Below are 57,671 nucleotides of genomic sequence, written 5' to 3'. Positions count from 1 at the left end.
GTTTGCCGATGATTGGCAGTTTAATGATCCTCGGTGTGATGGCAAGTGCGGGGATTCCGGGTTTGGCTGGATTTATTGCTGAATTTTTGATATTTCGGGGCAGTTTGCCAGTGTTTCCCGTGCAAACTTTCCTCTGCATGATCGGCACTGGTTTAACTTCAGTTTACTTTTTAATTATGGTCAACCGCGCCTTTTTCGGCCGCCTTTCGGATTTGGTGGTAAATTTGCCACAAGTCCGCTGGAACGATCGCATTCCTTCGCTGGTTTTAGCAATAATTATTGCAATCATGGGAGTGCAGCCGGGAGTTTTAGTTGCTTTGAGCGAGAAAACTGCGATCGCAATGGCAGCTCCAGGGCCCGCGCAAGTTAAAGTTTCTCAAAACTTGGACTGATAGGATGTCCGGTCGATCGACCGCACTCCAATTCGTTTGTAGTGAGTATGACAGTCCTCAGAATTGTATGATGACTTGCATTCCTCACTACAAACAAACGCACCCCGCAGAAACCTAAAAAACCCGCTTTTTTCGATATAGAGTGCCTCCAGGATATTAGGTATTTTTATATCAAAACAAAGTAAATTTTTGTGTTTTTAGGTAGCCAACATTGCCAAAAATGATATAATACCAGAACTATAAGCAGTAAGAAAATAGTTATTAAATTCAGGCTGAATCCAGATGAAAAGTACCGTATTAAAACCCTCTGTCCATCCCCTAGCCGCATACATTGATGTCTTAGAATCAGGCAAAGCTTTGCTGCCTGAATCGGTGGAAAATGTAGTAGAAGTTGTCGGGGTTCTGAAAAGTTATGGTATTGTTTTAGATGCCTATTCTCGCAATCTCAATTATATTGCTGAAGAACAGTTTTTAGTGCTTTTCCCGTTTTTTAAATATTTCAATGGGGAAGTCACTCTGCCAAAGTTAATACGCTATTTGTGGCACGATCGCATTAATTTTGAGTATGCGGAGTATTGCATGAGAACAATGCTTTGGCACGGCGGCGGGGGTTTGGACAGTTATTTGGATTCCCCGGAATTTAGCAGTTTGGCCGAAAAGGCGATCGCAGCTAAATTAAAAGGCAATTTTTTCATGCAGGGACTTCACAAAGCATTTCCCGATTTTTTGCCGGAACAAGTGCGGATGCTGGCTTACTACACCGGTCTCGGTCAGTTTTGGCGGGTAATGAGCGATTTGTTTATGGACTTATCTGATTCCTACGATCGAGGGGAAACTAAGTCTATTTCTGATGTAGTTGATTTTGTCAAAGCCGGTTTAGTGGCCGCGGCCAGCCTACCGATTACCTACAGCGTCAAGATTGGCCCTCAAGTCTACGATATACTGCCAGCGACGGCTAATTTGACATTTTTACCAGATGTAGCCGTTCCTTATGTAGAGGCTGTTTTCTTTCGGGGCACTGCGTTTTTTGGCACAGTTTCATACAATGCTCAAGCGCATCAAATCCCGGAAGAACAAAGAGAATTTGCCTACGGGGCTTTGTTTGCTGACCCTTTACCGATTGGAGGTGCAGGGATTCCGCCAACTCAATTAATGCAAGATATGCGGCATTATTTGCCGGAGTATTTGCACGAAGTTTATCGCACGAGTTGTCGGGGTGAAGACGATGTGCGGGTGCAAATTTGTCAGAGTTTTCAAAAGTCGATGTTTTGCGTGACGACGGCGACTATTTTGGGTTTAGCACCTCATCCCATGAATACATCAGATCCAGAGGAAAGAAAGGCTAATCGGGCTTATTTGGAAGGTTGGATGGATCGATTTGGGAATTCTCGCTTGGATTGGGCAAATCAGCCCACTAATAGGGCCTGTCAGTTGTTCCCAGAACGGTAGAATTACGACTGTTTTTTAGAGCGAAAAGTCTCTAGGAGTTGCAACAATATTATCGGCTTTGGCAATTGCTTTCCTTTGAATCGCGAAAGCTCATCCTGGCGATCGCAATGAGATCACCTCCAGTAAAATAGCCGTTATAAGGCAAGTAGTGAAAGCTTCTGTCCTCGGATTTTAATGAGGACTTCAGTCCTCGCTACAAACCAATTTTATAGTGGTCGTTTGAGCCGACATACTATGACAGGGTAAACTGTTTGTTTTCGGGTCATTGCGATTGCTTTCATAAGAGATAGAGCCGCTAAGGCTTAGGCTTGCAATCACAGCATAAAGCACTTGTTATTTCCGAACTATTTACATTCGGACTAGAAGACTCAGGCCGTGAGAGTCGGTTCCGCAAGTTCCCAGCAAGCCGTGAGTTTCTGCTAAATCTTTGACTAAAGCTGTTTGTTTGGGACTCGGTTTCCAAGGATTTGGATTACCGTAGGCATAGTAGGTTTCTACACCGTCAATTCCTAAACGAGCGGCTTCTGGGATGAGTTTATCTGCGGTCGATCGATAACGGCAAGGATGTGCTAGAACTGCTAAACCTCCTGCTTCTTGAATACCTTCAATTACCCTGGCTGCTGGATAATTAGCGCTGCCTTCAGTACCTTTACCTCGCAAGTAAGGTTGGAGACTGGGATGTTGCGGATCGAAGGCGTAAGCGAGAATGTGTACGTCGTTGTTGAGCAATTCGGCATTAATTTCAGCACCCGTCCATAGAGTTGGTGCTGCGATGTTGTTCTTGGGATGGTCTAATTTCCAATTATCCAACCAAATTTGAGCTTGAGCGTAGCCTTTGGTGCTGTGGTGGTCGGTAATAGCTAAGCCTTTGAGACCGATCGCGATCGCTTGTTCCATCACTTTTTCTGACTGCGATCGCCCGTCAGAGTTAATTGTGTGCAGGTGGAAGTTGTATGAACCGGGACAGCTATCGGCATCAATTGTCTGCAAGACTTGTTTGAGTGCTGAGATATTTTGGGCTTCAGGTTTGAGACTAGAATCGTGGTAGGGAGCGAGATTGACAGTCATAAGCGTTATTATAAAAAAAACTAGCTTTGTTTAATATATCGAATAAATTTATATGTTGCACCGATCGCGATAGTTACAATAGCGATTTACCGTGGTGCGGGGGCGGGTTTATGAGATTATTGATTTTAGGCAATTACGATCGGTAAAACCCGCCCCTTGTATCTTAAAAGAGTCAGGCGCTCAAACCGTAGATCGCAGGCTATAGAACCGCAGACACGGTTGTAATCGAATCGCAGACACGGTTGTAATTGAATCGTAACACGAGTAAAGATAAAGAAACCATTAAAGTTTCTTCCTTAAGGTACACATGACAGTAAAAAGTGTTGTGATCGGACATCAGAAATTGGTGAAGTTGGCCCGCCCCTTAGACACTCACAAGTCTGTTGCGTAGATAAGCTCCCATGACTGATGACAGGCGCATATAAAAAGCTGGACAGTATCTTAGGCGCTCGTTTTCACGGGACAGCCTGCATTTATAAGGTTAGTTAAATTGCCTGTCATGTTCTTTCATAGAAACAGGGAGCTTGGAGCAAACAATGACACCGACATTTTTAGGCATAGATATCAGTAAAAAAGACTTTCATGTTTTTTTACTGAAAGAAGAACGTGGCTCAAAACCCAAAAATTTCACGAATAATACCGAAGGGTTTGAGAGCTTAAATCAGTGGCTCAAAAAACAAGGTGTTGAAGAACTTCATGCTTGTATGGAAGCCACGAGCATTTATGGAGATGCCCTAGCTGAATTTCTGTATGAAGCAGGCTACCAGGTGAGTGTGGTTAATCCGGCTCGGATTAAAGGGTTTGCTAAAAGCGAACTTTTGCGTACTAAAACCGACTCTGTAGATGCAGCATTAATTGCTCGTTTTTGTGCAGCGATTAAACCGTCATTCTGGAAGCCAACCCCGTTTGAAGTCAAGGAATTACAAGCTTTACTGCGACGACTAGAATCTTTGACCCAAATGTATCAACAGGAAGAGAATCGTTTAGAAACAGCTACAGTTTCCGTAGCTAAACTTACCAGAGCTCATTTGGAATACATCAAAGAACAACAAGCAGAAATCAAAAAAATGATTAGCGATCATTTTGACCAACATCCCCATTTAAAACAGCAGCGCGAGCTATTGACTTCGATTCCAGGAATTGGAGAACAAACTGCCGCTGTATTGTTAGCTGAAGTTGGTCGTATTGAAGATTACAAAAATGCTCGTCAACTCGCAGCTTATGCAGGTTTGACTCCGTGTGAGCGTAGTTCAGGAACTTCTGTGCATGGCAAAACTCGTTTGTCTTGTACGGGAAATGTCCGATTGCGAAAGGCATTGTATATGCCTGCGGTGGTGGCGATGCGTTGTAATCCTTTGCTCAAAGCCATGACTGAGCGATTATTGGGTCGTGGAAAGGTCAAAATGCAGGTGATTGGTGCAATGATATCGGAAGTTGGTGCATTTGGCTTTTGGTATTTTAAAGTCCCAAAAGCCTTTCGATCCAACTTATTTGCTCGCTACCCCTTGACAGATCAAGACAGTATCTACAGGTTTGTTAAGAATGGCACAAGATATTAATTCAATCGCATTTTAAACCGGCTGCTGCTGCTGTGGGAAATTCGATCGGCACAAAGGTAAGGCCCAATTGTTCTCTAGAACACGGTACAATATGCGCCAATAATCCTTTAGGAGGATTTTTGCGATTGCCGGTGTTCGAGTCAAACTCAATTATACCCGTGGCTCCCTCGACTTTAAAATTTGGATCGGCCAAGGTTTTTTGCATTCCTTCGCGGCTGGGTTCTGGCTGCATTTCTATGGCTTTGATCAGCGTCCGGGCCGCATCGTAGGTTAAGGCCGATCGAGTATTCACCGGGCCTCCCCACAACTTTTCAGTATTTTGAGCAAATTTTTTGTCAAAACTGGTTAAAGGATGCCAGAACACAGATATAGCTAGTTTTTCGACAGACTTTAGCTGTTTTGCAACTTCTAAAGTTTTCCAATCGTAGAGTCCCCAAGGCCCGACAATCCAATGGCGATCCTGGTTAGCTTTAATCATTTCGATCGCATTTTGCTGGGCATTTGTGACTTGAGCGTCGGGAATGACAAGTAAGGCTGTTTTTCCGACTTTCTCAACTTCTTTTATTGCTGCTTCGGCGTTAAAATTTTTTTTAGATAAGTCGTAAAACTCTCTGTTCCTGATAGTCGTTCCTCCTTTGGCTTCAAATTGCTTTTTGAATTCTTCCCACAAAGAAGCGCTGAACGCACTGTTGGGATTGTAAAATACTGCCACTTTTTTCTCACCGACCGAGAGCAGTTGATTTACTAAAGCTTCAGCTTCGATGCTAGTTGTCGGAGCAGTCCGAAAGAAAAATTTTCGAGGTTTTCGCGTCAGTTCTTCGGTGGTACTTCCCGGAGAAAGAGCGACTAATTTATGGCGATCGTAAATATCTACTGTTGCCACAGTCATCTCGCTGGCATAGTGTCCGATGACTGCTAAAATATCTGGTTGAGCGACTAAGGAATTTACCCTTTTAATTGCCTCTGACTTGATATTTGCCTCATCAGCGACAATCACTCTGAGGCCTTTACCGTTAATCGGTTTCGGTTTGAGAAATTCTTGACCGGGAAAGTCTTGATTGCGATCGTTTGCAGCGATCAGGCCTAAATTAACTTCGGTTTGAGCTTGAGCAATGCCGCGCAGCAGTTCTTCTGCTAAATTTGCGTTAGCGATGCTACCGTCGGGATTTCTGAGGATGGGAACAACGATCGCGATCGTGTAATATTCTGCATTTATTGCCTTCAGCAGGGCATTGTTGATATAAATTAAAGTTTCTGGATCTCTGCGGTCTTCTCGCCAGGACTGTTTGAGCAATTTCAAAGCATCAGGATAATTTGAGTCTGCCAACTCACTAATTCCCCTTTGTTTTGACCAAAGGGGCGAGGTTTGAACGAGGAGTTTTTCGCCAGAACTTATACCATCTGCGGAGGGTGTAGGCAGCGTTGGTTGCGGAAAAATGCTGGGGATTAGCGGGGAAATTCTGGGGATTAAAAATGCGATCGCCAATGCAGCGCCCAGTCCCGCAACTGGGAACAACAACCAGCGAAAGTGTGGTGGCGGTGGCGGTGGCAATGCGATCGGCTGTGGCAATGCGATCGACTGTGGCAATGCGATCGACTGCGGGAATTGCAGCGAATCCAAGGCTTCCAACACCTCAGTAGCAGATTGGTAGCGCTGCTGAAAGTGGAAAGGTACCATTGTGTTTAAAATATTTCTTAGACCATCGCTAACTTGTACCGGAGGGCGATCGGGCGTCGAGTAATCCCAGATTATTTCGCAAGTTTCGGGGTCTTGTGGCAGATGGGTGGGAAGCTGCCCGGTGAGGGCTTGAATCGCGATGATTCCTACTGCATAAATATCATTGTAGGGTTGCGGGGTAGACCGCGGATTGTATTGTTCGGCTGGCATATAACCGCTGGTGCCGATCGCCTGCGATGTGAATATTTCACCTGTAGAGTTAGAGATAAAAGTGCCGATTTCTTTGACCGCCCCAAAATCAATTAAAACAATTTTTTTATCTGTTTCGCGCCGAATTAAGTTAGAAGGTGTAATATCGCGGTGAATAATATTTTCTTGGTGGACAGATTGTAATATTTCCAGAACTTCCCGCAACAAAGCAACTGTTTGTTGCTCATTCCACCGATCGCCCGGAGCGAGTTCTTGACTGAGCGGATGTCCTTGAACATATTCTTGCACTAAATAAAAATGGTCGTTGTTTTCAAAGCGAGCGAATAATTCGGGAATGCGCGAGTTTCTCCCCAGACGGCGCAAAGCGCTAGCTTCCCTTTCAAATCGCTCCCTTGCCCTCTCCAAGACGCGCGGATCGTTCGATGAGGGAAAAGGAATTTCCTTAACAACGCACAGAGGATTATTACGTTGGTTTATTTGTACAGCCGTGTAGGTTCTAGCAAACCCTCCCTGTCCTAACAAAGCGAGAATTTCGTAGCTTTCGTGCAGGATACGCCCTAAGTTGACACACATAAATTTTCCAACACCTCTTGACAGGCTGCGATCGCTGATGTTGATTATAAGCTTTTTTGTTGCCAGATACAGCTTGGCAACATATCAAATTCGTCTGTGTCTATATCAAAAACACTATAAATCTCAGCAATTCGTAACTCTACATTAGTGATGACTGATAATTAATTATCAATTATCTTTCTGCTAACTTGCTGAGTACAAAAGCAGCTAAAAACCCGCAGACAGTAATTAATCCAGCAAAATCGTGAGTTTCCTCGAATGCTTCGGGAATCATGGTATCTGAGATCATTGCTAAAATACCCCCTGCTGCTACGGCGGTAGTTGCGGCTATTACTTCCGCAGAAAAGTGGCTGAAAACCGCATATCCTAACAATGCTGCGATACCGGAAATAACTGCGATCGCGCCCCAAACTCCAAAAACGTAACCGATCGATCTCCCTGCTTTTTTCATGCCGGCGGCGCTGGAGAGTCCTTCGGGAATGTTGGAGAGGAAAATTGCCGCTACTGTCACCCAACTGACAGCGCCTCCAGAAATCATGCTGACGCCAACGACGATCGACTCCGGTATCCCGTCTAACAGCGCGCCGAGGGCGATGGCTAACCCGCCACCGCCTGACTCTGTTTTAGCTGGGTGCAAAGCGCCCGATCGCTTGCGGTGTTTTGCTCCCTGTTTATTCAAAAACCAATTGGCGGCTGTGTAGACAGCAGCGCCCCCCAAAAAGCCGATCGCCGTCGAGTCGAAACCGCCGCGCTTGTAAGCTTCATCCATCAGCTCAAAGGATAGCGCTGAAATCAGCACACCAGCGCCAAAAGCCATAATTGTTGCGATCGCCCGTTGAGGAATGCTCACAAAGTAACCCACCGCCGCTCCCAGTAGCAAGGCCGAACCCCCCACTAAACCCCAAAATCCTGCCTGCAACCACACTGGAAACATCAGCCACACCTCAAAGGGAAAAAATTTTTATGCCCGCTTGAGAATTATATAGTTTTAATTGCGGATCGACAGCGGATACAGCATTTCTCAACCGAGCGAGGTACTGCCTCTTTAGCAAGCAATTTCCAATGACTAATAACTAATGACTAATGACTGATGACTAATGACTGATGACTGATGACTAATGACTAATAAAAACAAATTCCCCGGCATCACCGGGGAAGGAAAAATATTAAAAAAAGTAATGTTGTTTTAATAAATTGAATTTGCCAAAAAGCGGCGATAAATTAGTAGCAGCCCTTGTTAATTTGAGAGCGGACGCCGGGGCGGGCATTCCTGTGCAGGTGCCGCACCCGATCGCATTTTCCAGTCTCAAGAAAACAGTTGCATTCATATTTGAGTACCAGTTAAGCTTGGCTGCTGTTGCGAGTCTGGCTAGCCAGCTCCAACAGTTGCGCCCAGCGTTTTTGGACTTGTTTTGGAGTGCATTTGAGCGCGGTGGAGATCGCCTTGTCGCTTTCTTGATTCCGCTTCATTTCTAGCAGTTGCTGCATTTCCGGCGACAGTTGAGCGCGAAATGCTTCCCATTTGTCAGAAGTCATTCCCAGCTTTTGATCGACATCAGCACCCAGCCATTCGTGCACGAGTTTCCAATTTTGAGTGCGGGCAAACTTTTCGACGTGGTACTTAAACCGCTGTTGCAAGTAGTCGCGCTGGCGGGAAGACAAACCGAGAACTTGATCGATTTCCGAAGCCGAAAGGTCTTGCAATTTTAAAGTGAGGTAGTCCACACATTCGGGCTGATTTTGGGATTCCAGATAAGCGATCAATTCCGAGACTACTCGATCGCGCAGCACAGCATCAGCCGGATCGACAGTTTCCGATACCATTTGCTCGCGCACTTGTTGCAGCGCCGGAGAGCGGCTGTACATTTCCGCATCTTCTCCCTTGCCCGACTCTACAGCCATTTCAATGTCGATCGCAGTTTCCGGAGGCTGGCCCTTGGCAAATCCTTGAGCGCGCAACACGATCAGGCGCTGGCGGTTGCGGCCGGGCAAACCGATTTGGCGCTTGGCGTAGTGTTCGGTAAAAGCCATGTACTCAGCCAATTCTAGCTGCGTGCGGGGCTGGTAGGTGAGATCGAGTTGGTGTTCCCGGCGGAAAGCTCGCAAAGATTCGATGTAAAAGCCTTGCAAAAAGTCTTCAATCATGTTGTAGCGAGCTTGGAAGTTCAAGTTCGATCTGAAGGAAGCAACATGGCGGTAAATCATGGCCGCGAGGTGAGAGTGCAGTTCGACGCGGCCTTGTTTGGAACCGAGGCGGTAGTATTGCAGAGTTTTTTGCAACCGGTGCTCGGCCAAGGTGATTTGCCAAGCTTCCACTTCGCCGGAAATTTGGATGCGATCGCTTTTTTGGCAAATCCGTTCGACTTCCTTAGCAATCCGCATCGCCACTGCTTGAGCGCTGCGGCTGGCAGTTTTCATTTCCGCTTGCAATTCTTTGAGGGCGAAGTTAGCCAAAGCGAGGATATCGATGCTGGGAACATTGATTTCGGCGGTTTGTTCGCTGGAGGCGACCGGAATGCTGTTGAGGTCAGAAGCGGTGTTGCAGTTGACGGTGTTGGTGGCAGCTTTGACAGTCATGGCGTTTATCGGGTGGTAGGGCACAGCGGGTGTGCGAGGACATTTGTCAGAGAGTGAGGCGGCAGTTGCTGGCGGTTTCGCTTGCTGTGCTGATTCAACTCTCTATACATTGAATGTTACGGAAGTAGAGATAACCGCAGTGATGCCAGTGTTCCACTCTCTCATGCAACAGTTTTTGGCTGCTGAATCTGATTCTAAGCGCTGGCTGTGGAAGATTGGTTTTATTGCCGTTAAAGCCTTACTGTACAAGCACTCTGAGCTGTTATTTTGGTGGGGCGATCGTCAGAAAGATTGATGGTGCTGCGAGGTCGCTGAGTGGACAATCTAATAACTGGCTATTTGAGGATTGGAGATTGTGGAATCGAGACTCGGCAGGGTGTAGCTAACTGCAATGTATTATGAAGCTACGCAACAGCAGTTAGGAAACCCGGTTAATCTGCAAATTTGATGTTACCTAGGTAGACGGGAATCCCTACAACGGTCTTTTTTGAATGAACCGCTTTTGACATGAAAAGGACGCCAGCGAAGAGAAGAGAAGAAAAGTAGTAGTGTAGGGTGCCCGCAGAGAGCTTTGTTTGCAAACAATTCACCCGGATTCTCTCTCTAATACCAAAGTCACCGGCCCATCATTCTCTATCGAGACTTGCATCATCGCTCCAAACAAGCCTGTTTCGACTTTTAAGCCGCTATGGCGCAACTTTTCTACAAATTTATCATAAAAAATTTCGGCTCGTTCCGGAGCCGCTGCTCGGTCAAACGAAGGCCGCCGACCTTTGCGGCAGTCGCCGTAGAGCGTAAACTGACTCACAACCAGCAACTCACCGCCGATGTCTTGTACGGACTTGTCCCAGCGGCCGGTATCCCTAGCCGAGTCGGGAAACAAACGCAATTCTAGGCATTTGCGAGCCATCCAATCGAGTTCTGCTTCGGTGTCGGTATCTGCAATACCTACAAGCAAGTTAAGTCCGCAGCCAATTTTGCCGACAATTTGACCGTCAATTTCGACTTGAGATGATTTGACTCGCTGGATGATGACTCGCATGGGAAATTAGAAATGCTTAAATTTAAAACTAAAAGTCAAAAGGTAAACTTATCTTTTGAATAGGAACGATCGAAAAAAACCCGGTTTCTCGGATAAATCTCGGTTTTGACCGCGAAGTCTCGACGAAAAAACCGGGTTTCTAGCCAGCGCACGTCTGTTCTGTTTAATTTTCAACCTTTAGTTTTTCCCAAAACCTTTGCCGCGACTGGTTGAAGGCATACAAAGACAGTTTTCGAGTTGCGATCGCAAATTCTCGGTATCCAAACCCTGACCGATGAGAACAAGCTGGTTCTTCCGCTCACCTTTCCACTCGCCATCGTCCATCGAAAACCGCTTGCCGCTCAAATGGAAAATATGCCGTTTGGGACTTTCTTCAAACCACATAATCCCTTTCGCGCGAAACACGTTTGTTGGCAGTTGGTGGTCTAAGAAATATTGAAATTTCCTCAGAGAAAAGGGCTTGTCGCTCTGGAAAGAAATTGAGGTAAATCCGTCATTTTCTAAATGGTTGGAGTGGTCGTGACCGTGATGGTCATGATGGCCGTGGTCGTGATGGTCGTGATGGTCGTGATGGTCGTGATGGTCGTGGTCGTGATGGCTGTGATCGTGAGGGCCGTGGTCGTGATGGCCGTGGTCGTGATGTTCGTGACTGCTAGGAGTTTCCTCAGATTGGAAATATTTGTCAGATTCAAATAATCCTACACTGAGGACAAGCGGCAGTGGAACTTGCGATTTTACAGTTCGCAGAATTCGAGCACCTTCTTTAACATCGCGAATCTTAACTTCCAACAAATCTAAATCTGCTTCCTCAACCAAATCTGTTTTGTTGAGGATAATTATATCGCCGTAAGCTATTTGACTGTAAGCTGCTTGAGAGTTGAACAAATCTAAGCTGTAGTTGGCTGCGTCTACTACTGTAACTATCGAATCGAGACGAGTCAGATCGCGAAGTTCTGTGCCTAAAAAAGTCATCGCTACTGGCAGCGGGTCTGCGAGTCCTGTTGTTTCGACTACTAGATAATCGAGATTTTCTTGACGTTCCAGAACTTTGTAAACTGCATTAACTAAATCTTCATTAATTGTGCAGCAGATGCAGCCGTTGTTCAGCTCAACCATGTTGTCCTCGGTGGTGACAATCAGTTCGTTGTCGATGCCGATTTCGCCAAATTCATTTACCAACACTGCTGTTTTCAAACCCTGCTGGTTGGTCAGGATGTGGTTGAGCAGGGTTGTTTTGCCGCTGCCGAGAAATCCTGTAATGATGGTAACGGGTAAGCCGTGTTTGGGAGCGTCCATCGCCAGTTCTGTTTCGGACTGAGTTGTAGATTGCATAGCTTGAATGTCAAATAAGGTCTGAAACTTAAACTTGTTGTCTTATTGTATCTTATATGAATTCCGAACAGCGCGTTACCAGCGCTAATTATCGGAAGTTGTCAACAATTCGATCGCACCTGTTTAATTGGGCGATCGAATTGTTGGCAAAAGTACGTCTAGGAGTTGGTCTGCAACGTGTTTCCAGGTAAACTCACTCGCTACAAATTTGGGGCCTGCTTCCCGAGAGCGATCGCACAACTCCGGCTGTTCTATAATATTTTTCATTAAGGCGATCGAATGTTCTAAATCTGGCATCACGCGAAATATCGGCAGATCGTTAGAAGTACCTTCTTGAAACGTACTTTCGACGTGCCAAGCAAAGTCTGGAGTTGTAAAATCATCCGTCGGGCCGCCTTTAGTGCAGATAAGCGGCAAGCCGCAAGCGATTGCTTCTAGTGCTGGCAAATTGAATCCTTCTGCTAAATAAAGAGATACGTAGGCATCGGCTGCTTGATAAAGTTGAGCCATTTTTGCAAAAGGCAGTGTTTCTCCTATGTAAGCCATGCGCGGCAAAACTTTTTCTGCTTCGTCAAATGTCCGTTCGTCTATGTTTTGAGCGATCAGAGAATCCGACTCATATATTGATTCTTCTCCTTTCAATACTAATCTGGCTTCGGGATAACTTTCAACTACAACTGCGAAAGCTTTTAACAATAAATCGATGCCTTTATTGGGAGATCCTGCACCGATATTCAAAAATACAAATCCGTCCCATCCTAGCTGTTTCCGCAAAGCTTCACGTTCCGATTTTGTTAAAGGTTTGTAAATATTCGGATCGGTGCCGCAGGGTATGACAATTGTGCGATCGGGATTCGCACCGCTGCGGATAAATCCGATTTTCGACCAATGGGAAGGCGTAATAATAATTATATCGGAGTTGCTGTGGCCTTCACGGAGGGAAGCTGCGCCCGTTATTCTAAAGTTTTCGTTGTGCAGAATTCCCCATTCTGTTGTGGCAAACAAGCACGTCCTTTTGCTATTAGAAAATTATTGATTCAAAAGTTGATTTCTCTATTTTATAGCTCGTATTTTCGGGTAACATGGCATCTAGCAAATGGTCGAGTCCATGTTTTAAAGGAAATTTTTTAGCTACAAAACGGAGGTCTACAATTCGAGCTTGCGCTGTCAGTGCAGGTTGTGCGATAACTGTCTGCATCAACTGAGTCGAATGTTCCCATTCGGAAGCTCAAATAAATAGTTTCTTTTTGCTATTTCAACAGACATAAATTTACTTTCTACGGGCAGTGCAAAGTCTGGGTGAGTGAAATTGTCTTTAATGCCACTGACTGTGGCGAATCAGGTTGTTTCGACTACTAGATAGTCGAGATTTGCTAGGCGTTCTAAAACTATGTAAACTGGATTAACCAATGCCCAGAAATCCTGTAATGATTGTAACGGGCAATCCGTGTTTGGGAGCGTCCATCGCCGGTTCAGTCTCGGACTGAGTTGTTGTAGATTGCATAGCTTGAATGTCAAATAACGTCGATCGCACTTTCCTTGTGGTTTTTATTGTATCTTAATTAGGACAAGGCCTCGTTAACCAAGTTTCTCGGAAAAATGTTGGGTTTGGTGGCATGGTATCTACGCATCAACCGGGAATCAGCCCGAGAATGCAAAATAAGTGGGCCGCTAATTATCGGCAATTGCTAACGCTGTCGATCGCACTTTTTTATATTTTTGATAATTTTTTTGTTCCCAGTACCTGTCGCAGTTAGCCTGCAACCTGTTTTCCCGGTAAATCCAGCAGCGACCAATTTGGGGCACACTCAAGCTGAGTGCAATCGCCCAATTCCCGCTACTCTATAGCAATCCTAAATCATTTGTGAATTTCTTCTGGGGGGGTGACAAAGAGGCCTAGGAGATAGACCGAATCAGGGTTGCAGCCCGCATACCTTGTTGATAAAAGCGACGTTTATTTCGAGTTAACTTCATTAACTGTTCCACTTCCAAAGAATATTGTTCGAGATAATTAACCCACTTTTCTCCATCTAATCCAACACCAAATGTACTCCGTCTTCGATATCTTTTTTTAGGTTCTTGACGCCGACATACATATTTCCCTACCTGCTTTTTCCGAAGTTCAGTACCTTCAAATATTGCCAAACTATAGGCGAGTGTCATCAGCAGAATTATGTTAATCAGTCGGTTGCCTTTTAAGCTAGTTCCTTCCAGATCGTAGCCTCCTGTTTTACAATCTCGAAACATTTCTTCGATACCCATCCGTTGCTTATAAGCATCGATCGCTGCCTGCAATGAACCTAAATCTGTCAGAATAAACCACGCTTCATCAAGCTTCCATGCCCCATAGTTTCTTTTCCACTTACAAGCAACATCAAATCCAGTAGCAGGCTGAGTTTTTCTCACTCTTTTACCTTGAAAATATAAAGAGGTTCCCGGCACTATTCCTAATTCATCTAATCGCTGCCAAACTAAATGCTCTGTTTCGATACAATGATTCTTCTTCAGTCTTAAGCAAAAAGACACACCCTTTTGCTTCAGCCAGTTTCCTAAATCGACCGAACAAAATTCACGGTCTCCTAAAACGATGACTTTATATTCTGAAAATAATGGTAAAACTTGCTGTATATTTGTCGTTTGTGACTCGAAGTTGCTGCTGCCCAATTTGGGTAACAATGACCAGTATAATGGAATTGCTCTTCGCTCCCAGATTAAGCTAACCATGAACAAATTAATACAGCCCCATTGGCTGCGATCTATTGCAATTGATAAGCGAGTACCAACACGGCAATAAGTGGTCAACCAATAAGTAATTAATGGGAACCAAATTAATTCAATCGTTAAGTGAGGTAAATCTAAAAACCTTTGTAATTTACGTCGCCGACTTTCGGCTGTAATTAGACAGGGAAATAAGGAGGGAGAGCCTCTCTAATCTCACTTGTTTTTCTGATTGCATCAAGGATAGCAAAATTGTCATCACCAAAAACTGAGATGGCGTCAGGTATTTTTGTAAATGACTCTGGTAGAATCTTAGTATCATTATTTTTTTGGACAGGCAAGCGTGTAACAACTCTGCTGCCTATCTTTTTTTACCACAAGTTGGCTCAATCCTTACTAACTATGGGTTTGGGGCGGGTCGTCACCCCCCCAGGAATTTCTTACTCCCTCCCCTTACCAAGGGGAGGGTTGGGGTGGGGTAAAAAATTTACGACTCATTGACGATTGCTATATAATAATTTTAATTATCGACCTGCGTAAAATATTTAAATCTCAACTATCAATTAAAATAGGGCGGTGGCTAACAACAGCCACCGCCCTCAAGATAGTATTGCGCTATCTAAATCTGTGCTTACGCAGGAAGCAAGACTGAATCAATAATGTGGATGACACCATTATCAGCAGCAACATCGGCTGTTGTAACGGTAGAATCATTGATTTTGACGCCATTGGAAGCATCAATTTTTACTTCTGAACCTTCAACTGTCTTGGCAGATTTCAGGTTGACCACATCAGCGGCCAGAACTTTGCCAGAAACGACATGATAAGTCAGGATTTTTGTGAGCTTAGGAATGTCCTTAAGCAGTGCTTCTACAGTACCTTCGGGAAGCTTAGCAAAAGCTTCGTCCGTAGGCGCAAAAACTGTGAAGGGGCCAGCGCCTTTGAGAGTATCTACTAAACCAGCAGCTTTGACAGCAGCAACTAGGGTTGTAAAAGAGCCAGCCGAAACGGCGGTATCAACAATATCAGCCAAGTGAGTCACCTAGTTTTTGTAATCTATAAATCACTATAACGCTAAAAAGTTAATTTAGCTACATTAATTTTTTCTCTTGTTCTGTCTGGTTTTCTGAATATTAAAATAGCACTTTTTTTATTTAACTCCTTTCCTAAAATACCTATCTAAAGGTAGATAAAATTTTTCGGATATTACTATACTTTAAATTAGCAATTTAATCCTAAATACCTTAGTTAAGACGATCGCCCCTGCGCGCTGTTTAAACTAAACGCAGGGGCGATGTCTGCGAACCCTCGCCCCTGCTGCGACATTTTGATTAGCTTTAGCCAAACATTTAACATCCTGCATAGCGCTAACGCACCGCAAAAGCCCGCCACCCCGACTGATGACAACAGTTTGGGAAATCCCGATCTAAACTGTTAACAACCATTAACTAGCGGAAGGGTGACATGAGATACAAACTACTAGGTCACAGCGGACTTCGCGTTTCGGAAATCTGCCTCGGAACCATGACTTTTGGGGAAGAGTGGGGTTGGGGCGGTTCCTACGAGGAAAGCCGTAAAATGTTCGACGCCTTTGCAGAAGCGGGCGGCAATTTCATTGATACCGCGAATCTCTACACCAACGGTACTAGCGAAAAATATGTCGGTGAGTTCATCGCAGCCGATCGCGAAAAATGGGTAGTTGCCACTAAGTATAGCCTCAACATGAAGAATGGCGAAATCAACGGTTTCGGCAACCACCGCAAAAATATGGTGCAAGCAGTAGAAGCAAGTTTGAAGCGATTGCAAGTTGAATACATAGATTTGCTGTGGCTGCACGCTTGGGATTTTACGACACCCGTCGAAGAAGTGATGCGCGCTTTTGACGATTTGGTGCGCGCCGGCAAAGTTCTTTATATCGGCATTTCCGATACGCCGGCTTGGATTATTTCTCAAGCAAATACGATCGCCAACCTCCGCGGTTGGACACCATTTATCGGCTTGCAAATCGAGTATTCTTTAAAAGAGCGAACTCCCGAACGGGACTTGATCCCTATGGCAAAAGCCTTTGATATTGGCGTCACAGCTTGGAGCCCCTTAGCAGCGGGCTTGCTGACAGGAAAATACAACACTTCAGAAACAGCCACCGAAACTAAACGACTTAATTCACCGGACTCTGGAAAAATTAACGAACGAGACCTCAAAATTGCTGACGAAGTTAGCAAAATAGCAGCCGAAATTGGCAAGCCTGCTTCTCAAGTAGCCCTAAATTGGCTGCGACAACAGCCAGTCGAAGTTATTCCAATTGTGGGTTCGCGCAAACTCTCGCAAATTCAAGAAAATCTCGCTTGTTTGGAGTTTGAATTAACCCCGGAACAACTGCAGCAGTTAGACAAAGTAAGTGCAATTGAATTGGGTTTTCCCCACGATTTCTTAAAGAGTTCGAGTGTGCAAGATTTTGCCTTTGGAGGGGGAATCGCCAAAATAGACAGCAGCCGACTGTAAAGTTGCTGCTATTTTCTAGTCGCGGGTTTACGTGGATATTTTGCGCTCGATCGCAGATATCGGCGAACCCGCCCTTAGAGGGATGATTGATATTTTTGCTGTGGGCGCGACGTTAAACTCAGGCCCACAGCGCAAATGTCATCACATTGGTTTCTTGCCCTGACTCATGCAAAATCTTAGGTTTATCGTTGCCGTTGCCTGGTTTCTTTGCTATTGTTGAGACAGGTACTCTTCGGTGAGTTTCACCCCACTGCATAAACTGTCAATTGTTAATCTATCGGAAGTCAGAAATCTCTGGTGCAGCTTTGTATATTAGGATACAAATTTTCCCTGCGAGCGATCGGATAAGTTTAAAAAAGGCTAGGTTTGTTAAATTAAAAAGCAACATAAACTTGATGGGAAATTTTCTATCCTCTCCAAATAAAGCAATAAAACTCGCTCTTTTTTCACCCCGTAGCTGCCAGTTAAGGGTGATTTTACAAGGTCGATCGGCATTTTAACCGCTTTTGAACCCAGCGTGTAAGCTAAGCGCATCCTGAGATAGAAGTCATCCTTCAGATAGAAGTTATGGCAGAAAAACTGGGTTATAGTTAACAACAATAGCAAGTATAACAATATTAACTTATCTCCCCGTTTCAATTCTGAAAAAAGCAGATAAGCGTGTTTCTCCGCAGCTAAACAGTTTCTTTGTTTGGTTCCATGAATGCGGCGCTTGCTCGTCAATAAAAGTTCTCAGATTGATGCTTCTTGCGACTTTTAGTAAGACACTCCTGAGAAACAGATTCTATTGACAAATTTTCATTGACAAATTTTCATTGACAAATTCCAGAGGCTAATTATGTCGCCCCCCCCAAACTCAGTAAACAATAATTATAGCCGCAATAAAGGTCGAGCATGGGAGATCCGATTTACCTCTATAGATCCTGCCAAATCGCCTTCTCAATTCGCTCCCTCGCCGGCCTTGCGCGCTAAATTATTAAAAGCTGATTCTTTAGATGCACCGGATTTAGTTTGCCTGTCTCATTTGCGGTGGAATTTTGTCTATCAGCGTCCGCAACATCTCTTGGGTCGCTGTGCGAAAAGTCGTCGCGTATTCTTTGTAGAAGAACCGATTTTTAGCGAGGCTACAGATTGGTGGCTTGATGTCAGCATCCACGAAAGCGGAGTCTGGGTAATAGTACCGCACCTGAGTGAAGGAACCAGCGAAGCAACAGCACAAACTGCTCAGCAAGCCATGCTAGATGATTTGTTTAAAGCAGCAGAAATTAGCCAGTACATCCTCTGGTATTACACACCAATGGCTGTCAGTTTCACAAGCCACTTAAAGCCGCTAGCTGTAGTCTACGACTGCATGGATGAACTTTCAGCATTCCAAGGCGCGCACCCGGATTTAAAAGCCAATGAAAACCAATTATTAAAACGCGCCAGCGTAGTATTTACCGGGGGACACAACCTTTACGAAGCCAAACAGCACCAGCACCCAAACATTCACGCCTTCCCCAGCAGCATCGAAAAAGAACACTTTGCGACAGCCAGGAATCTTTCAGAAGAACCAGCGGATCAAAAAGACATTCCTCACCCGCGTTTGGGATTTTATGGCGTCATAGACGAACGCATGGATATCGAACTGCTGGGGGGCATTGCGGAAGCAAGGCCGGACTGGCATTTAGTCATCATTGGCCCGGTGGCGAAAATCGATCCGGCAACTCTGCCAACTCACTCAAATATCCACTATCTCGGTGGCAAATCTTATCAAGAACTGCCAGCGTATCTTGGCGGGTGGGATATAGCCATGCTGCCTTTTGCGATTAACGAATCGACTAAATTTATTAGTCCGACGAAAACTCCAGAATACCTCGCTGCCGGCAAACCTGTGATTTCTACTCCTATCCGCGACGTGGTGCGGCCCTACGGAGAAAACGGCTTGGTTCGGATTGCTAGCAATTCTGAAGAATTCGTTGCTTGTGCTGAAGAAATCTTCAGCGAAAGTTCGGACGTTCGCACCAAGTGGCTTAGCGAAGTTGACGCTTTTTTAGCAGACAATTCTTGGGACAATACCTGGGGCGAAATGCTGGGGTTGATCGAAAGTGCGATCGACGAGAAAAGGCCGAAAGCAGAAGGCAGGATGAAAGTTTTAAGTTAGGAATGTTGAGGTTTAAGTTAAAGAGTTACCAATTTATGAATTCAAAACCTAAAACTCAACTATGCTCGCTTGTTGATTACCAATTACCAATTACCCTTACCAAAAATCAGAGGTGTTTTAATGTTTGACTATTTAATTGTCGGTGCAGGATTTGCAGGTAGCGTCATTGCCGAAAGACTAGCAAATGAGGCAGGAAAAACTGTCTTGATAATTGATACCCGCAACCACATCGGCGGGAACGCATACGATCACTACGACAACCACGGCATCCTCGTACACAAATACGGCCCCCACATTTTTCACACGAATTCGCGCCCAGTTTTCGAGTATCTTTCGCGCTTCACCGAGTGGCGGCCCTACGAACACCGCGTCCTCGCCAGCGTTGACGGTCAACTGCTGCCAATTCCCATCAATCTCAACACCGTAAACCAACTTTACGGACTGAATCTCACCTCATTTGAAGTTGAAGATTTCTTCGCGAAAGTAGCAGAACCAAAGGATTACATTCGCACTTCCGAAGATGTAGTTGTCAGCAAAGTCGGTCGCGAACTTTACGAGAAATTCTTCCGCAACTACACCCGGAAACAGTGGGGAATGGACCCGTCGGAACTCGATAACTCAGTGATTGCGCGCGTTCCCACTCGCATTAACCGGGACGATCGCTATTTCACCGATACCTATCAAGCAATGCCCCTGCATGGCTACACTCGGATGTTTGAAAAGATGCTTTCTCACCCAAACATCAAGGTGATGCTGAATACCGACTACCGGGAGATTGAGGGTTTTATCCCTTACGGAGAAATGATTTACACCGGGCCTGTTGATTCTTATTTCAATTATTGCTACGGCAAACTTCCTTACCGTTCCTTGGAATTCAAGCACGAAACGCTAAACGTACCCGTACACCAAGCAGCACCGGTGGTAAATTACCCCAACGAACATTTATATACTCGCTGCACGGAGTTTAAATACCTCACCGGACAAGAGCATCTAAAAACTAGCATTGTCTACGAATATCCCCAAGCTGAGGGAGACCCTTACTACCCGGTTCCGCGTCCCGAAAATGCCGAAATTTACAAGAAATATAAGGCTTTGGCTGATGCAACTCCGGGAGTTTCTTTTGTGGGAAGGCTGGCGACTTACAGGTATTACAACATGGATCAAGTGGTCGCTCAAGCTCTGACAACTTACACTCAAATTACTACCAAGCCCGTGATTGAATTGGCGGCGAATGTTAACGGTTCTGCCTCTAATGTAAGCTCCTCGAATGGAGTTGTCGATCGCCCAGCCGCAGCTTCTCTAGAAGTCGCTGCTGTCAACGGCAACGGCAACGGCAACGGCGGCAAATCTGGTAGCAAGTAGCTGGAACCTGTGAGTTTGTAAGGATCAAAAAAATGTCTGGTGATCCGTGCGCACCCTACGGCGATCGCTAAAAACGTAAGGTATGCACGGATCACCCTACTCGGTTTGGATCAAAATTTTTTTAACAATTCAAACAAGTGTTGAGGTGAAAATGAGAGTTATAATTAAAATAGTTTTGTCTCATGAGATTTTGCAAACTTCTCAATTTCCGCATTTCCATAAAGAAATAGAGCGCTTAATTGAAAGTGGTGGAAAAATTTTGATGCTCGATTTCTCAAAAATTAATTTTCTGAACAATTCGGAGTTAATGGCTGTAGTGGCGATCGTAAAATTAGTGAGAGACAGCGCCTGTATACTTTTGATATCTGCCATGAGCGAACAAGTTAGAATCCTATTTGAACTCACGGGACTAGAACAAATATTTCAGTGTTTACCGCCTGTAGAAAATGACGTTCCCCTCAAAAGTGACCAAATTGAACCTTTAGCAGGTTTGCACAGTCTTGCTAGCTAAACTAGAGTTATGATCTCGGGAAAGTGTCAGACTCAGAGTGGCCCAGAGGCGGAGAGGCCCAGGCTGGAGAGGCCCAGAGAGTCCGACTGTCCGAGTCGGGGATCAGAAAAATCTTGCTTCTTCCTTGCTTCTGACTCATGACTAATGACTTCTGCCTTCAGCACAAGACAGCCTTTAGATGAGGCTGTTTTAATTTGCTAAACTTTTACAATTAATCAGCAAAAAACTTGTCAAAGTCGGGGTAATTGTCGCTAACCTATATATATAACTTCGGGTAGATGTGCCGATGAGCTGGTTAGGTAGAGAGCTAGAAAATTGCGATATTGAAGAGTCTTCCACTATAGACAGCAAGGTAACTGTTCAAGGGCGGAAAACAGGTTATCCGCGCCCCCAATTGCGCCGCAGCAACTGGATTTGTCTTAACGGTCAGTGGAGGTTTGCTTACGACGACGCGGGAGGCTGCGTGCAGCCGATCGATATTTCTGAGTGGACTCACACTATAGAAGTGCCGTTTGCTCCTGAATCGGCAAAAAGCGGCATCGGCGACACGAATTTTCACGCCAACTGCTGGTACGAACGCGAATTTGACTTACCCCACACAGAAAGCAGAGTGCTGCTGCACTTCGGGGCCGTAGACTACCGCGCGCGCGTCTGGGTGAACGGTCAGTTTGTCATCCAACACGAAGGCGGACACACTCCTTTCACGGCAGACATTACAGCAGTTTTGAACCTCAACGGGCCGCAGCGGGTGACAGTCTGGGCCCAAGACGACCCGCAAGATTTGGAGCAACCGCGCGGCAAGCAAGACTGGCAAATAGAGCCCCACAGTATTTGGTATCCGCGCACGACCGGCATTTGGCAGACAGTCTGGGTAGAATTGGTGCCTCACACTTATATCGAGCGCATCCGCTGGACTCCTCAGTTTGAACGCTGGGAAATCGGTTTTGAAGCGTTTGTCGCGGGCGATCGCCAGTCTGGAATCCAGATTAAAGTTAAACTGTCGATCGGCTGTATGCTGCTGGTCAACGATACCTACGAAGTCATCAACGGCGAAATCCACCGCCGCATCGCCCTATCCGACCCTGGTATCGACGACTACCGCAACGAACTGCTGTGGAGTCCCGAAAAGCCGACGCTAATTAACGCTCAAGTGCAGTTGTGGGCGGACGGCAAATTGCTCGACGAGGTTAAATCTTATACCGCCATGCGGACGGTCAGCATCCAGCGCGATCGCTTCATGCTCAACGGCCGCCCCTACTACCTGAGGCTGGTTCTCGACCAAGGTTACTGGCCCGACACCATGATGACTGCCCCCTCCGACGAAGCTTTGCGTCACGATGTCGAATTAGTTAAAGCAATGGGTTTCAACGGCGTCCGCAAGCACCAAAAAATCGAAGACCCGCGATTTTTGTACTGGGCTGACGTGCTCGGGCTCCTAGTTTGGGAAGAAATGCCCAGCGCCTACCGTTTCACTCCCAAAGCCGTGCAACGGCTGACGCGGGAGTGGACGGAAGTCATCGACCGCGACGCCAGCCACCCCTGTATCGTAGTCTGGGTGCCGTTCAACGAATCCTGGGGAGTTCCGAATTTAGTCGAAGCCGCAGCCCACCGCAACTACGTGCAAGCCCTTTATTTCTTGACAAAAACCCTCGATCCGACTCGCCCCGTCATCGGTAACGACGGCTGGGAAAGCATCGATACCGACATCCTGGCGATTCACGACTACGACAACAACCCGCAAACTGTGGCAAAACGCTACGGGCCAGAAGTCCAGCTAGCCGATTTGTTCGATCGCGGGCGTCCCGGCGGGCGCATCCTCACCCTGGACGGGCACCCGCACCAAGGACAGCCGGTGATGCTGACAGAATTCGGTGGCATCGCCTGCGCCGGCCGCGAAAACCCGGATTTTCACAGAGTTTGGGGCTACGTGCGCGCGTGGGACACGATCGAACTGCAAAGGCGCTACACCGCGCTGCTGAAGGTGGTAAACCAAGTGGAAATGTTCAGCGGATTTTGTTACACGCAATTGACCGATACTTACCAAGAAGCTAACGGTTTGCTGTATGCCGATCGCACTCCCAAATTTCCCATAGACGTAATCGCGGCGGCAACTCTCGGCTGGGATATTCCCGAAGAAAGTTCACAGCCACAAGCTATTACTCAGTGCTAATTGGTGATTAGTCAAGAAAAAAGTAAAAATCTGAGATTTTTTTCTGATTTCATTTTGACTTTTACCGATCGATATACTTCTTACAAAAATACCGTTTGTAGTAAGGACTTTAGTTTTTTATGATTGAAATCTAAGGACTTTAGTCCTGACTGCAAACCTGAATGCCCCATTACCCATTCGATTGATGTTTCAAAGTTTTTTCATGGGCGGATTTGAATGTTCCACCCACAGAGTGCAATCTGGAAAACGCCTCGATGTCACAGCCGCCACCGGTCACGATAAATTTGCAGCAGCCGACTACCAACGCTTGCAGGATCAAGGCATTTACACAGTCCGCGAAGGCCTGCGCTGGCACTTAATCGAACAAACACCCGGAAAATACGATTTTTCCAGTTCCCTGCCAATCATCCGGGCCGCCCGCGACATGAAAATGCAGGTAATTTGGGATTTGTTTCACTACGGCTGGCCCGACGATATTGATATTTTCAGTCCCGAATTTGTGTCCCGGTTTGCAAACATGGTGCGCGCTTTTATGGAAGTGCTAACTGAGGAAACAGACCAAACACCTTTCGTAACACCTGTCAATGAAATTTCATTTATTGCTTGGGCAGGCGGCGATGTCGCCTACATCAATCCGTTTGCAAAAGGGCGGGGAGACGAGCTCAAAATCCAGTTGATCAAAGCTGCGATCGCAGCGATAGAATCAGTTTGGGAAGTCAATCCTCGCACCCGCATCGTTCAAATTGACCCCACAATTAACATTATTGCCGATCCTGACAAACCGGAGGATCGGGACGCGGCGGAAGGTTATCGCTTATCTCAATATCAAGCTTGGGATATGTTGGCGGGACGCTTTCGCCCGGAACTCGGCGGCAAGGAAAAATATCTCGATATTATTGGGGTGAATTATTACGATCGCAATCAGTGGATTCACAATGAAGAACCGATGAAATACACCGATCCGCTGTACCGCCCGTTTCGTGAACTGCTGCAAGAAGTGTTTGAGCGCTACCGCCGCCCCTTATTCGTAGCAGAAACAGGTACTGAAGACGATTTTAGACCTGTCTGGTTTAATTATGTGTGCACTGAGGTAGTGGCCGCGATGAAAGCAGGAGTTCCAATAGACGGAATCTGCTTGTATCCGATTGTCAACCATCCGGGTTGGGACGACGACAGGCACTGTTACAATGGTCTTTGGGATTATTGCAATGAATCGGGCGATCGAGAAATTTATCAGCCTTTGGCGGATGAATTGCAGTTTCAAAGGCAGCAGATTGAACCGTTACTGAAGTTGCACGAGTAAAAACTTCGATCTAATTCTGTAGGGTGCGCTTCCGCGCACCTTATACTAAATCTGGGTTAAAAATTCCCGATGATTTCCTAATATTTTGTTCGCTCAACTCAGCATAAAAGAGTCAAGCTCATCTACATTATGAATAATCTTGGAATCAGGAACGCCATAAGCTTCAGCTAATTCGATACTAGCTTGCAATCTCAATTCAAGGTTTAAGTTAGAGTCAAAAGCTGCTTCCGCTAAGTTACCTAATCGTTCATAGGTAGCAACAAGATTAGCAACGGCTGCCTTATAACCGCGGTCAATTTTAGCGAGGGACTGTTGATAATATTGTTCCACTTGTCGAGCAAGATAAGTATCTTTTCCCAATAACTGCTTGCAGAAACCAGTCACAATTCGACCTGCGATCGCACCAATGACAGCGCCAACAACAGGAATCGGAATCAAAGCTTGTCCGATAGTAGCTCCAGCAGCAACAATGGCTGAATCAGCACAAGCGAACAAACTTAATTCAACGAATTGATCGCGAGTAATTTCCCCTCGATTCAAACTACCGACTAAACTAGCAACTTCCATGCCTGCACTAACAAAAGCACCAGCTAAAGGTGCAGACATTTGGGTAAAATTGGTTAACCCATAAATAGCTGTTGCCGATATACCACTAAGTGCAGCTCCTTTTGCGGTATCAATTCCAATTTCTTGCCAGTCTTCGGGGGTTAACTCCCCCTTAAAAACGTTTTTACCTTGCTTATACTTAGCGTAAGTAGGTCGGCGGGATTAAACTGAACTATGTAACTTTATGTAAACAGGGTCTCCTAGTGCTGCTTTCTTGGGATTTTGATACTTGACGCATCGTTTACATAGTTGCGTTTTACAGCGCCGACCTACTTAAAGCTTAGTAGCAAATCGAATACTACCACCAATAACCGCGCCTTTAACAGCAACGTTACCAAAATCAGCCAGAGTAGGTTGAGCCTCGTAGCGTATCCCATCCTTAATTTGTTTTTGTTCTTGCTTTAATTCATGCTCTTTGCGGTCTAGCGTATCGTCAACTTTGCCTATTTGCACATCTTCATAGTTAGACGATCCAGCTTGAACAGTCTGACTGAAAGGACGACCAGACATCTGCTCTATTTCTTGAGCTTTTTCTTGTATTTTTTGAGCAGTAGGACTTGTTATTCCCTCGATTTGTTGCCCTTTCAATATTTTATCAATAATTTCATATTGGTTTTTAGGGATATGGTAATATGACCCATCTCTGCCAAAGTTTTCGTATTTCTTCATGTGGTCGAGAACGTGGTCTAAATTATTGCCAACCCCATTCACAAATTTAGACTGTACTTTAATACCATCAATTAAATAATCTTCCGGTGCTGTTCTACCCACTCCCTCAAAAGTAGCGCGAGTTTCAGAGGAGTTCAAAAGAGATTTTGCATTGCGAATACCAACTTCCACTTGCTCAGCTATTTCACCGTGTTTTGTGCTTGTGTTTCCCAGAATTTTTGCGGGGCTACCTACAAAATCACGAACTTTATCAATTTCTCCGACCGCTGCAAAAAAAGCTCGGTCTTGTTTACTGAGTTCCGTTGCAAGCTGTTCTGCATGGCGCAGATTTTCCTCGGCTACTATTGCAGCAACGAATTGAGTTGTCAGATGTCTATCTTCTCTGTTTTCCATGTTTAAAAAGTTGCAGCATTAGTCCCTAATTGCTAGAGCCTAATGCTGCACTCAAAATTATAATTACATTTTCAGGTCTACGGTCTTTTTAAGTGACTCGCTCAGCGAATTAATGGAATTGATTAAATTCGCCAGCATTTTTTTGAGAGATTGGCTAAAATCCAGGTAATTCAACGGCGCATTCTGCTTAAAGTCTTGCAGTCCACTTTGAATCAAGTTAGCTAGTTTGACAGTTTCCCCCTCCAGAAGATTGACTTCTTTCTTGGTTATGTTGACTTTAGCTGTGTCACCTTCAATTTCAATAGCGCGGTTAGTAGCTTCTCTCCCTATTTTCTCATTCTCGCTACTTGTCCAAAAAGCACTACCAGCCAAAGCTACACCACCAATCCCCCAGCCAATCGGCCCTGCTAGTGCCAGCAGTGCATTTCCAGCCACCATACCGCCACCACCCACAGTAAGAGCGCCACCTCCTAACCAGGCTAAAGCAGCATTAACGGCCGCTGCACCGGAAAGAGAAGCAATCGCAGTACCTGTTGAGGCTGTTCCAAAAGTTGTGGCAATTGCCATTGCTGCTGCTGGCCCAAAACAGGCAACTCCTGCTCCAGCCATTACTCCTGCACCACCTGCTGCTGCTCCTACATTGCTGTTATGAGCCGAATAAATTAGATCCCAATCTTTGCCAGTAATTTCCTTGAGCTGAAACTTCAGTTTGGTAACGACTTTGCTAAACTCTTTTGGCGAGTTTGCCAACGTGTTAATGTAATTTTCGCATAGTTGGATAATCTCAACCCCACGATTAACTCGCGTTTGATAAAGACTTCCAGCGGCATTTTGTAAATACTCACAATCTCTTTGGTACTTTTCTACTGCACGGCGCAGTTTCTCTTGTGCCTCTTTTTTGTATTCGTGGTTAAACATTTACGGGTAAATACCTAATTATGAGGAGTTTGTGTTGATAACTCTGTCGAGCAGAAAACTCTACCGCGCAAGCAGTGAGTCTTGCCCCGATTCCAGATGTAAAATTAATCACGATCCTGCTTTCCTTGATACTAACCTAACTACCTTTAACAAAGAAACTAATAAGCATTAGGAATCGTGTTAGACTTTGATTATAAAAAATCCAGAAACCTATCCCCTGCAATGGCATCCTCTAACGATCGCTTCTCCGAAGCTGCCCGCGACTGGGACTTAGAAACCCTCTACACAGACCTAGCATCCGCCAAGGGAAAGCGGCTCACGCCCACAGAAAAACAACATCTACGGGGTTTACTCTGCGGCTACAGTCCCGCCGAAATTGCGGAAACCCTCAGTAAAAACCCCAAGGGAATTGCCGTAGATTTCTGTAATACTTTATACCAATATGTAAAAAACCTTGTAGGCAAAGCGGATGAAAAGGTAGAAAACTGGAGGAAAATTTGTGAATGGCTGGAGGACGCAGGATATAAAACTCAGCCGTCTCCCAAACCTGAATCAGACGATTGTTTATCCGCAAAAATTATAATAAAAAAAGCAAATGTAGTTCTTGATAAAAATCAAATCATAGTTGATATAAACCTGCGAATAGTGGCCTCCTCACCTTCAGAAATTCCCATCATAGAAAACTTCGACATCAATGGCAATGGTGCAAACTAACGAAAGTACGATCGCACTCCTCATAACAAACCACACTTAAATACCCCCTTTATTCTTCAGTCCGCGCAGGCGGACTTTATTTGTGTAGACGCGGTTTCAACCGCCGAGTATCTTTTTAACATAATTTGCGACTTTAGATAGGGGCCAATTCTCCAAGCACGAAGTTATACTCTTAACATCTATTAAAAGCGATCGCCCGCCCCAACCAAAATGTACGTCCAAACATTGCTAAAACCAGACGGCCGCCCACTCACACTCTACAGCCGCTACCCAATCCCAGAAGGAATCGCGGCCGTAAGTCCCAGCAATGAACCCGTACAGGCGAACCCGCACTTTCGCTGGCATCCTTTGCGGGGGGAATGGGTAGCATACGCCAGCCACCGCCAGGGAAGAACTTTCATGCCGCCGCCGGAATACAACCCGCTGGCTGCTACAATTAATCCCAAATTCCCGACAGAATTGCCGCCTGGAGATTACGATGTAGCTGTTTTTGACAACCGCTTTCCCTCGCTGACTTTGCAGGCAAAAAACGCACCTGCAAGTATTGTGGAAACTCTTCCCGCTAAGGGCATTTGCGAAGTCGTTGTTTTCACTCAAGATCCAGAGGCTTCCCTCGGCGCTTTGGAGTTAAGTCACTTAGAATTGCTGTTAGAAGTCTGGGCAGATCGCACTTCAGTTATCGGCAGCAATCCCGAAATTCAATACGTCTTGCCTTTTGAAAATCGCGGCGTAGAAGTCGGAGTAACTTTGCACCATCCCCACGGTCAAATTTACGCTTATCCGTTTGTGCCACCAGTGCCAGCGCGGATGTTAGAATGTCAATCAGTTTACTATCAAAAAAATAGTAGCGGTTTGCTGCAAGATTTGATTCAAAAAGAGATTGCCGACAAACAGCGAATTATTTATTTAGACGAAGAGGCGATCGCCTTTGTCCCCGCTTGCGCCCGCTACCCTTACGAAGTGTGGATTGCCCCGATCGCCCCCGCTGCCACGTTTATCGATCTTACCGAAAAACAGCGTCAATCACTCGCTAAAGCCTTAAAAACAGTCACCCTCAAATATGACGGTTTGTGGCACCGCCCGTTTCCCTATTTGATGGCTTGGTTTCAGGGGCCCACAGACGGGAAACCGCATCCAGAAGCGCATTTGCACGCCCAATTTTATCCGCCCTATCGATCGAGCGATCGGCTAAAATATCTAGCAGGAACCGAACTAGCCGCCGGAATGTTTGCCAACGACGCTTTACCCGAAGAAAAAGCTAAAGAATTGCAAGCAGTACCTATCGATTTTAGATTTTAGATTTTAGATTTTAGATTTTAGAGATTGTAGATTTTAGATTTAGGAAATGTAAACTAAAATCAGTGATTTTCTTCCTTCTTCCTTCTTCCGACTTTCATCGGACTGACATCCGTTACATCCGTTACAGAATCCGTTGCCGAACTTCCTTCTTCCTTGTTTCATATATGATAAACTCATTAAACCCAGAAGTTGACTGCAAACTCGAATTCATCCGCAAAGCCTTAACCGAAACAGGAGCGATCGCCCTTCGCTTGCGCGGTACAGACTGGTTTGCTTGGGCCACAGCCGGCGGTTCCCATACAGTATTGCTAACCGCAGAAACCGGAGTTGCAGAAATATTAATTACCGCCGAAAACGCTTGGGTTCTCACCGATGAAATCGAAGCCCAGCGCTTGCAAGATGAAGAATTGCCAGCCAACTTTCAAATGCACATCTATCCTTGGGCAGATGTTTCACAGCGCGAAGCTTTTGTCAAAGAAATTACTGGTGGCGGTAACGTGATGAGCGATCGGTCAATTTATCCCAAAGAAACACCAATAATCGCATCTTTACAGTCTCGCAAACAGACAATGATGTCAAGCGAATTAGAGCGATACCGACGAGTCGGGCGTTTAGCCAGCGAAGCGATGACAGAGGTACTTTCCGCAGCAAAACCAACATGGACAGAATATCAGCTAGCGGGAGCCGGTGCAGAGGCATTGTGGGCGAGAGGTTTGCATCCAGCCCTGACATTAGTTGCTGGAGAAAGGCGTTTGCCGCTGTACCGCCACGCCACCGCAACCGCCGAAGAAATTGGGCGGCAAGCAATGTTAGTCTTTTGCGCGAGGGGATGGGGTTTGTATGCAAATTTAACCAGATTTGTCAGTTTCGACTTTCTTGGAGAAAAGCATTCAGAGTTGCACCGACAAGTCAGAGAAATTGAAGCGGCCGCGCTGAATTCGTGCCGGCCGGGAGTATCGCTGAATGCGGTTTATGATACCCTTAAAACTGCCTACGAAGAGCACGCATATCCTCAAGCAATTAGGCAACACCATCAAGGCGGAACTACCGGATATTTAGCGCGAGAAGTTGTGGCAAATCCGGCTACTTCAGATATGTTAGCCGAAAATATGGCTGTGGCTTGGAATCCGAGTTTGTCGGGAGCAAAAATAGAAGATACGTTTGTAATTCACAGCGATGGAACGTTGGAAAATTTGACATTCGATCCGAATTGGCCGAGTGTAGAAGTAGCGGGAAGATTGCGCCCAGTACCGCTGGAAATATGGGACGATCGACCATTGTCCATTTAACTTATCGCTCTATGTCCATCTCAGGCGCGATCGAGCCATCATGACCTGGAAAACGATACTTTCATTTATTGTCAGTGCAACAGTTCTGACTCTGTTGAGCGGTTGGTTGATGGTCGCAAATCTCCTGCCGATTCAAGCCGCGATCGACTACAGCGAGCGGGCACAGGCTTTGCTACCCATAGGTGCAGGTCTGACATTGACCCCAAACGGATTAAATAACGTGAGTTCGGGTTAAGCAACGAAGAGCAACCGAATTAATCCGATACGGTCATCTGATTGTGTCTGCGAGCAGCTAAGGCTAATTCAAAGCCTATCTTGAGTTGGTCAGCTTGATCCGAGGCATGGGATGCTTCTCCTCCTTGCCTTGCTTTGAGTTGTAACGGTGAGGCGATCGCAATCCGTTCCTCTTCATAATCAGTAAGAGCTTTAGCAACCGAAGGAGTATCCTGCAAGTTCAGCCCCTTGAGTTTTTTTGTTAAAGCAACAGCATCCTCAAATGCCATAGTAGCCCCTAATCCTAAGGACGGTCGCATCGGGTGAGCTGCATCTCCTAATAAGGTGATTCTCTCTCTATCTCCCCATTGGGAGACCGGTTCCCTATCGAACACGCCAGTTTCCACAATGGTGGTAGGGTCAGTTGCTCGAATAACCCTTTCAACAAAGGGAGTCCATTGGTCAAAAACTTGGAGAACCATAGCTAAAACATCGGTACTCTTCTCTGAAGTCGGATGGAGTGCAGTCCCTCCCCAAGCCAGTACCTCGGCTCCTGCATCCATAATCCAAAAATTTTTCTGGTCTCCGACCACCAGTTGAAAACCAGCCCCTTCTGCAAAGGGTTCAGCGAGGGGGGCTAGGATTTGACGGGGCAAGATTCCTCGCCAAGTCATGGTTCCAGTGTACAGAGGCGCACCATCTCCCACGGTAAGACCGCGAACCACGGAGTAATACCCATCGGCACCAATTAACACTCGTGCGCCAACATCGGGCTGATTCTCAAAGTGCAAATGTAAGGGAGGCTTGGACGCATCGGCGACCTTAGTGAAGTTGACAAACTTATGGTTGAGGTGAAGGGATACGGTAGGTGGCAGTGTGTTGTGCAGTGAGCTTTGTAGGTTATACCACGCTAGCCAAGTGAAGGGAGTACCAGCCAAGGGCGATTCATCAGAAAACAGCACCTCGCCATTGGGTCTCATCAGCAGTTGTCGCTGTGGGTTGGCAGCTAAGGCACGAACTTGGGTAGCGAGATCGGCATCGATCAGAGCCAATGCCTTATACCCCGCTTCTGCCAACCCTAGGGCAGCGCCGATGGGACGTAAAGCTCTAGCTCGTTCAAACACACCTACCGAAAAACCTAAATTGGCTAGCCCATGGGCTGCACATAGTGCGCCTGGTCCTGCACCAATAATGGCGATATCGAAAGTTGGGGTTTCACTCATTTTTAGATACCGTTAAAAGCAGCAGCGACGAAAGCGATTGCCTTGGGCACTAGCGAAGCTAATCGCGCTTCGTGTGAGATGATGTAGTTTCTGCTTGATAGTAATACACTCACGCACTAATTGATAAAAGAGACCTCTTGCAAAAGAAGGCGGGCGCGATCGCAACCTGTAACAAGCGTGCATACCAACTATAGCTTCAACAATCGCGCGGGGTCAAAGTTTTTAGGATTGTATCGAGTCAATTTATATATCGCCACCGTCGGTTCGGATGAAGATTTAATCTGATAGCTGGACTCTATAATTATCAACTCAATAAAGTTCAAAACTTGATGTAGCTCAGCTTAAAAAATCGCAAAAAATTCTCTAATACAAGATGAATTTCAAGAATGGATATACAGCTACAAGCCTGCGTAAACCGTTGAATTTGTGCTGATTAAAAATGCTGGCATCATGCCGCAACCGGCACTCGAACATAATAAATAAAGGAGGTATTTAAGCTGGATTTAGATTAAACTCTCAATACAGGTCTTTCGGGATTTTCGGGATTGGGAATTAGACGCTGATTTTTGCAATCTACTAGCAAATCTAAAGTTTCTAACACAGTTTGACCGATTAGCACCATATCGCCTAAAACCATTGCCGCCTCAATAGTTTCGCGCCCTTCCAGTTCAATGATAATAGGCCCAGTCAATCCCACTGTTTCTTGTCGGCCATCGGCATATTTTGCTATTTCCTGACTCCGAATTCTTAAACCGAGCTGTTCGCAGACTTCTACAGGAATAGCTGTGCGTACTGCACCAGTATCTATGAGTGCTTCTGCTTCGTACAGGCGCAACAGATTTGGATTGAGCACTCCTCGACTCACTAAGGCTTCATCAATGGCATTCGTTAGCTTGACTTTGACTCGAACTGCACCGATATTTTTGCTGCTTTGACTTCGATCGCGATCGAGATTTATCATATCGCCTCTCTTTTCGTCTAGAAAGTCTACCTTTGATTATAGCTTGAAATCCGTGCAGCCACAGGTGTTAACCTGTAGGCTGCAACCGCACGCAAAATATCTCTAAAGACTATTCATCTTCAGCATAGATAAATCGATACAATTCGCTCGGATCTGGCTCAGGGCTTTTCTCCGCAAAATCTACCGCATCATCAATTACTGCTTGAATCTTATTATCGATCTCTTTTAATTCTTCAGCAGTTGCCAAAGTTCGATCGATCAAATCAGCAGCCAACTTCTTAATCGGATCGCGGGGGAACCAATATTCCTTCTCTTCTTTAGAACGCAACTCGTCGGGATCTGCCAAAGAATGGCCGCGAAAACGATAAGTCAAAGCTTCGATCAAAGTCGGCCCTTCGCCGGCCCGCGCCCGCGCTACAGCTTCCTTTGCCACTTCCCGAACCGCCAAAACATCCATCCCGTCAACCTCGACGCCAACCATGCCAAAAGCATGAGCTTTCTTGTAAATCATGGGGTCAGAAGTAGCTCGTTCGTGGGCCATCCCGATCGCCCATTTGTTGTTTTCGACAACATAAAGAATCGGCAACTTCCACAAAGCCGCCATATTCAAACACTCAAAAAACTGCCCGTTATTTGCAGCACCATCGCCAAAAAAACAAGCAGTTACCCCATCGGAACTCTCATCGCCCAAAGCTTCGCGGCGGTACTTCGATTGAAAAGCCGCCCCCGTAGCTACAGGAATCCCCTCAGCCACAAAAGCATAACCTCCCAACAGTCGGTGTTCGGCCGAAAACATATGCATCGAACCGCCGCGGCCCTTCGAGCAACCAGTTTCCTTTCCGAACAACTCCGCCATTACCTCCCGCGCCGGCACGCCCGCGCTCAAAGCGTGAACGTGATCGCGGTAGGTGCTGCTGACGTAATCGGTGTCATCCCGGCGCATCGATCGAATCACGCCAGTAGACACAGCTTCCTGACCGTTGTACAAGTGGACAAAACCAAACATTTTGCCCCGGTAGTACATCTCAGCACACTTGTCCTCAAAGTAGCGCCCCAAGACCATATCCTCGTAGAGCATCAAGCCCTCATCCCGAGAAATGTTTACGCTTTGCGCGTCAAAAACTGGTAAAGTCCGTTCCTGAACCATAAATAATTAATACCCGACGATCGGCTTCCTAGACATCTAAATTTAAACCCAGATGGGACACAACCGCAGCAGAAAACGATCGCACTTTTGCTCCGCAGCAGTTCACCAATTGTTAAAATGAGTTTGGCAGGCGGGGCCGATTGCCCGGACTCGGAGAACCAACTCCCATCTAAACCCCATGCCGACGAATGATATAATTCCATTACTCTCAAACCCGAAAATGCTCAAGAGTCAAACAACTCATTTAGCTCAGGGGCAGTGGGGCTTTCCATTTTCCTTGCTGTAAAACCCTGTAGAGGGAAAAAAATCACATTATCTCTACCGTAACTCCAACATACCGTGAATTGGGCGGTTGGAAGCCAACACCAGAATTTTTGATTTGGTTTGCGGGAGTATCTCACTTAAGATAGGCTAATTCAGTTGCTAGCGCTTTGGGGAAGTGGACAGTGTTAATTCCACTAGATTACTACCGGATTTTGGGTCTACCGATTCAAGCTACTGCCGAACAGTTGCAGCAGGCTCACCGCGATCGAACTTTACAGCTTCCGCGCAGGGAGTATTCCGAAGTTGCGATCGTGGCCCGCAAACAACTGCTCGATGAAGCCTGCGCCGTTCTGTCAGACTCAGACGAGCGCAAAGCTTACGATGCCAGTTTTTTAGCCAAAACTTACGATCGAGAGTCGGAAGCCGCACAGGAAGCCAAGCACCAGAGGTCGAAAACCTCAGCAGGCACGGCCACAGTCCTGCAAGACGCAGGAGAAACAGCTCCGGCAGAGTCCAAGCCTTTAGAGGCTGCTCCCGACCCCCACACTCCAAGTATTGAAATCGATGACAACCAATTCGTAGGAGCCCTGCTCATACTGCAAGAACTGGGGGAATACGAACTCGTACAGAAGCTGGGTCGCCCGTATCTTAACAATGGCAGCATCGCGATCGCAGAAGGTCGTTTCGGCGACCCCCAGCTCGTGCGGCCAGATATAGTTTTAACCGTCAGCCTTGCCTGTCTAGAACTCGGCCGCGAACAGTGGCAGCAAGGTCAGTACGAAAATGCCGCAAAATCATTAGAAGCAGGCCAAGAAGTGCTGCTGCGCGAAAGCCTATTTGCAAGCGTGAGGGGTGAAATGCAAGCCGACCTATACAAACTGCGTCCGTACAACATTTTAGAGCTACTATCCCTCCCTGAAGAAAAAGTTGCCGAGCGTCGCCGGGGACTGCAAATCCTGCGAGAAATGCTTCAAGAACGGGGCGGCATCGACGGTTCGGGAGACGATCGATCGGGTTTAGGAATAGAAGACTTCCTCCGCTTCGTGCAGCAATTGCGCAAACACCTAACCAGCAGCGAGCAGCAGACGCTATTTGAAGCCGAAGCCGGCCGCCCCTCCGCAGTCGCCACTTACCTCTCGGTCTACACCCTGTTAGCCCAAGGATTTGCCGCCAGACAGCCATCGATGATCCGTCGCGCCAAGCTGATGCTGATGCAGCTCGGCCGCCGCCAAGACGTTCACCTGGAAAAAGCCGTTTGTTCCCTGCTGCTGGGCCAGACAGAAGAAGCCAGCAGAGCCCTCGAACTCAGTTCGGAAAAAGAACCCCTCGCCTTCATTCGCGAACATTCCCAAGATTCTCCCGATTTGTTGCCCGGACTGTGCTTGTACGCCGAACACTGGCTGCAAGAGGAGGTGTTTCCCCACTTCCGCGACTTGGCCAACCAGTCAGTCTCCTTGAAAGATTACTTTGCCGACCCGAAAGTACAAGCTTACCTAGAAGCTTTGCCACAGGACGCAGAAACCGCCAACGAATGGGTCGTGGTGCAGCCCCGCTCGGGCAAGCCCGCGGCGCGGCTGCAACCGACAGCAGGCCGATCGCCCGCAGCAGTAACCCCACCATCCGCCCCGCAGGGAGCTAGTACCGTCACCTTGACCCCCGTACCTGCCGAGACCGAAACCGCAGCCTCAGGCCCGAAATTCCAGGCAACGGCTGCTGCGGCGAGCACTGCTGCCGCCGTCTCTCTCCCGACAGCTACGGCGGGACAGCCCGCAGACTCAACTTCCAAGCATCGCAGGCGCCAACATTCAGGGCGCAGCGGAGCAACCGGCAAGGCGCTAACAGGCGATTTGGTCGATCGGGCGCGCACTAAGGCAGCAGAACTTTCCGCCCAAGTCAAGTCTATGCCTCGAAACAGACTGGCTCTGTTTCTAGTCGCAGGTGTCCTGAGCCTTTTACTGCTGTGGTTCATACTCAGTCTGTTGGCGAGCGCGATGCAAGCCCTCTCGGGCCCATCCCTGCAAGGAGAGCACGCCCGCGTCGGGTTTGAAGCAGCGCCCATAGAAATCCCGGCTGTTTCCGTGGCCCCAGAGCCTGGCGCTGCAGCCCCGGTGTCGGGAGAAATCACTGAAGAATCAGCAGAACAAATAGTTCAAGGCTGGCTGTCGGCGAAAGCAGCGGCTTTGGGCCCCAACCACACTGTGGAAGAATTAAAGCAAGTTCTGACAGAACCGGCTTTGTCTCGCTGGCAATTGATGGCAGACGCTCAAGAGCGAAACAACGCGCATCAGCGTTACGTACACAAGCTGCAAGTTAATGGAGTTAAGACGAATCCGACTAATCCCGATCGCGCCCAAGTAGAAGCCCAAGTAGCGGAAAAAGCCGAAGTGTTCGATCGCGATCAGCTCGTTTCTTCCCGCAACGAAAACCTGCGGGTGCGCTACGACTTGATCCGCCAAGACGGACAGTGGCGGATTATGGATTGGCAAGTGATTAAGTAAGGAATTGGTAATTGGTAATTGGTAATTTCTGCTTGCTAGTTGCTAATTACCAATTTCTAATTGTTAGTTAAATTTTTAATCCCAAAAGCTGGAGTTTTGAATTGCAGATTATTGTTGAAGGCTGGCGTTTTATTTATCATTCCTATTGCGTAGCCAATCAATTTCAACTGCTGGAAATGCTCGATCGCCCGCGAGGACAAATTGAGCTTTTCCACCGCGATATGCCTTACATAGACGCAGCTTGGGAGACGAAAGTTAGTTTGTTCGATCGCCCAAATGAAACATTACTCCGCAGCATTAAGAACCCTGCCGCAAATCAGTCAGCGGATGTTACGCTGCGAATGTACTGCCCGTGGGACTTCTCGGCATCCAGCAGCGCCGCCACTTGGGTATTTGCAGCCACAGAATGGGGGATTGTTACCAGTACAGTATTGCAGGCGATGGGGGTTAAGTCGATCGCCCAAACCCCGGTTAATTCAGAAACCAAAATTATTACACCGTCGGCGTGGTCAAAAGCCGGCTTAATTCGCAGCGGTGTTGAGGCCGATCGCATTGCCGTCGTACCTTTGGGAGTCGATCCTAAGATTTATTATCCTCTCTCGGGCGATCGGCGTCAATCGCTGCGCCAAAGCTTTGGCTGGTCAAACTATTTTATATTTTTAAACATCGGAGGGCAAACGGATCGCAAAGGTATTCGCCCTTTATTAAAAGCCTTCGCTGCGGTAGTTGACAAATATCCAGATGCGAGATTAGTTTTAAAAGGTTCAGAACTGCTTTATCCGTCGAGAGACGAGATTGCTGAAGCCAGCCGAGTTGTCCTCGACGATGCTGAAAGAGCGAGAGTTTTACCGAGATTAATTTATACTGGCAGCCAGCTATCTTTTGCTCAAATAGCTGAGTTTTACCAAGCAGCAGATGCTTATGTTTCTCCCTATTTAGCAGAAGGTTTTAATCTGCCGGTGTTGGAAGCTGCTGCTTGCGGTTTGCCGGTTATTTGCACTGCGGGCGGCCCTACGGATGATTTTACGCGATCGGACTTTGCACTGCGGATTGAAAGTAAATTGACGGCTGTGGCGAGCGATGGGGAAACTTTATTTATCCTAGCTCCTGAGTGGGAACATTTGACTGATTTGATGCGAATTGCGATCGAGCAGCCTGGTATAGCTGCGAAAGCTAGGGTTGCGGGCCCGGGTTTTGTGGCGGAAAATTTTACTTGGAGGCGCGTAGTCGATCGATTGTTGGAGGTTATGGGAGGAGATAAAAAGAGAGAGGAGAAGTCTATTTTTGAGCCAATAATTTTGTAGTTTGGCGTTTCAAGCCCTAGATGGGGAAATAGGTTTTTTCCGGCCTTTGAGGAGGCGAAGCGATCAGCGGTTTGTGGCACGTTTCAATCCCTGATAGGGTTTTAGGTTTTTTCCGGCTTCAATTACCTACGGCAACGGCATGGGCAGAGCAAATGTAGTTTCAATCCCTGATAGGGTTTTAGGTTTTTTCCGGCTTGCCCGGTCAAGCTGTGGTGGCTGAGCAAGGAAGTTTCAATCCCTGATAGGGTTTTAGGTTTTTTCCGGCGTGCCGTATCATATTTGTGGTTATCTGTCCATTCTTCGGCGTTTCAATCCCTGATAGGGTTTTAGGTTTTTTCCGGCACGATCGACCTGTTGAGCACCCTGCGAGATTTGGTTTCAATCCCTGATAGGGTTTTAGGTTTTTTCCGGCCTGGGCCGCTGTGGGGAACTGCTGGGCGGGAAAAACTGTTTCAATCCCTGATAGGGTTTTAGGTTTTTTCCGGCACAGGTCATAGAAGCATTAACTCTCTAATTCGTTATATTGTTTCAATCCCTGATAGGGTTTTAGGTTTTTTCCGGCTTGCAGCGAGCCGTCGATAGGGTGAACCTTGTTGTTTCAATCCCTGATAGGGTTTTAGGTTTTTTCCGGCTCTTGATACCCAGCGCTGTCAAATCCTCAGTTGACAAGTTTCAATCCCTGATAGGGTTTTAGGTTTTTTCCGGCGTCGCAGCTTCAAATCAAAGTCTCAGAGCTGGCTCAGTTTCAATCCCTGATAGGGTTTTAGGTTTTTTCCGGCGCTGCTGATTCTCTTTCCTTAATCCACAGTTCGATCGCTTCGTTTCAATCCCTGATAGGGTTTTAGGTTTTTTCCGGCGCAAAGAATCGGGCCACGAATTTTGGCAGATGGTTCAATGCAGTTTCAATCCCTGATAGGGTTTTAGGTTTTTTCCGGCCTTGAGCCGAATTATTCTTGTAAGGTAAGCGAGTTACAGTTTCAATCCCTGATAGGGTTTTAGGTTTTTTCCGGCCTTGAGCCGAATTATTCTTGTAAGGTAAGCGAGTTACAGTTTCAATCCCTGATAGGGTTTTAGGTTTTTTCCGGCCAGTGTCAGCTACGCCAACAAACTTGTCAGCAATGTCCGCTACGTTTCAATCCCTGATAGGGTTTTAGGTTTTTTCCGGCCTTATTAATTTTTGCGCAATTGGATAGGTAAGGTTGTTTCAATCCCTGATAGGGTTTTAGGTTTTTTCCGGCCTCCAGCGTAGCTGATCGGCTTGTGCGAGTCATGTTTCAATCCCTGATAGGGTTTTAGGTTTTTTCCGGCCAAGGGGCGATGCTTCGACTTCCTCTCTGAATGTTTTAAGTTTCAATCCCTGATAGGGTTTTAGGTTTTTTCCGGCGAACATTCTAATAAATTAGCTCGATTGTGGATACGTTTCAATCCCTGATAGGGTTTTAGGTTTTTTCCGGCTTTTGATGGAAATCAATCTTACAGCGATATGCTCGTTTCAATCCCTGATAGGGTTTTAGGTTTTTTCCGGCCAAATATCATGCTCTTCTTCATCGGAAATATTTTCGTTTCAATCCCTGATAGGGTTTTAGGTTTTTTCCGGCTTGCCTTCTTCGATCGCCAGTTGGTCTAAAATTTCGATAGTTTCAATCCCTGATAGGGTTTTAGGTTTTTTCCGGCTATAAATATTGCTTTATTGTTTCTTCCCTTACTACGTTTCAATCCCTGATAGGGTTTTAGGTTTTTTCCGGCAGCGATCGGCATAACCCTAATTCTGCCGCCGCGACGTTTCAATCCCTGATAGGGTTTTAGGTTTTTTCCGGCCTCAAAGATGATCGCCGACTGGTTGGCGAAATTTGGTTTCAATCCCTGATAGGGTTTTAGGTTTTTTCCGGCCCAAAGATAAAAAGTCGAAGGGTGTTTAGTCCTCGTTTCAATCCCTGATAGGGTTTTAGGTTTTTTCCGGCTTTTAGATCGGGCATGAAAAACCCATGAGATCTCAAGTTTCAATCCCTGATAGGGTTTTAGGTTTTTTCCGGCCTGCGTCAGGCGAGTTATAGAGAAAGAGCGACAGGTTTCAATCCCTGATAGGGTTTTAGGTTTTTTCCGGCCTTTTTGTCCCTGAGGTTGCTGCAATGGCCGGAGAGTTTCAATCCCTGATAGGGTTTTAGGTTTTTTCCGGCCCGTAGGAATTCGGTGGAAACGTTTCTTCATTAAAGTTTCAATCCCTGATAGGGTTTTAGGTTTTTTCCGGCCTCACATTTACCTTAAATTCCTTGACAGTGGCAAGTTTCAATCCCTGATAGGGTTTTAGGTTTTTTCCGGCCTAGCTCGATAAACCCTTCAAGTTGAAGCAAACTGTGTTTCAATCCCTGATAGGGTTTTAGGTTTTTTCCGGCCTTTAGATTTTTAGGTGGTATGCAAGCCATAATGCCTTCGGGGTTTCAATCCCTGATAGGGTTTTAGGTTTTTTCCGGCTGTAAGGTTCGCTGGGAGTTAGAAGGAGGAAGTAGCGGAAGTTTCAATCCCTGATAGGGTTTTAGGTTTTTTCCGGCCTGACGGCTCCACAAAAGAAGCGTTGACATTCCAAAGTTTCAATCCCTGATAGGGTTTTAGGTTTTTTCCGGCCTAATATACCAATTGCTAGCTTCGGCCAAGTCGACAGTTTCAATCCCTGATAGGGTTTTAGGTTTTTTCCGGCCTTTTCTGGTTTCAACACTTATCTGTTTGCCTTTGTGTGTTTCAATCCCTGATAGGGTTTTAGGTTTTTTCCGGCCCTAAAAAACTGAGTTTTTAAACTATTAAAACTTTCGTTTCAATCCCTGATAGGGTTTTAGGTTTTTTCCGGCTCGCCGTTGGAGAATCAACGCTCCCAACTTGTGAAGTTTCAATCCCTGATAGGGTTTTAGGTTTTTTCCGGCCGCGATTTTTACAGAAATCTATGTCAATTACCGTTACCCGTTTCAATCCCTGATAGGGTTTTAGGTTTTTTCCGGCCGCTAATTTCGTCTTTAAAGCGCCACTCGTCCGAGGTTTCAATCCCTGATAGGGTTTTAGGTTTTTTCCGGCCTCCAGCACTTTGTAAGTTTCGGAAGTTTCGTTAGTTTCAATCCCTGATAGGGTTTTAGGTTTTTTCCGGCCGCGGTTCTGTGAATCCTTCCCCTACTCCTCGATAGTTTCAATCCCTGATAGGGTTTTAGGTTTTTTCCGGCTTATCCCGGTTTAGTTAAGCTTGATATTAGGATGTTTCAATCCCTGATAGGGTTTTAGGTTTTTTCCGGCCAATTAAAAAAAATGGACAAAATAGTGTTGGAGAGTTTCAATCCCTGATAGGGTTTTAGGTTTTTTCCGGCCTTTCTGTAGTTCTTGCTTTTGAGTTTCAGTAATCTTGTTTCAATCCCTGATAGGGTTTTAGGTTTTTTCCGGCCTAATGACGACTTACATCAAAAACCGCAGCTTGAATGTTTCAATCCCTGATAGGGTTTTAGGTTTTTTCCGGCCCTAAACCCGCACCTTCTCCACTTGCAGTCAGTTTGTTTCAATCCCTGATAGGGTTTTAGGTTTTTTCCGGCCTTGGTAAGTTTGTCGGATCTACTTTTTAGTAATCCAGTTTCAATCCCTGATAGGGTTTTAGGTTTTTTCCGGCTTTAACAGTCTTGTAACGCTTAGCTACTTCCCCAGAAGTTTCAATCCCTGATAGGGTTTTAGGTTTTTTCCGGCCCGCCCGTTCCAGAAGCCTTGCTGTATTTGGTTTTCAAGGTGCAGTTCCGTAAATCTAAAACAAAAGTACCATTCCAGCCTGCGGCTTGTCAATACCAAAAAATTCATACTCACTCCAAAACCTTATCCTGTAAAGCTTTCACAATTTCCGCGAAGCGTTTTTTCAGAGGAGGGGCATCAAACTCTTGCTGCACGTGAGTTTGAGCCGAAAAATTTGATACCCCGATTTTAACACCTACCCATTCACGGAAACTAAGCAAAAAATATTGTGCGATCGGCTGGCACTACCCCACCAATGCGTTCGATCTTACCCTGACAGCAAGCGCACAGCGGGAAAAACAAAATACTGTCTTCGTTGGGTTTGATGACTTTGTTCAGGCGCGATCGCAACTTCGCATACTGAGTCTCGCTCAAATCAGCACACTCAAACACACTGTACTGCATCCACTGCCCATAGGATTTCAGCATTTTGTGAATCTTTGTCCGGCGCTTATCTTCGGAAATATCGTAAGAAATCAGAATGTGCATATCTAGTACAAAACTAAAGGTGGATATTTGTCAATTTCGCCCATCAAATATTTCGCCAACAGCCGCCCTTGAATTTCAAAAGCTTCTTGATACGTGCACTTGCGTTTCAAAACAGGATGCTTAAACTCAGACTGCTTTTTCTTTTCATACAACTTCAGAAACTCTTTCCGTCCCGTTTCCGACAGTCGCACCACATTACTCAGAGGTTCCACAGTAAAATCATTCGGCGTCAGAATCCGGCGGTTAATCGCATTCAAAATGATACTGTCTGCTACCAAAGGGCGGAACTCTTCCATCAAATCAAATGCTAAACCCACGCGACCGTAGCGCTGCATATGAAGGTATCCTAAATAAGGATCAAATCCCACAATATTAATCGCGCTTTGCACATCGTGACGCAGCAGCGTGTAAGCAAAATTCATCAAAGAATTCACCGGATCCGTAGCAGGGCGGTGTCGCGGTTGAAACACAAAGCCTTCCGCGCGAATTAATTGGTTGAAAACTCTGAAATATGCCGCACTTCCAGCACCTTCCTGTGCGCGCAAGGAGTCAATATTGTCAGTTTTGTCAAGTTTGGCGATCGCATTGGAAATCTGCATAATTGCCGAAGCTAAATTGATTTCCGAATGTTCCCGCTGAGTTTGAGATAAACTGGTGCGATAATTCTTCAATTTACCCCGAATAAAACCCCGGACAACATGAATAGCTTGCGGAGTTTCCCCCGCCGCTTTCCACTGAGCATTGCGAACGAAAATGTTTTTACTTAATTCCGGTTCCAGCTTACCCAAATAGTGACCCGTATCCGTGATAAAAGTCAGAGGAATTTTCCGTTGTAACAATTCTGCGATCGCCGCCGGGGAAATAGTCGCCCGTCCCAAAATCACCACTCCATCTAAATGAATCAAAGGCACATCCTGTAAGATTTGATTCTTTGCCTTGACATTCAGCCGTTCATCTGTTTTCCCAATAAACACATCATCTTGATTGATATACAGTGTTCCCACGATCGACTCCTAAATTTGTAGTTTGGATTAATTAGCTTCTTGATAGCGCAGGACTTTCTCAGCAGCTTGCGGCAAACATTGCTGATAAAGGCTGCAACCTTGACAGCGTTTGGTATAATTAGGTCGAGGCATTGTGCCTGTTTGCAGCAAAAATTGGATAGCGGTGATAGTGGCGATCGCCTCCTGTCTCAACCCCTCAGAAATCTCCACTAATTGCCGCTGATGCGACTGCGCATAATACACATATCCAGTCGCAATAGTTTTCCCCGTCATCTCCTCCAAACAAAGCGCTTGGGCGCAAACTTGCAACTCGTCGTTATCCCATTCCCCCTTCCGTCCCCGCTTGTATTCCACCGGATAAATCTCACCCTCAGCCGACTCAATCAAATCCGATTTACCAATTAGTTTGTAGCGCTCAGACTTCAGCCAAATTGCCCGAACCTGCCAAGTTTCATCGCGGTTAATCTCGCCCATCGTGTGAACGCGATCGTGCAAACTCGTCCCTTCAATGGTATACTGATTGTCCGCGAATTCCCCCGCACAAAACATCCGCCAGCAGCGGTGAGCGCAATAGGAATACTGGTTGAGAGATGCGATGGAAATGTAATCAAAATCGTTCATGATTGTAAGGGTTTGTAAGAGATTTGTAATTGGGAATTAGTTATCCGCCAGTCCGCCAGGGGTTGAAACATTTAATTTCCCTGTGGGGGCGAAAGAATGTGAGGAATTAGTGCTCCACCAGTCCGTCAGGGGTTGAAACCCCTGTCTCATAGCTAAAGTCGGTTGAAACCGACTGAAGAAGTAATTTAATCATGGATGATATTTTGAGCTGATAGGTAACAGTAAGCGCAAAGGTTGAAACCAACTGAAGAAGTAATTTAATCATTCATACTTGCAGTCCTCTTAAGAGGACTTTAGCTTTGAGGCAGGGGTTGAAACCCCTGGCGGACTATGGGTTTTACGTTAAGTTATCAAGAACTCTTATTAACAACAATCCGCCGAGTCATTCCCATCCCCATCGGAGTTTTCCTCCCCACCCCGCAGTAAACAGCAAAATCAGCCAAAGCATTAATTTGCTTAATCGCTAAAGGCTCCACATCTCCCAAAATCCGATAACTAACCTCCCCAACCATGCCGACAAAATCGCTTTGATAGTTAGTCAATCTTTCACTTCGGATATTGACAAATGTAGAAAAAAGTGCATCGAAGGAAAGATCGGGAATTGCGATCGGGCTGTACTTATTCCAGCGACTGAGGAGACTATTAAAAACGCAATCTCTAGTAGGAATCACCGAATCGAATTTGCCCTGCCTAAAAGTAGTAGGAGTCGCAAAACTGAAGGCAATTAAGCGATTAGTTTCGGAAGCGCGATCGTACAATTGAGAGTAATCGCAAGCATTAGCCCAAGGCTGATCTACTTGGGGCGTTCCGAGAATCTTAGTAATCATCAAATCGGCAGGCCCGAGATGCCACGGCTTCGACGGATTGAGGTTCAGCCAAAGATTAGTTAATTTGCCAAATAAAGTGTCATCCAGCAGGGTAATTCGCCACCAACAGAGGGTATGTTCTGGAATCGGTTCTGTGTGTTCCCATTGCAGGAAATGGTGTTTTTTGAAAGGGCATTTTTTAGTTTGCAAAGGGCTGAGGGTGAAGGATTTTTGGGCGGTGGCATCGTGGAGGCGATCGCCGAGTTTTTTGTCCACGGAGCTCACGAGGGTGAGAAAGAGGGCGTGCAGGTGTCTTCCGGTGAGGTATCCGGGGGGAATCGGGGCCAGGGGAAGGATGTTGAGGACTAGGCTGTGTGGCATATTGGTTAATGGTTGGTTGTGTTGATTAGGGTGCGATCGCTGTTAAGTCGTCTCCTCTAATGCCTTGGTGTAGGTAATAATTACCGATTTTTTCTGAGCCGTGTTGCCATACTGATATAATAATTTTTCATCAAACCCATTTGTTTTCAGCTTGATGAAAACTCCTGGAAGTTTCACAAAACCTAGTTCTGGCTCATAGGAATATTCTGGATTCCCATCTAGCATGGATGCACCATCATTACTTCGATGTATTTTGATGATAATATCTTTTTGATAGGCAAAGCCCCAGCGTAAATCACGCCTTTCCCATGAAGTCTTTTCTTGGTCATAGTAGCGTTCATAAACATGAGTATTGGCATACTGATTACTCTTGTCTTTTTTGATGGTTAAACGGTCAATTGGCACTGTCACTTGAGGCATATTCTCAATTTTGTCGCCATGAGTTCCATCGTCATAAACTAATGTTGCGGATGGTGTCCAACTCCGAGTAACGACTAGCCCTTTTTCGTGAGCTGGTTGACAAGTTAAGTCAGCACTGTAAACATAGTCATGGAGCATTGAGAATAGTTCGACTACTCGGTAGTCATTAACTTGTTGCGATCGCGAAATACATTTAGCAATTTTCTGAGTTTCAAATTGAGTTAGCTGTTGCAGAGTATCTTGATAAGTTTGCCATCCAGACTCATCCAGCGTATTAGCAAATTCTTGGATAGCATTCCCCACCAAAATCACCTTAGCATCAGAAATATTACCTCGACGGTTGCAGCGTCCCGCTCTTTGAATCAGGTTTTCCGGCGGGCAAATTTCAGAAATTAAGACCTCACTATTCAAATCGCAACCAACCTCGATCGCACTGGTAGTTATTAAAATATAAGGTCTATCGTGGTCATCTCTACTTTTTAGTTGTCGGTAGAGTTCTGGTCTAAGATGCTGGTCAATCCTGCCGTGATACAAGAACAATAATTGTCCCCAATCGTCGGTGCTAGAAATTAACTGTGATTGAACTTGTTGGTAAATGACCGCTGCATCTTTGACCGTTTCAACAACAGCAATGATCCTGCGATTAATTTTAGCTTTCCATTCTTTGAGAACAAGTTGAGCAATTTGCTGCGGGAAAATCTGAGGATTATTTACATTTATTTTAAGGTTGCTGAGCCATTCAAAGCTTCTTTCTTCTGGATAAGATTGCTTTAATGTTCGCTGCTGAAATTGGCGGAGTGCTTCAGCGTTACTAGGATTATCAATGCAATCAATCACATCCAAGTAATCGAAGCGGTCGATATATTCTGGTGGCATAGTAGCTGTCATCAGAATGAGCGAGCGCCCAGCTTCATAAAGTGACTTTACTAAACTTTGAAAATTTGTAAATGCTATCTCATCGTAACTGTGAGCCTCATCAAAACAGATGATAGTTTTTTCATCGCCAGTTTTGTCCCGGTGAATCCTCAAGGGAAATACAAAAGACTTTTGCTTGTCTCCAAAGGCAAAATAACGGTAGATAAATTTGTCCAATGTCGTTAAAATGACATCTGCCTTGTAAAGATGCCGTCTGGGATTGTAAGTTCTCGGTTTAGGTTCCTCTGTTCCATTGCGATAAACCCAGCGTTGCATTTGAGAGCCAGTATCGATGACTAAAGAGATTTCCCGGTCTGGGTTCAGCTCAGAAAAACGTTTTAAATACTTTTCAATTCGGTGTTTTTGGTCTTCTATTAAACTCCTAGCAGGTAGTGGCAAAATTAAACGACTATTTTTTGATAATGCCGGAAATAAAATCGCTTCAAACTTTCCCGAACCAGTAGCCGATTTGAGCAAAAAAGCTGGGTTTTCTGTCTGTTCAATTACCTCAAAAATCATTTTTTGCATGGGGTTAGGCGCAAATCCAGCTAACTGCTGATACCAAAACTCACAATCTCGATTTTGAAACTGCTTGTTTGACGAATAAGGTTTGAGCGTCACTTTTCGAGGTTCTGCTTTTTCTGGCTGACCTTGCTGCTTTTGCCACCATTGTTTAGCAATTGCGTCTAACTTTTTCCCTAAGTCAACATCTCGATTTTCTGTCCGACATTTTTTCAACTCAGCCTTGTCATCCTCAGAAAGACAAAACAACCAATAGTCAAAAGTTAATTCAATTTGGCCGGGCGAGAAAATCCAAGGGTCAACTCGATAAACATTTTGCTCGGAATCATCCTTAGCAATGGTATAATCCATGAAAGTGCGCGACTCGGCTTGCTCGTCATCTCCAATTACCCGACAAGCTAACTCAGCTTCAATTTGATCGCACATTTCTAAAATGTAAAGTTCTCGTGCATAAGCTAAAGGTTCTTCTGCGAGATTATTTGCATACTCCGGATGTTTCTTTAATTCATAAGTATCACGACAGATATCTTTAACCGAAAAATCGTGGTGTCCTTTCGCCAAAGACTCAGCCCACGCATCTTTGCTTTCTGCTAAATACCGATGTCCTCTGAAAGAGTAAATATATTTTTTGAAAATGCCTTTGCTGCTAGTTTCAACTCGCAGATCAAACTTTTGTGGTTTGCCTTTGTCGTGAATTTTTGCTGCTTCCTTAACCCGTTCAAAGGATGAGGAACAAGGAAAGTCATCTCGCTCCCAGTATTCAACTAACTTGATGACATTCCCAACATGATTGCCCAGAGGCTGAAAACGGATTTCATTAGGAATTGCGGGTTCGGGATTGGGGTCACTAGGAAAAAATACACGACCAAAATTATAGGGACGCTGACGTTCTGACTTAGCCATAAACTTAATCTCTTAGCAGGTTGATAAGGGAAACGGGGAGATAAATTTCTCCGTCGGTGTAGCAATCAAGAGTAGGTGGACAGTTAAAAGCTTGCGGGTAGTAAGCGGCAACAAAAGGAATAAATCCATCTACAGGAGTGCGATTTTGGTCTAAAAATCCCTCTGTTTCTGAATCAATTTCAGAACCAGCAGACCAGTTGTAACGGTACAAGTTGTAAATATCGCAACCTCCAACAAACTGAGAACTCTGTAACAGTGCTTCCATCGGGACAATTGTTGATGGATAAGCTGTAACTGTTTCGCGCTTTAACTCAATGGGCTGAAAAACTTCTGTCACAACGGCAAAGCCTTCTTTACCCAGTTTGCAGCCGTAGGTTTCTAAGTCTTGGAAATGTTCTAAACCTTGTAAAGATTCGCTAACGACATAGCCCGTCAGTTCCTCTACAATTAAATATTCCCAAGTGTGAAGTTGAAAGTTTGCTTTGTCTTTTTCCACATACAAGCGAGAAAATACATCGTGATTAAATTCGCGCATTCCTTTGCGATAGGTTTTATGCACTCCCCACCAAGTGTTTAAGGTAGGATAGGCTCCTAGCGCAACATAATGACGGGGTAAAGCATAAAATGGGGGGTCATCTTTGTTGATTCGAGTTTCAGGAATTTCTAACCCTACACTGAGCATTCCTAGCCTTCGCAAGAATCCTGATAGAGTTGTCGGTGGGACAAAAGGATAGGTGGTAATATTGAGAATTGACCCCGGCAGAATGCGGAATGTCATTGCTGCCGTAGGTGTGATGGTGAGTTTTATGCAATACATAGATCACGCCTGTAAAACAGTTTCAACGAAGTTCGCGGCGTATTCTTGTAATTTCTCTAATGCTGCATTTCCAATCCAGCGATCGAAGTAAGTTGCTTGGATGCGATCGGTATTATCTTCTGGATATTGGGCAAGGCGCATAAAGTCTGCGATCGCTTGTTTTGGATCGGTTACAGATGGAGAAATAATCGGGCGTTTTCCTCTGGGTACTAAGTAGCGGTCGACAACTAGCAGAGGCGTTTGATTCTCGGATTCGGCGATCGCAATTCCCTTGGGATTTCCTGAACCAATCCGTGGTAAGGAATCCAGAAAAGCATAGGCAACAGAGGAAAAATCTTTATCAGTAACACTCAACGCATGGTTAGAAACTGGATAGAGGATACCGGGCTGATTGTACTGACGCTTAAATGGTATGGGTGTTTCATCTTTTTGATTTACTAGACGTGCCGGGTGCATTGCCCGTTGCTTCTCTACTGGGTAAATATCTTGAACAGCAACACCGCCACCGTGAGTAACGCGACCAATTAAAGTGCTTTTTCCTGGGTCAAGAGCACCATAGGGAGCGCAAATAGGACAGTCAGGTTTCGCACAAGTTTTGGGAATGCCACACTGTTGTTTATCTCCTAGCAGTTCCCCACTTTTCACAGGTGCCCAAAGCAAGCAACGTCTCTCAACGCCTCGCCGTTTCGTTGGAGAGATATAACATTTTTCGATGGATTTCCCATCCTTAGTAGTGAGCTTAACTATTTCCACCAAGTTGACATTGACTTGTACTTCATGCCCAAAATAAAGCTCCTGCGAACCTTCAAGAATGGCATAAATATCAAAGTGCATACGAGGGTTCTTTTCATCTGTTCTGGGTAATCCACTGGTTACTTTGGATTCCTTAGCCGTCTCAGAACCATTTTCAGTTTGATCATTAGTTGTTTGAGATTTTTTAGGAGCCATGATTAGTTTTTATCCGTGGTAGATTTTACTTTGCGAACCAATTCAGGAAAACGAGTGTAGAGAGAAAGTTTTAAGTTATAAGTTAACTCATTCCACTCTCGGTCTTGACTGTAGCCATTTTCAGCAAAGTAGGTATAAGCTCTCATGACATCATCAGCGTAGAGCGTTAGCCACATTTGCTGTTTTTCGGCATCTTTTTCTTCTCTGTTGGTAATTTTTAATTCCTCCAACAAATTCTTTGTTTGTTCATAAACAAAGTAGTTTTCAGGGTTGCAATAAAGTCTTGCTTGGACATTGGTTTTTTTCTCATCCCCAAGGGTGGCGTAGTAGCAAAAAGCAACGGCATCATCCACTTTTTCAATGATTTTACTTACTTCTCTTTCTGCATCTTCTGTTTTCATTGCCTTTTTAGCTGTACTTTCTAAAGATTGAGCAAAGGCATAGGTTAATCCAGTCAAAGCAGTGACATCCTTGTATAATTTGGCTCGTTTAGCCATTTGGTTTGATGACCCCATATTTACTCCTTGTAATTTCAAGTCTTCTTGAATGATTTGCCAGTAGAGTTGGCGGACTTTCTCAAGTTGCAAAGAGTTGACTTTAGCAGCAGCCTTCGTCACATCGTATTCAGCAAGAAAGGGTAAATCTCCCTCTATATAGCGAACAGCATCGCCTAGAGTCATATTAATTTCCTTGCCCGTAATTACAATTGATTGGTTGTAGCCGTCGATCAATCCCTTTATGAAAACTAGATATCTGCTGGCTAAGTGTTTTGGCTGACTTCCCTGAATAATTAGCGAGAATTTAAAATCAGCTAAAACCTCAAGGGCAAAAATTGAAGCTACTTTTGCTAGTGCATATTGAACTTGACCGAGTTTCTGGGATGCTAAATCACCCCCACCAGTTCGATCGGAGGCTAGGACTAAATATCGACCTGCACTTAAATGTAACTCTTTATTGGTTAACATTCTAATGTAGTCTTTAAGTTTGAGTTGGGCAGGTTCACTTTGATTGACTGGTTCAAGTTTCAAAATGATGCTTTCATCAGTAACTTTTAAGGGTGAAGCAAATGCTAAAGCTGAACAAGAAGCACAAATATAAGGTCGATCTTCGCTTGATGACGATTGACGACGCTGGGAAGGTCGCTCAAACATAAATCTGGCTACTTTCCATTTAGCATTTTCAAGAGTAACGCCACAGGAATAGCAAAAATCTTTCCCGTCATCTCCAGCAGATCGCACTTCTTTGATACTTGGCTGTTCGCTCAACAATGGTTCAGGGAATTGATCGCTTGGCGGATTTTCCAAAAGGCGATACATCTCTAGAATACACTGAGTAAAAATATCTCCACGAGTTGCATTGATCTGGTCTGTAGCAGTTTTAGTGAAACTTTTAGAAATGTTAACAATGTCTTTGAACCGAGCGGGGTTTTGTTGGCGATCGCACTGAATAAACTTAAATGGTTCACCATCTGACTCTGCGAGCAATCGCATTTTTTGCTGGATCGACTCTCGAGTAAAAATAATTTGAGGAACTAGCTTGTCTTGCTGTTTGTGTAACTTATTCCTCTGTGCTTTCGTTAACCCTGAGTCGGCAAATTCACTTTTAATTTGATTTAGCTCTTGCTCTATAGACTGTTGATCCTCCAGGACTTTACCAAAGGATTTTTGAAAAGCTTCCTTGTACTTTTTCGCTTCCTTTAACTGCATCTCCTCCTTCTCTAGCAACTTTTTTTCTGAAGATTTGCGGTCTTTATCAGTTGTATCAGGATTATCTATTTCTGTTTTGAGAGCCTTAATTTGCTTCTGACGCTCTGTTTGACGCTTTTCTACCTCCCTAACAACTGCCAAATACCAAGCGGCTAAAACATTAGATTGCTCTTGTGTCAAAATCGGAATTTCCAAGGTACTGAAACCGCGTCCGGCTAGAGTGACACTATTGAGCATGACAATGAATGTCTGTACTAATCCTGGTAAATTGTGCTTGGTATCGCCATAAGTTGAGAAAGCAATATTTTCGATAAACTCTCGCCAATATTGACTAAAGTCTGCTGGTGGTTTTCGATGGGGAATAAAAACCTGTACGTGATAGTCACTTTCATGGAGTACCGCTATTTGATATTGCTTCTGCAAATACTCTAAAAATCTATCTATGGCACTTTCAATAGATAATCTTGCCTGTAGCTCTCCTGGTAACGGCGATTTGTACAAAATCTTAGTTTTGCCAATATCTTGATTTTGATAGAAAACGCGATCGCCTGTGAAAGTGAGTTTTAGTAGCTGAGTTTTTTCTTGACTGCGCCTGAGTCTGAGTTCTCTAATTAGACCAGAGTCGCTGAAGGAATGCGCGATCGCTACCGCCTCTGACTGATTTGCTAATTTAGTAATTACTTCTGACCTTTGACGGTCAGAAATAACTTTAGCAGCTAAGGCACTTAAAAGAATGCTGATGTCAGAGTTAGTAATCTCATCCATAGCATCTTGATTTGAGACTTTTTGAGGCTGTTCGCCCCAATCATCGAACAAAGAGAGTTGCTTTCCAATCATCAATCTGCCTCCTCTTCCTCAATAGATTGGTACTTCACATTTTTGAAAAAGGTATCTCAGATGGGGGTAGGCTAAAAATCTACTCCCATCTTCGCTGCCAACATCAAAAAATTTTGAACGCTGACGGTTATTAGTGCCTTGAGCTCAAGTCAGCGCAGTCGGCGTATGAGATTACCTCACCTTCCTCGCTTTCGACAGTTTCCCGCCCCAAGTCCCGAAGCAACCTGTCAATCCGTGCGATTTCGCGTTCGTGCAACTCTCGCAGTTCCCTGTATACGGCAACTTTGTAGTCAATAACTTCAATTGAGTAAGTCATACTGGATTTCCTCCAATAGGTTTACACCGAACGAGCCATGCTAGTGCTAGCCTAATAGGTGCGAAGCTATATAGCGAGACTGCACGACTCTCGTGCGGTTTTGCTAACGATAGCATTTTTTAACTGTCTGTGTCCTATAGTGTTTAGGGCAATAGGCTTGACAGGTAGGTTTTTGAAATATATGCTTGAGAAGCCCTAAAACTGACTCCCTATCAGGGATTGAAACTGTGTAAACCGTGTGCTTAGGGCTATAACACAACTTCATAAATCCCTATCAGGGGTCGCTAGCCAGAGCAGAACTCTGGCTTTTTTAGTGCCTTCCCCGATCGCTCCACCATCACCAGCAGTGAGTTGTTCTAAAGACACCGAATTCTCAGTCTCAGGAACTTCTATCTCGATCGCCAGCCTGCAATCTCCGTCAACTCAAGTACAATATAGACTATGGCACATATATTCTAGAAATACAAGTATATTTAAAAATGTCTAGGAAAAAAGAAACACTTACACTGTCAGTTCCGCCGGGAACCAAGGAGCAGTTAGAGGAGCTAGCTCGCCACTTGAACATTTTCTGGGGCAAAAGTCCCAGTCCTTCGGGGTTGATCGTAGCGATCGCCCAACAAACCCCGGAAGTCCGCAAACTCTTTACCCTGAACCCGACTCAGGTGGAAGCGCTACTGCAAGCCACTAAAATCCTGACAGATTCAGGTCACGCCGGACAAGCTCAAACCCTTTTAAGTCTGGTGTTAGACCAAGGAGAGCTTGAAGCGCCGATGCGCCAATCGCTTTGGCAATTAGCTAATCAGCCTAGCGTGGCATGGCGAACTCAAGTCGATCGACACATCAATAACCAGCAACCTTTCCGCCTGCTCTACCTGAACGCTCAAGACGAGGAACTGGAGTTTACAGTGCGCTACGCGGAGATTTCCTTTGAAGAAAAGCGCTTTTACTTGGAAATCTGGTGCGAAGAGACTAACGATCTCAAAAATCCCGACTATCCCGAACTTGTTCACAATCGGTGTTTGCGCTTCGATCGCATCAAGGCTATTGAGCCAATGGACGCACAGTGGCGCGAGGAAGGCTTAGATTTCCTAAAAGTATACTTACACTTTTATCGTGGCATGGTAAAAGCTTACGAACGCAGGCAAAAAGATATCAGTGAGGAAGATCAAGTCATCGGAGATGTCCGCCAAGTCGTCCGGCGCGTCTCTAATCCCTTTTGGCTGATTCGGGAGGTATTCCGTTACGGCGAAGATTGCGTCATTGTGTCTCCAGACAGCGTGCGCGATCGATTCCAACAAAAACTGATCGCTCTCTGCCGCCAGTACAACCTGGAAATCCGCGATTAAATCAAAAAAAAGCAGCCGGTAAAGGCTGCTTTGACAAATAAACCGTTGTTGAGTTAGAGGAGAAAACTTTAAATCGAATTCAAATTACCGCTGTTTCAACTCCTGCCTGAGTTTCCACTATTTTCATCTACCGCTGACTCACCTTGCCTTCAGAACAAAACTTCAAATCCCGATTAGAATGCTGCTGAAAGTTCGTTGACTACTTGGACTCGGCCTCTGAGCACCGCCCGCAACAAGCGGTTGACACAGCCTCTGTCTTCATCATTCAGAGAGTCGTCGAAGGTGGCGGCCATCAAACCGTAGCGATCGGCCAGAGTCAAAACGCCTGTATCAGTTACAGAAGCGAGGATTTCAGAGATAGCGCCGGGGAGGAGTTGTACGGGGTGCATGGCAGTGCGGTTGAATTCGATATATCTATCATCTTCTTGTTTCCTCAAAAGATCGGTGATATTAATGAGGCCGCGAAGGTGATTCTCTAGGGTGAAAGCAAGTGATCCGAGTAGAGTAAAGTTGTGACTTCGGTCACAGGGCCACAGATTGCCACGGGCAATTCCATCCCGCGCCGATTTTTGGGTAGGACGTGGGGCTGACGGCATTTCGCTAAAATGATCGTTAATCCCCCAACCTGTTTAATTTTTACCCCTGTACCGAAAATGCTTGATTTTCTGAATCCCATCTTGGGCCGCAAGCCCGATCGCATCAAAGCCAATGTGGAAATCTATACTTGGCAAACCTGTCCCTACTGCATCCGCGCCAAAACTTTGCTGTGGTGGAAAGGCGTAAATTTCACGGAATACAAAATTGATGGCGACGAAGCCGCTAGAAAGGCTATGGCCGATCGCGCTAACGGACGCCGCAGCGTACCGCAAATTTTCATTAATAACCAACACGTAGGCGGCTGCGATGACATTCACAAACTCGATGCAGAAGGACAGTTAGATCCGCTGCTAGCTCAACCCGTCCTTTAAACTTAGATATTGCAGCATTCCCAAGAACAGGCAAGATGCCTGTTCCACAAAAAGTGAATTTTCTGCTTGTGGGGTGGGCATCTTGCCCGCCCGCGAAAGGCTTAATGACAAAAGTCCTTACTACAAATCTTTGGCAAATTTACCGAGATTGTCTTGCCGCCATTTAGCATCTGCGCGCCTGTCTGTTTGCAATTCTAAGACGCGAATCCCGCTATTTGGCAAAAAACTTAATTTTTGTTTGAACTGTTCCCAATCGTCTATTATCTCGTGTTCCACCCCATAAGTTGCACACAAATGAGCAAAATTGATATCCTGCGGCGTGGCAAAAAACTCTTCAAAGGGGGGGTCAAATTTGGCAACGGGCAACATTTCAAAAATTCCGCCACCGTTGTTATTAATTAATATGATTGTCAAATGACAGAAAAATTTATTTTTAATTAAAAAACCGTTCGTATCGTGCAAAAGTGTTAAATCGCCTGTTAGCAGGATGCTGCTTTGATTGCGGTGAGAAACTCCCAACGCTGTTGATAATGTGCCGTCTATACCGTTAGCGCCGCGATTGAAAAACGGTTTTATTTCTAAGTTGTTCGGCTTCCAGAAAAACTCTACATCTCTGACGGGCATACTGTTGGCAATAAATATCGGTGTTCCCGGTGGCAAAATTTGGGAAAGCAGCCAGGAAACTTTGGGTTCAATTATGTTCTGAATTGCTGATATTTTTTGGTCTATTGTTTGTCTGACTTGGATTTCGGTGTTGCGCCACAGTTGGAGGTATTCGTTTGATGGAGAGGTTAGAACCCCCCCTAACCCCCCCTTGTTAAGGGGGGGGACTGGAGTTGATTTGCCCTTGTTAAGGGGGGGGACTGGAGTTGACTCGCCCTTGTTTAGGGGGGGGATTTGAGGGGGGCTATTAGTGGTAGCAGTGGTTAGAACCCCCCCTAACCCCCCCTTGCTAAGGGGGGGGACTTGAGGGGAAATAGCAGTGGCTAGATGCTCTACAGAGGTTCGCAGGTGAATTGTTTTGCCGTGTAGGGGATCGAAGTTGTGGTGGCTGGGGTCGATTATGTAGCGTTTGGGTTGGGTTTTGTCTAGCCAGTTTCGCAGTTCTTTGCTTGTGGGTAAGTCTCCGATTTGAATGGCGATTTCAGGGGTTAATTTATCTGCTAGTTCGCGGTTTCGCAGGATTAAATCGTAGGTGGAAATTAGATGGGGGTTTAGTTGGGCGTAGTTTCTGACTGGGGATAGTCCTTCTGCTAAAACTGGCCAGTTTAAGGATTTGGAAATTTGGGCGATCGCACTACAGTATTTTTCGGCAAATTGAGGCTGTGCAACGCCTGCAATAATAATCCCTTTGCGGCACTTTTGCCACTGTTGCATTGTACTTTCTTCTCCCCCCCTTAACAAGGGGGGGCTGGGGGGGGTAGAGCTTTCTCCTCCGAAAATGGGTTCTAATCCTGCAAAGAAATCTTCGGGATTAAATTCTGTTTCTAAAGCTTCTACGGCTATGTCTGGAACGGGTACAAGCGGGTCGCGAAAGGGGATGTTGAGGTGGACGGGGCCGGGAGTTGCAAATTGCGATCGTTCCCAAGCATACACGATCGTCTGCCGCAGATAGTCTAGCATTCCTGTGGACGCAGAAGGTATCGCTAATTCGGCTTGCCAGTTCGGATAATTGCCGTATATTTTAACTTGGTCGATCGCTTGTCCGGCGTGACAGTCGCGCAGTTCAGGAGGTCGATCTGCGGTGAATATTAGCAGCGGAATTCGACTTTCTCTGGCTTCTATTATCGCAGGATAAAAGTTGGCGGCTGCGGTTCCCGACGTACAAATTAGTGCTGTTGGCAAATATGATTTTTGGGCGGTTCCTAATGCAAAAAAACTTGCTGAACGTTCGTCGAGTATGGGAATAGTTTCTATTTTTTTGTTTTGAGCAAAAGCTATTGTTAGCGGTGCCGATCGCGAACCGGGACAAATCACGGCTGTAGTTAATCCCAGTCGTTGCAATGTCTCTGCTAATACGGAAGCCCAGACGGTATTTGTGTTGCGAAAATCTATTGGCATTGCTAAATCTGAGTAGCTCAACTCTGTATTGTGCTACGATATTATACCGAAATAATTGTCAGGATACATTTTTATGATTCTTGAGGCGGTTGTGCTGAATGTCAAATCTGGCTGTGAGGGTGATTTTGAGATAGCTTTTAGAGAAGCCTCCAGTCTGATATCGTCTATAGATGGATATTTATCTCACGAACTTCATCGCTGCACAGAAGTTCAAGGAAAATATCTCTTATTGGTGAGATGGGAAAATTTAGAAGCTCATACAATTAAATTTAGGAATTCCGCTGAATATCAAGAGTGGAAAAGAATGCTTCACCATTTTTACAATCCTTTTCCCACAGTAGAACATTTTGAGGAAGTGAAAATTAAACATTAACACAGACTCAATCAATTAGCCAGACAACTCTACATTCTGCAAATTAGCTGAATTAGACTAAAGCATTTAAAAGTGGCTGCAATTTGAGCTGAATTTCTGCTAGTTCTTTCTCAGGTTCCGAACCCGCCACAATACCGGCACCAGCATAAAGTATCGCCCGATCGCCATCGATTAAAGCCGATCGAATGCCCACGGCAAATTCGCCGTTGCCGCTGCGATCGATCCAGCCCAGGGGTGCTGCGTACAAAGAGCGATCGCAGCTTTCGCAGCGGCGAATTTGTTCTAGGGCAATATCTCTCGGCACGCCCGCTACCGCTGGGGTTGGATGCAGTTGAGCTAAAATCTTTAATAAATGAATATCAGGGGGAATTTGAGCAGTTATGGGTGTCCACAAATGC

At 45.6% G+C, this 57,671-nt stretch carries 47 protein-coding genes and 1 CRISPR repeat array (2 of these 48 cut by a window edge); of the genes, 19 read left to right on the top strand and 28 right to left on the bottom strand.

All coding sequences use genetic code 11. The features are described 5' to 3' along the window. Together QUA20_RS04575 and QUA20_RS04570 are read left to right on the top strand one after the other, a co-directional pair. Positions 1 to 392 carry the 3' portion of an NADH-quinone oxidoreductase subunit M gene (locus QUA20_RS04575; RefSeq protein ID WP_333185846.1) on the top strand. Its footprint begins 1,120 nt before the window's first position, so the window shows 392 of its 1,512 coding nt (coding positions 1,121–1,512); the start codon falls outside the window, past its left edge; the stop codon is at positions 390 to 392. A 282-nt stretch (positions 393 to 674) separates the two neighbouring features. Beyond that, entirely contained in the window at positions 675 to 1,841 is a 1,167-nt protein-coding gene (locus QUA20_RS04570) for a CO2 hydration protein (protein ID WP_333185844.1), read from the top strand. Between the two features lie 348 nt (positions 1,842 to 2,189). Here QUA20_RS04570 and QUA20_RS04565 read toward each other — a convergent pair whose 3' ends face one another. Further along, entirely contained in the window at positions 2,190 to 2,909 is a 720-nt protein-coding gene (locus tag QUA20_RS04565) for a PHP domain-containing protein (protein WP_333185843.1), read from the bottom strand. A gap of 536 nt (positions 2,910 to 3,445) precedes the next feature. On the opposite strand from QUA20_RS04565, the gene QUA20_RS04560 reads away from it, so the two are divergent. After that, positions 3,446 to 4,468 (top strand): transposase, encoded by a 1,023-nt coding sequence (locus QUA20_RS04560; protein ID WP_333185840.1) that lies wholly within the window; start codon positions 3,446 to 3,448, stop codon positions 4,466 to 4,468. Position 4,469: 1 nt separating this feature from the next. Here QUA20_RS04560 and QUA20_RS04555 read toward each other — a convergent pair whose 3' ends face one another. From QUA20_RS04555 to QUA20_RS04545, 3 genes are all read right to left on the bottom strand, one after another. Beyond that, a complete protein-coding gene (locus tag QUA20_RS04555) occupies positions 4,470 to 6,929 on the bottom strand; it encodes a bifunctional serine/threonine-protein kinase/ABC transporter substrate-binding protein (RefSeq protein ID WP_333185838.1) in 2,460 nt (819 codons plus the stop codon). Between the two features lie 172 nt (positions 6,930 to 7,101). Beyond that, a complete protein-coding gene (locus tag QUA20_RS04550; protein ID WP_333185835.1) occupies positions 7,102 to 7,863 on the bottom strand; it encodes a ZIP family zinc transporter in 762 nt (253 codons plus the stop codon). 407 nt (positions 7,864 to 8,270) lie between these two features. Next, the gene (locus QUA20_RS04545; RefSeq protein ID WP_333185832.1) at positions 8,271 to 9,506 is read right to left on the bottom strand and encodes a HetZ-related protein; all 1,236 of its coding nucleotides are present in this window, start codon (positions 9,504 to 9,506) and stop codon (positions 8,271 to 8,273) included. A gap of 43 nt (positions 9,507 to 9,549) precedes the next feature. On the opposite strand from QUA20_RS04545, the gene QUA20_RS04540 reads away from it, so the two are divergent. Next, positions 9,550 to 9,801, top strand: coding sequence for a hypothetical protein (locus QUA20_RS04540; protein WP_333185829.1), 252 nt, complete (start codon positions 9,550 to 9,552; stop codon positions 9,799 to 9,801). Between the two features lie 291 nt (positions 9,802 to 10,092). Here QUA20_RS04540 and dtd read toward each other — a convergent pair whose 3' ends face one another. The 5 genes from dtd to QUA20_RS04515 all read right to left on the bottom strand — a co-directional run bounded on the left by dtd (position 10,093) and on the right by QUA20_RS04515 (position 15,631). Beyond that, positions 10,093 to 10,548 (bottom strand): D-aminoacyl-tRNA deacylase, encoded by a 456-nt coding sequence (gene dtd / locus QUA20_RS04535; RefSeq protein WP_333185826.1) that lies wholly within the window; start codon positions 10,546 to 10,548, stop codon positions 10,093 to 10,095. Between the two features lie 177 nt (positions 10,549 to 10,725). Then, positions 10,726 to 11,880, bottom strand: coding sequence for a GTP-binding protein (locus QUA20_RS04530; RefSeq protein WP_333185823.1), 1,155 nt, complete (start codon positions 11,878 to 11,880; stop codon positions 10,726 to 10,728). Positions 11,881 to 12,003: 123 nt separating this feature from the next. Then, positions 12,004 to 12,885 (bottom strand): glycosyltransferase, encoded by an 882-nt coding sequence (locus QUA20_RS04525; RefSeq protein WP_333185820.1) that lies wholly within the window; start codon positions 12,883 to 12,885, stop codon positions 12,004 to 12,006. Between the two features lie 891 nt (positions 12,886 to 13,776). Further along, on the bottom strand, positions 13,777 to 14,778 hold the full coding sequence (locus QUA20_RS04520; protein ID WP_333185977.1) for an IS4 family transposase: 1,002 nt from the start codon (positions 14,776 to 14,778) through the stop codon (positions 13,777 to 13,779). Positions 14,779 to 15,229: 451 nt separating this feature from the next. Then, complete coding sequence (locus tag QUA20_RS04515; protein ID WP_333185817.1) at positions 15,230 to 15,631, bottom strand: fasciclin domain-containing protein; 402 nt, start codon at positions 15,629 to 15,631, stop codon at positions 15,230 to 15,232. Between the two features lie 431 nt (positions 15,632 to 16,062). On the opposite strand from QUA20_RS04515, the gene QUA20_RS04510 reads away from it, so the two are divergent. From QUA20_RS04510 to QUA20_RS04485, 6 genes are all read left to right on the top strand, one after another. After that, a complete protein-coding gene (locus QUA20_RS04510) occupies positions 16,063 to 17,100 on the top strand; it encodes an aldo/keto reductase (RefSeq protein WP_333185815.1) in 1,038 nt (345 codons plus the stop codon). 838 nt (positions 17,101 to 17,938) lie between these two features. Next, a complete protein-coding gene (locus tag QUA20_RS04505; RefSeq protein WP_333185812.1) occupies positions 17,939 to 19,243 on the top strand; it encodes a glycosyltransferase family 1 protein in 1,305 nt (434 codons plus the stop codon). A gap of 120 nt (positions 19,244 to 19,363) precedes the next feature. Further along, entirely contained in the window at positions 19,364 to 20,605 is a 1,242-nt protein-coding gene (gene glf, locus QUA20_RS04500) for a UDP-galactopyranose mutase (RefSeq protein ID WP_333185809.1), read from the top strand. 151 nt (positions 20,606 to 20,756) lie between these two features. Next, positions 20,757 to 21,116 (top strand): STAS domain-containing protein, encoded by a 360-nt coding sequence (locus tag QUA20_RS04495; RefSeq protein ID WP_333185806.1) that lies wholly within the window; start codon positions 20,757 to 20,759, stop codon positions 21,114 to 21,116. Positions 21,117 to 21,402: 286 nt separating this feature from the next. After that, positions 21,403 to 23,286 carry a glycoside hydrolase family 2 TIM barrel-domain containing protein gene (locus QUA20_RS04490; protein WP_333185804.1) on the top strand — a complete coding sequence of 628 codons (1,884 nt, stop codon included), beginning with the start codon at positions 21,403 to 21,405 and terminating at the stop codon, positions 23,284 to 23,286. A gap of 184 nt (positions 23,287 to 23,470) precedes the next feature. Further along, a complete protein-coding gene (locus QUA20_RS04485) occupies positions 23,471 to 24,589 on the top strand; it encodes a beta-glucosidase (RefSeq protein WP_333185802.1) in 1,119 nt (372 codons plus the stop codon). A 93-nt stretch (positions 24,590 to 24,682) separates the two neighbouring features. Here QUA20_RS04485 and QUA20_RS04480 read toward each other — a convergent pair whose 3' ends face one another. The 3 genes from QUA20_RS04480 to QUA20_RS04470 form a co-directional block, all read right to left on the bottom strand. Further along, the gene (locus tag QUA20_RS04480; protein ID WP_333185798.1) at positions 24,683 to 25,195 is read right to left on the bottom strand and encodes a hypothetical protein; all 513 of its coding nucleotides are present in this window, start codon (positions 25,193 to 25,195) and stop codon (positions 24,683 to 24,685) included. Between the two features lie 273 nt (positions 25,196 to 25,468). Next, a complete protein-coding gene (locus tag QUA20_RS04475; RefSeq protein WP_333185795.1) occupies positions 25,469 to 26,257 on the bottom strand; it encodes a hypothetical protein in 789 nt (262 codons plus the stop codon). Positions 26,258 to 26,320: 63 nt separating this feature from the next. Continuing rightward, positions 26,321 to 27,175 (bottom strand): hypothetical protein, encoded by an 855-nt coding sequence (locus QUA20_RS04470; protein ID WP_333185792.1) that lies wholly within the window; start codon positions 27,173 to 27,175, stop codon positions 26,321 to 26,323. A 222-nt stretch (positions 27,176 to 27,397) separates the two neighbouring features. On the opposite strand from QUA20_RS04470, the gene QUA20_RS04465 reads away from it, so the two are divergent. Next, a complete protein-coding gene (locus tag QUA20_RS04465; protein ID WP_333185790.1) occupies positions 27,398 to 27,889 on the top strand; it encodes a helix-turn-helix domain-containing protein in 492 nt (163 codons plus the stop codon). Positions 27,890 to 28,099: 210 nt separating this feature from the next. Beyond that, positions 28,100 to 29,188: a galactose-1-phosphate uridylyltransferase gene (gene galT / locus QUA20_RS04460; RefSeq protein ID WP_333185787.1), complete on the top strand. Its 1,089-nt coding sequence runs from the start codon at positions 28,100 to 28,102 to the stop codon at positions 29,186 to 29,188. A 39-nt stretch (positions 29,189 to 29,227) separates the two neighbouring features. Here galT and QUA20_RS04455 read toward each other — a convergent pair whose 3' ends face one another. Further along, positions 29,228 to 29,365, bottom strand: coding sequence for a hypothetical protein (locus QUA20_RS04455; RefSeq protein WP_333185784.1), 138 nt, complete (start codon positions 29,363 to 29,365; stop codon positions 29,228 to 29,230). On the opposite strand from QUA20_RS04455, the gene QUA20_RS04450 reads away from it, so the two are divergent. Together QUA20_RS04450 and QUA20_RS04445 are read left to right on the top strand one after the other, a co-directional pair. Beyond that, positions 29,353 to 30,477 (top strand): M24 family metallopeptidase, encoded by a 1,125-nt coding sequence (locus QUA20_RS04450; protein ID WP_333185782.1) that lies wholly within the window; start codon positions 29,353 to 29,355, stop codon positions 30,475 to 30,477. The two genes, QUA20_RS04455 and QUA20_RS04450, sit on opposite strands and share 13 nt — an antisense overlap. A 40-nt stretch (positions 30,478 to 30,517) precedes the next feature. Beyond that, positions 30,518 to 30,712: a hypothetical protein gene (locus tag QUA20_RS04445; RefSeq protein ID WP_333185779.1), complete on the top strand. Its 195-nt coding sequence runs from the start codon at positions 30,518 to 30,520 to the stop codon at positions 30,710 to 30,712. Between the two features lie 19 nt (positions 30,713 to 30,731). Here the strand turns inward: QUA20_RS04445 and QUA20_RS04440 are convergent, their stop codons facing one another. The 3 genes from QUA20_RS04440 to pdhA form a co-directional block, all read right to left on the bottom strand. Continuing rightward, positions 30,732 to 31,913 carry an NAD(P)/FAD-dependent oxidoreductase gene (locus QUA20_RS04440; RefSeq protein ID WP_333185776.1) on the bottom strand — a complete coding sequence of 394 codons (1,182 nt, stop codon included), beginning with the start codon at positions 31,911 to 31,913 and terminating at the stop codon, positions 30,732 to 30,734. A gap of 508 nt (positions 31,914 to 32,421) precedes the next feature. Beyond that, positions 32,422 to 32,874, bottom strand: a complete 453-nt coding sequence (locus QUA20_RS04435; protein WP_333185774.1) for a clan AA aspartic protease — start codon at positions 32,872 to 32,874, stop codon at positions 32,422 to 32,424. A 109-nt stretch (positions 32,875 to 32,983) separates the two neighbouring features. Further along, positions 32,984 to 34,021, bottom strand: coding sequence for a pyruvate dehydrogenase (acetyl-transferring) E1 component subunit alpha (gene pdhA / locus QUA20_RS04430; protein WP_333185771.1), 1,038 nt, complete (start codon positions 34,019 to 34,021; stop codon positions 32,984 to 32,986). A gap of 446 nt (positions 34,022 to 34,467) precedes the next feature. Here pdhA and QUA20_RS04425 point away from each other — a divergent pair, with 446 nt between their 5' ends. Both QUA20_RS04425 and QUA20_RS04420 read left to right on the top strand, forming a co-directional pair. Continuing rightward, positions 34,468 to 36,783, top strand: coding sequence for an IMS domain-containing protein (locus tag QUA20_RS04425; protein ID WP_333185768.1), 2,316 nt, complete (start codon positions 34,468 to 34,470; stop codon positions 36,781 to 36,783). A gap of 101 nt (positions 36,784 to 36,884) precedes the next feature. Continuing rightward, a complete protein-coding gene (locus tag QUA20_RS04420) occupies positions 36,885 to 38,087 on the top strand; it encodes a glycosyltransferase family 4 protein (RefSeq protein WP_333185766.1) in 1,203 nt (400 codons plus the stop codon). Positions 38,088 to 38,167: 80 nt separating this feature from the next. Beyond that, positions 38,168 to 41,801: a CRISPR direct-repeat array (repeat unit 37 nt; unit sequence GTTTCAATCCCTGATAGGGTTTTAGGTTTTTTCCGGC). A 252-nt stretch (positions 41,802 to 42,053) separates the two neighbouring features. On the opposite strand, the gene cas2 is transcribed toward QUA20_RS04420, so the two are convergent. From cas2 to QUA20_RS04375, 9 genes are all read right to left on the bottom strand, one after another. Beyond that, positions 42,054 to 42,329: a CRISPR-associated endonuclease Cas2 gene (gene cas2 / locus QUA20_RS04415; protein ID WP_172188456.1), complete on the bottom strand. Its 276-nt coding sequence runs from the start codon at positions 42,327 to 42,329 to the stop codon at positions 42,054 to 42,056. A gap of 2 nt (positions 42,330 to 42,331) precedes the next feature. Then, complete coding sequence (gene cas1d, locus QUA20_RS04410; protein ID WP_333185762.1) at positions 42,332 to 43,333, bottom strand: type I-D CRISPR-associated endonuclease Cas1d; 1,002 nt, start codon at positions 43,331 to 43,333, stop codon at positions 42,332 to 42,334. Positions 43,334 to 43,360: 27 nt separating this feature from the next. Continuing rightward, positions 43,361 to 43,954 carry a CRISPR-associated protein Cas4 gene (cas4, locus tag QUA20_RS04405; protein WP_333185760.1) on the bottom strand — a complete coding sequence of 198 codons (594 nt, stop codon included), beginning with the start codon at positions 43,952 to 43,954 and terminating at the stop codon, positions 43,361 to 43,363. A gap of 350 nt (positions 43,955 to 44,304) precedes the next feature. Further along, a complete protein-coding gene (gene cas6, locus QUA20_RS04400) occupies positions 44,305 to 45,141 on the bottom strand; it encodes a CRISPR-associated endoribonuclease Cas6 (protein WP_333185758.1) in 837 nt (278 codons plus the stop codon). Between the two features lie 42 nt (positions 45,142 to 45,183). Then, positions 45,184 to 47,901, bottom strand: coding sequence for a CRISPR-associated helicase Cas3' (gene cas3, locus QUA20_RS04395; RefSeq protein ID WP_333185756.1), 2,718 nt, complete (start codon positions 47,899 to 47,901; stop codon positions 45,184 to 45,186). A 4-nt stretch (positions 47,902 to 47,905) separates the two neighbouring features. Further along, positions 47,906 to 48,718 (bottom strand): hypothetical protein, encoded by an 813-nt coding sequence (locus tag QUA20_RS04390; protein ID WP_333185754.1) that lies wholly within the window; start codon positions 48,716 to 48,718, stop codon positions 47,906 to 47,908. 3 nt (positions 48,719 to 48,721) lie between these two features. Continuing rightward, positions 48,722 to 49,666, bottom strand: a complete 945-nt coding sequence (locus QUA20_RS04385; RefSeq protein WP_333185751.1) for a hypothetical protein — start codon at positions 49,664 to 49,666, stop codon at positions 48,722 to 48,724. Between the two features lie 2 nt (positions 49,667 to 49,668). Beyond that, complete coding sequence (locus QUA20_RS04380) at positions 49,669 to 52,209, bottom strand: hypothetical protein (protein ID WP_333185749.1); 2,541 nt, start codon at positions 52,207 to 52,209, stop codon at positions 49,669 to 49,671. A 130-nt stretch (positions 52,210 to 52,339) separates the two neighbouring features. Beyond that, on the bottom strand, positions 52,340 to 52,525 hold the full coding sequence (locus tag QUA20_RS04375) for a hypothetical protein (RefSeq protein ID WP_333185747.1): 186 nt from the start codon (positions 52,523 to 52,525) through the stop codon (positions 52,340 to 52,342). Positions 52,526 to 53,004: 479 nt separating this feature from the next. Here QUA20_RS04375 and QUA20_RS04370 point away from each other — a divergent pair, with 479 nt between their 5' ends. Further along, a complete protein-coding gene (locus tag QUA20_RS04370; protein WP_333185744.1) occupies positions 53,005 to 53,871 on the top strand; it encodes a WYL domain-containing protein in 867 nt (288 codons plus the stop codon). A gap of 173 nt (positions 53,872 to 54,044) precedes the next feature. Here the strand turns inward: QUA20_RS04370 and QUA20_RS04365 are convergent, their stop codons facing one another. Further along, complete coding sequence (locus QUA20_RS04365; protein ID WP_172188518.1) at positions 54,045 to 54,260, bottom strand: hypothetical protein; 216 nt, start codon at positions 54,258 to 54,260, stop codon at positions 54,045 to 54,047. A gap of 264 nt (positions 54,261 to 54,524) precedes the next feature. Between QUA20_RS04365 and grxC the strand changes: the two genes are divergently transcribed. Continuing rightward, complete coding sequence (grxC, locus tag QUA20_RS04360) at positions 54,525 to 54,839, top strand: glutaredoxin 3 (RefSeq protein ID WP_333185740.1); 315 nt, start codon at positions 54,525 to 54,527, stop codon at positions 54,837 to 54,839. Positions 54,840 to 54,959: 120 nt separating this feature from the next. On the opposite strand, the gene menD is transcribed toward grxC, so the two are convergent. Next, a complete protein-coding gene (menD, locus tag QUA20_RS04355; protein ID WP_333185737.1) occupies positions 54,960 to 56,900 on the bottom strand; it encodes a 2-succinyl-5-enolpyruvyl-6-hydroxy-3-cyclohexene-1-carboxylic-acid synthase in 1,941 nt (646 codons plus the stop codon). A 73-nt stretch (positions 56,901 to 56,973) separates the two neighbouring features. Here menD and QUA20_RS04350 point away from each other — a divergent pair, with 73 nt between their 5' ends. Then, a complete protein-coding gene (locus QUA20_RS04350) occupies positions 56,974 to 57,273 on the top strand; it encodes an antibiotic biosynthesis monooxygenase (RefSeq protein ID WP_333185734.1) in 300 nt (99 codons plus the stop codon). Positions 57,274 to 57,325: 52 nt separating this feature from the next. Here the strand turns inward: QUA20_RS04350 and QUA20_RS04345 are convergent, their stop codons facing one another. After that, positions 57,326 to 57,671, bottom strand: partial view of an isochorismate synthase gene (locus QUA20_RS04345; RefSeq protein ID WP_333185732.1) — the 3' portion only. The gene runs 1,088 nt beyond the window's last position; only the last 346 of its 1,434 coding nucleotides appear in the window; its start codon lies beyond the right edge, outside the window — the gene reads right to left on this strand; its stop codon occupies positions 57,326 to 57,328.

Origin of the sequence: Microcoleus sp. Pol7_A1 (assembly GCF_036701085.1) — a bacterium.
Lineage (GTDB): Bacteria > Cyanobacteriota > Cyanobacteriia > Cyanobacteriales > Microcoleaceae > Microcoleus > Microcoleus asticus.
This window is presented reverse-complemented; position numbering and strand designations above follow the sequence as displayed.

Coding starts and splice junctions, on each gene's coding strand:
- QUA20_RS04570 (WP_333185844.1), top strand. CDS start 675: ATGAAAAGTACCGTATTAAAACCCTCTGTCCATCCCCTAGCCGCATAC.
- QUA20_RS04565 (WP_333185843.1), bottom strand. CDS start 2,909: ATGACTGTCAATCTCGCTCCCTACCACGATTCTAGTCTCAAACCTGAA.
- QUA20_RS04560 (WP_333185840.1), top strand. CDS start 3,446: ATGACACCGACATTTTTAGGCATAGATATCAGTAAAAAAGACTTTCAT.
- QUA20_RS04555 (WP_333185838.1), bottom strand. CDS start 6,929: ATGTGTGTCAACTTAGGGCGTATCCTGCACGAAAGCTACGAAATTCTC.
- QUA20_RS04550 (WP_333185835.1), bottom strand. CDS start 7,863: ATGTTTCCAGTGTGGTTGCAGGCAGGATTTTGGGGTTTAGTGGGGGGT.
- QUA20_RS04545 (WP_333185832.1), bottom strand. CDS start 9,506: ATGACTGTCAAAGCTGCCACCAACACCGTCAACTGCAACACCGCTTCT.
- dtd (WP_333185826.1), bottom strand. CDS start 10,548: ATGCGAGTCATCATCCAGCGAGTCAAATCATCTCAAGTCGAAATTGAC.
- QUA20_RS04530 (WP_333185823.1), bottom strand. CDS start 11,880: ATGCAATCTACAACTCAGTCCGAAACAGAACTGGCGATGGACGCTCCC.
- QUA20_RS04510 (WP_333185815.1), top strand. CDS start 16,063: ATGAGATACAAACTACTAGGTCACAGCGGACTTCGCGTTTCGGAAATC.
- QUA20_RS04505 (WP_333185812.1), top strand. CDS start 17,939: ATGTCGCCCCCCCCAAACTCAGTAAACAATAATTATAGCCGCAATAAA.
- glf (WP_333185809.1), top strand. CDS start 19,364: ATGTTTGACTATTTAATTGTCGGTGCAGGATTTGCAGGTAGCGTCATT.
- QUA20_RS04495 (WP_333185806.1), top strand. CDS start 20,757: ATGAGAGTTATAATTAAAATAGTTTTGTCTCATGAGATTTTGCAAACT.
- QUA20_RS04490 (WP_333185804.1), top strand. CDS start 21,403: ATGAGCTGGTTAGGTAGAGAGCTAGAAAATTGCGATATTGAAGAGTCT.
- QUA20_RS04485 (WP_333185802.1), top strand. CDS start 23,471: ATGTTTCAAAGTTTTTTCATGGGCGGATTTGAATGTTCCACCCACAGA.
- QUA20_RS04480 (WP_333185798.1), bottom strand. CDS start 25,195: ATGTCTGCACCTTTAGCTGGTGCTTTTGTTAGTGCAGGCATGGAAGTT.
- QUA20_RS04475 (WP_333185795.1), bottom strand. CDS start 26,257: ATGGAAAACAGAGAAGATAGACATCTGACAACTCAATTCGTTGCTGCA.
- QUA20_RS04470 (WP_333185792.1), bottom strand. CDS start 27,175: ATGTTTAACCACGAATACAAAAAAGAGGCACAAGAGAAACTGCGCCGT.
- QUA20_RS04465 (WP_333185790.1), top strand. CDS start 27,398: ATGGCATCCTCTAACGATCGCTTCTCCGAAGCTGCCCGCGACTGGGAC.
- galT (WP_333185787.1), top strand. CDS start 28,100: ATGTACGTCCAAACATTGCTAAAACCAGACGGCCGCCCACTCACACTC.
- QUA20_RS04450 (WP_333185782.1), top strand. CDS start 29,353: ATGATAAACTCATTAAACCCAGAAGTTGACTGCAAACTCGAATTCATC.
- QUA20_RS04455 (WP_333185784.1), bottom strand. CDS start 29,365: ATGAGTTTATCATATATGAAACAAGGAAGAAGGAAGTTCGGCAACGGA.
- QUA20_RS04445 (WP_333185779.1), top strand. CDS start 30,518: ATGACCTGGAAAACGATACTTTCATTTATTGTCAGTGCAACAGTTCTG.
- QUA20_RS04440 (WP_333185776.1), bottom strand. CDS start 31,913: ATGAGTGAAACCCCAACTTTCGATATCGCCATTATTGGTGCAGGACCA.
- QUA20_RS04435 (WP_333185774.1), bottom strand. CDS start 32,874: ATGATAAATCTCGATCGCGATCGAAGTCAAAGCAGCAAAAATATCGGT.
- pdhA (WP_333185771.1), bottom strand. CDS start 34,021: ATGGTTCAGGAACGGACTTTACCAGTTTTTGACGCGCAAAGCGTAAAC.
- cas2 (WP_172188456.1), bottom strand. CDS start 42,329: ATGCACATTCTGATTTCTTACGATATTTCCGAAGATAAGCGCCGGACA.
- cas4 (WP_333185760.1), bottom strand. CDS start 43,954: ATGAACGATTTTGATTACATTTCCATCGCATCTCTCAACCAGTATTCC.
- cas6 (WP_333185758.1), bottom strand. CDS start 45,141: ATGCCACACAGCCTAGTCCTCAACATCCTTCCCCTGGCCCCGATTCCC.
- cas3 (WP_333185756.1), bottom strand. CDS start 47,901: ATGGCTAAGTCAGAACGTCAGCGTCCCTATAATTTTGGTCGTGTATTT.
- QUA20_RS04390 (WP_333185754.1), bottom strand. CDS start 48,718: ATGTATTGCATAAAACTCACCATCACACCTACGGCAGCAATGACATTC.
- QUA20_RS04385 (WP_333185751.1), bottom strand. CDS start 49,666: ATGGCTCCTAAAAAATCTCAAACAACTAATGATCAAACTGAAAATGGT.
- QUA20_RS04380 (WP_333185749.1), bottom strand. CDS start 52,209: ATGATTGGAAAGCAACTCTCTTTGTTCGATGATTGGGGCGAACAGCCT.
- QUA20_RS04375 (WP_333185747.1), bottom strand. CDS start 52,525: ATGACTTACTCAATTGAAGTTATTGACTACAAAGTTGCCGTATACAGG.
- QUA20_RS04370 (WP_333185744.1), top strand. CDS start 53,005: ATGTCTAGGAAAAAAGAAACACTTACACTGTCAGTTCCGCCGGGAACC.
- QUA20_RS04365 (WP_172188518.1), bottom strand. CDS start 54,260: ATGCACCCCGTACAACTCCTCCCCGGCGCTATCTCTGAAATCCTCGCT.
- grxC (WP_333185740.1), top strand. CDS start 54,525: ATGCTTGATTTTCTGAATCCCATCTTGGGCCGCAAGCCCGATCGCATC.
- menD (WP_333185737.1), bottom strand. CDS start 56,900: ATGCCAATAGATTTTCGCAACACAAATACCGTCTGGGCTTCCGTATTA.
- QUA20_RS04350 (WP_333185734.1), top strand. CDS start 56,974: ATGATTCTTGAGGCGGTTGTGCTGAATGTCAAATCTGGCTGTGAGGGT.